At 56.5% G+C, this 56,977-nt stretch carries 52 protein-coding genes (2 of these 52 cut by a window edge); 21 read left to right on the plus strand and 31 right to left on the minus strand.

Going from position 1 to position 56,977, the window contains the following annotated elements; translation table 11 throughout:
* Positions 1-551, minus strand: partial view of a Gfo/Idh/MocA family protein gene (locus ACVDG4_RS05305; protein ID WP_447234271.1) — the 5' portion only. It extends 583 nt beyond the left edge of the window; the window shows 551 of its 1,134 coding nt (coding positions 1-551); it begins with the start codon at positions 549-551; its stop codon lies off the left edge, out of view.
* A 255-nt stretch (positions 552-806) separates the two neighbouring features.
* On the opposite strand from ACVDG4_RS05305, the gene ACVDG4_RS05310 reads away from it, so the two are divergent.
* The gene (locus tag ACVDG4_RS05310; protein ID WP_447234272.1) at positions 807-1,292 is read left to right on the plus strand and encodes a DUF3429 domain-containing protein; all 486 of its coding nucleotides are present in this window, start codon (positions 807-809) and stop codon (positions 1,290-1,292) included.
* On the opposite strand, the gene ACVDG4_RS05315 is transcribed toward ACVDG4_RS05310, so the two are convergent.
* The 3 genes from ACVDG4_RS05315 to ACVDG4_RS05325 are packed head-to-tail and all read right to left on the minus strand — an operon-like array spanning position 1,289 to position 3,398.
* On the minus strand, positions 1,289-1,699 hold the full coding sequence (locus ACVDG4_RS05315) for a Fur family transcriptional regulator (protein ID WP_447234273.1): 411 nt from the start codon (positions 1,697-1,699) through the stop codon (positions 1,289-1,291). The two genes, ACVDG4_RS05310 and ACVDG4_RS05315, sit on opposite strands and share 4 nt — an antisense overlap.
* A 3-nt stretch (positions 1,700-1,702) precedes the next feature.
* The gene (locus ACVDG4_RS05320; RefSeq protein WP_306146867.1) at positions 1,703-2,527 is read right to left on the minus strand and encodes a metal ABC transporter permease; all 825 of its coding nucleotides are present in this window, start codon (positions 2,525-2,527) and stop codon (positions 1,703-1,705) included.
* Positions 2,520-3,398, minus strand: a complete 879-nt coding sequence (locus ACVDG4_RS05325; protein WP_447234274.1) for an ATP-binding cassette domain-containing protein — start codon at positions 3,396-3,398, stop codon at positions 2,520-2,522. The genes ACVDG4_RS05320 and ACVDG4_RS05325 overlap by 8 nt, the downstream gene beginning before the upstream one ends.
* A gap of 159 nt (positions 3,399-3,557) precedes the next feature.
* On the opposite strand from ACVDG4_RS05325, the gene ACVDG4_RS05330 reads away from it, so the two are divergent.
* Entirely contained in the window at positions 3,558-4,943 is a 1,386-nt protein-coding gene (locus tag ACVDG4_RS05330) for a mannose-1-phosphate guanylyltransferase/mannose-6-phosphate isomerase (protein WP_447234275.1), read from the plus strand.
* 29 nt (positions 4,944-4,972) lie between these two features.
* Here ACVDG4_RS05330 and ACVDG4_RS05335 read toward each other — a convergent pair whose 3' ends face one another.
* Positions 4,973-5,239: a hypothetical protein gene (locus tag ACVDG4_RS05335; protein ID WP_447234276.1), complete on the minus strand. Its 267-nt coding sequence runs from the start codon at positions 5,237-5,239 to the stop codon at positions 4,973-4,975.
* A gap of 585 nt (positions 5,240-5,824) precedes the next feature.
* Positions 5,825-6,199: a hypothetical protein gene (locus ACVDG4_RS05340; RefSeq protein WP_409691255.1), complete on the minus strand. Its 375-nt coding sequence runs from the start codon at positions 6,197-6,199 to the stop codon at positions 5,825-5,827.
* A 271-nt stretch (positions 6,200-6,470) separates the two neighbouring features.
* Between ACVDG4_RS05340 and ACVDG4_RS05345 the strand changes: the two genes are divergently transcribed.
* The 4 genes from ACVDG4_RS05345 (at position 6,471) to ACVDG4_RS05360 (ending at position 12,806) form a co-directional block, all read left to right on the plus strand.
* On the plus strand, positions 6,471-7,028 hold the full coding sequence (locus ACVDG4_RS05345; RefSeq protein ID WP_166672746.1) for a PadR family transcriptional regulator: 558 nt from the start codon (positions 6,471-6,473) through the stop codon (positions 7,026-7,028).
* A gap of 22 nt (positions 7,029-7,050) precedes the next feature.
* Entirely contained in the window at positions 7,051-8,154 is a 1,104-nt protein-coding gene (locus ACVDG4_RS05350) for an efflux RND transporter periplasmic adaptor subunit (RefSeq protein ID WP_447234277.1), read from the plus strand.
* Entirely contained in the window at positions 8,151-11,726 is a 3,576-nt protein-coding gene (locus tag ACVDG4_RS05355) for an efflux RND transporter permease subunit (RefSeq protein WP_447234278.1), read from the plus strand. The genes ACVDG4_RS05350 and ACVDG4_RS05355 overlap by 4 nt, the downstream gene beginning before the upstream one ends.
* A gap of 126 nt (positions 11,727-11,852) precedes the next feature.
* Positions 11,853-12,806, plus strand: coding sequence for a helix-turn-helix domain-containing GNAT family N-acetyltransferase (locus tag ACVDG4_RS05360; protein WP_447234279.1), 954 nt, complete (start codon positions 11,853-11,855; stop codon positions 12,804-12,806).
* 18 nt (positions 12,807-12,824) lie between these two features.
* On the opposite strand, the gene ACVDG4_RS05365 is transcribed toward ACVDG4_RS05360, so the two are convergent.
* From ACVDG4_RS05365 to ACVDG4_RS05385, 5 genes are all read right to left on the minus strand, one after another.
* Positions 12,825-13,574, minus strand: a complete 750-nt coding sequence (locus ACVDG4_RS05365) for an SDR family oxidoreductase (RefSeq protein ID WP_447234280.1) — start codon at positions 13,572-13,574, stop codon at positions 12,825-12,827.
* A gap of 112 nt (positions 13,575-13,686) precedes the next feature.
* Positions 13,687-14,193, minus strand: coding sequence for a GNAT family N-acetyltransferase (locus ACVDG4_RS05370; RefSeq protein WP_447234281.1), 507 nt, complete (start codon positions 14,191-14,193; stop codon positions 13,687-13,689).
* Positions 14,194-14,214: 21 nt separating this feature from the next.
* Positions 14,215-15,027 carry a CDP-diacylglycerol--serine O-phosphatidyltransferase gene (gene pssA, locus ACVDG4_RS05375; protein WP_447235087.1) on the minus strand — a complete coding sequence of 271 codons (813 nt, stop codon included), beginning with the start codon at positions 15,025-15,027 and terminating at the stop codon, positions 14,215-14,217.
* 69 nt (positions 15,028-15,096) lie between these two features.
* Positions 15,097-15,822: a phosphatidylserine decarboxylase gene (locus ACVDG4_RS05380; RefSeq protein WP_268873427.1), complete on the minus strand. Its 726-nt coding sequence runs from the start codon at positions 15,820-15,822 to the stop codon at positions 15,097-15,099.
* Between the two features lie 138 nt (positions 15,823-15,960).
* Positions 15,961-16,911, minus strand: coding sequence for a LysR family transcriptional regulator (locus ACVDG4_RS05385; RefSeq protein WP_447234282.1), 951 nt, complete (start codon positions 16,909-16,911; stop codon positions 15,961-15,963).
* A 96-nt stretch (positions 16,912-17,007) separates the two neighbouring features.
* On the opposite strand from ACVDG4_RS05385, the gene ACVDG4_RS05390 reads away from it, so the two are divergent.
* On the plus strand, positions 17,008-17,190 hold the full coding sequence (locus ACVDG4_RS05390; RefSeq protein WP_409691237.1) for a hypothetical protein: 183 nt from the start codon (positions 17,008-17,010) through the stop codon (positions 17,188-17,190).
* 51 nt (positions 17,191-17,241) lie between these two features.
* On the opposite strand, the gene ACVDG4_RS05395 is transcribed toward ACVDG4_RS05390, so the two are convergent.
* From ACVDG4_RS05395 to ACVDG4_RS05405, 3 genes are all read right to left on the minus strand, one after another.
* Positions 17,242-19,197 (minus strand): ABCB family ABC transporter ATP-binding protein/permease, encoded by a 1,956-nt coding sequence (locus ACVDG4_RS05395; protein ID WP_447234283.1) that lies wholly within the window; start codon positions 19,195-19,197, stop codon positions 17,242-17,244.
* A gap of 40 nt (positions 19,198-19,237) precedes the next feature.
* A complete protein-coding gene (locus tag ACVDG4_RS05400) occupies positions 19,238-19,627 on the minus strand; it encodes an ArsR/SmtB family transcription factor (RefSeq protein ID WP_447234284.1) in 390 nt (129 codons plus the stop codon).
* Between the two features lie 135 nt (positions 19,628-19,762).
* Positions 19,763-21,406, minus strand: coding sequence for a LysM peptidoglycan-binding domain-containing protein (locus ACVDG4_RS05405; RefSeq protein WP_447234285.1), 1,644 nt, complete (start codon positions 21,404-21,406; stop codon positions 19,763-19,765).
* A 214-nt stretch (positions 21,407-21,620) separates the two neighbouring features.
* On the opposite strand from ACVDG4_RS05405, the gene ACVDG4_RS05410 reads away from it, so the two are divergent.
* Together ACVDG4_RS05410 and ACVDG4_RS05415 are read left to right on the plus strand one after the other, a co-directional pair.
* The gene (locus ACVDG4_RS05410; RefSeq protein WP_209177595.1) at positions 21,621-22,238 is read left to right on the plus strand and encodes an LOG family protein; all 618 of its coding nucleotides are present in this window, start codon (positions 21,621-21,623) and stop codon (positions 22,236-22,238) included.
* Positions 22,239-22,397: 159 nt separating this feature from the next.
* Positions 22,398-23,657: a GGDEF domain-containing response regulator gene (locus ACVDG4_RS05415; RefSeq protein ID WP_306146847.1), complete on the plus strand. Its 1,260-nt coding sequence runs from the start codon at positions 22,398-22,400 to the stop codon at positions 23,655-23,657.
* Between the two features lie 12 nt (positions 23,658-23,669).
* Here the strand turns inward: ACVDG4_RS05415 and rarD are convergent, their stop codons facing one another.
* From rarD to cysS, 5 genes are all read right to left on the minus strand, one after another.
* Complete coding sequence (gene rarD / locus ACVDG4_RS05420) at positions 23,670-24,602, minus strand: EamA family transporter RarD (RefSeq protein WP_166672747.1); 933 nt, start codon at positions 24,600-24,602, stop codon at positions 23,670-23,672.
* Positions 24,603-24,628: 26 nt separating this feature from the next.
* Positions 24,629-26,224 (minus strand): citramalate synthase, encoded by a 1,596-nt coding sequence (gene cimA / locus ACVDG4_RS05425; RefSeq protein ID WP_447234286.1) that lies wholly within the window; start codon positions 26,222-26,224, stop codon positions 24,629-24,631.
* The gene (locus ACVDG4_RS05430) at positions 26,221-26,727 is read right to left on the minus strand and encodes a GFA family protein (protein ID WP_306146844.1); all 507 of its coding nucleotides are present in this window, start codon (positions 26,725-26,727) and stop codon (positions 26,221-26,223) included. Before ACVDG4_RS05430 ends, cimA begins: the two co-directional genes overlap by 4 nt.
* Entirely contained in the window at positions 26,724-27,203 is a 480-nt protein-coding gene (locus ACVDG4_RS05435) for a GFA family protein (protein WP_447234287.1), read from the minus strand. The genes ACVDG4_RS05430 and ACVDG4_RS05435 overlap by 4 nt, the downstream gene beginning before the upstream one ends.
* Before the next feature lie 80 nt (positions 27,204-27,283).
* Complete coding sequence (gene cysS / locus ACVDG4_RS05440; RefSeq protein WP_447234288.1) at positions 27,284-28,711, minus strand: cysteine--tRNA ligase; 1,428 nt, start codon at positions 28,709-28,711, stop codon at positions 27,284-27,286.
* Between the two features lie 276 nt (positions 28,712-28,987).
* Between cysS and ACVDG4_RS05445 the strand changes: the two genes are divergently transcribed.
* The 3 genes from ACVDG4_RS05445 (at position 28,988) to ACVDG4_RS05455 (ending at position 31,428) form a co-directional block, all read left to right on the plus strand.
* Positions 28,988-30,676, plus strand: a complete 1,689-nt coding sequence (locus ACVDG4_RS05445) for a L,D-transpeptidase family protein (protein WP_447234289.1) — start codon at positions 28,988-28,990, stop codon at positions 30,674-30,676.
* A gap of 139 nt (positions 30,677-30,815) precedes the next feature.
* On the plus strand, positions 30,816-31,004 hold the full coding sequence (locus ACVDG4_RS05450) for a sugar transporter (RefSeq protein WP_133950422.1): 189 nt from the start codon (positions 30,816-30,818) through the stop codon (positions 31,002-31,004).
* A 64-nt stretch (positions 31,005-31,068) separates the two neighbouring features.
* On the plus strand, positions 31,069-31,428 hold the full coding sequence (locus ACVDG4_RS05455) for an ArsR/SmtB family transcription factor (RefSeq protein ID WP_008188976.1): 360 nt from the start codon (positions 31,069-31,071) through the stop codon (positions 31,426-31,428).
* Between the two features lie 23 nt (positions 31,429-31,451).
* Here ACVDG4_RS05455 and ACVDG4_RS05460 read toward each other — a convergent pair whose 3' ends face one another.
* Both ACVDG4_RS05460 and ACVDG4_RS05465 read right to left on the minus strand, forming a co-directional pair.
* Positions 31,452-31,967, minus strand: a complete 516-nt coding sequence (locus tag ACVDG4_RS05460) for a CreA family protein (RefSeq protein ID WP_447234290.1) — start codon at positions 31,965-31,967, stop codon at positions 31,452-31,454.
* 138 nt (positions 31,968-32,105) lie between these two features.
* Entirely contained in the window at positions 32,106-33,317 is a 1,212-nt protein-coding gene (locus tag ACVDG4_RS05465; RefSeq protein WP_447234291.1) for an MBL fold metallo-hydrolase, read from the minus strand.
* A gap of 401 nt (positions 33,318-33,718) precedes the next feature.
* Between ACVDG4_RS05465 and ACVDG4_RS05470 the strand changes: the two genes are divergently transcribed.
* Positions 33,719-34,183: a MarR family winged helix-turn-helix transcriptional regulator gene (locus tag ACVDG4_RS05470; protein ID WP_447234292.1), complete on the plus strand. Its 465-nt coding sequence runs from the start codon at positions 33,719-33,721 to the stop codon at positions 34,181-34,183.
* Between the two features lie 423 nt (positions 34,184-34,606).
* Positions 34,607-35,650, plus strand: a complete 1,044-nt coding sequence (locus ACVDG4_RS05475) for a DUF2865 domain-containing protein (protein ID WP_447234293.1) — start codon at positions 34,607-34,609, stop codon at positions 35,648-35,650.
* On the opposite strand, the gene gltX is transcribed toward ACVDG4_RS05475, so the two are convergent.
* The 5 genes from gltX to ACVDG4_RS05500 form a co-directional block, all read right to left on the minus strand.
* Positions 35,613-36,974, minus strand: coding sequence for a glutamate--tRNA ligase (gltX, locus tag ACVDG4_RS05480; RefSeq protein ID WP_447234294.1), 1,362 nt, complete (start codon positions 36,972-36,974; stop codon positions 35,613-35,615). The two genes, ACVDG4_RS05475 and gltX, sit on opposite strands and share 38 nt — an antisense overlap.
* 83 nt (positions 36,975-37,057) lie before the next feature.
* Positions 37,058-38,281 carry an MFS transporter gene (locus tag ACVDG4_RS05485; protein ID WP_447234295.1) on the minus strand — a complete coding sequence of 408 codons (1,224 nt, stop codon included), beginning with the start codon at positions 38,279-38,281 and terminating at the stop codon, positions 37,058-37,060.
* A 24-nt stretch (positions 38,282-38,305) separates the two neighbouring features.
* On the minus strand, positions 38,306-39,973 hold the full coding sequence (locus ACVDG4_RS05490) for an NAD+ synthase (protein WP_447234296.1): 1,668 nt from the start codon (positions 39,971-39,973) through the stop codon (positions 38,306-38,308).
* 119 nt (positions 39,974-40,092) lie between these two features.
* Entirely contained in the window at positions 40,093-40,626 is a 534-nt protein-coding gene (locus ACVDG4_RS05495) for a response regulator (protein WP_447234297.1), read from the minus strand.
* Between the two features lie 199 nt (positions 40,627-40,825).
* The gene (locus tag ACVDG4_RS05500; protein ID WP_133950434.1) at positions 40,826-42,208 is read right to left on the minus strand and encodes a class II 3-deoxy-7-phosphoheptulonate synthase; all 1,383 of its coding nucleotides are present in this window, start codon (positions 42,206-42,208) and stop codon (positions 40,826-40,828) included.
* A 275-nt stretch (positions 42,209-42,483) separates the two neighbouring features.
* Here ACVDG4_RS05500 and ACVDG4_RS05505 point away from each other — a divergent pair, with 275 nt between their 5' ends.
* Positions 42,484-43,218 (plus strand): VIT1/CCC1 transporter family protein, encoded by a 735-nt coding sequence (locus ACVDG4_RS05505; RefSeq protein WP_133950436.1) that lies wholly within the window; start codon positions 42,484-42,486, stop codon positions 43,216-43,218.
* Positions 43,219-43,277: 59 nt separating this feature from the next.
* On the opposite strand, the gene ACVDG4_RS05510 is transcribed toward ACVDG4_RS05505, so the two are convergent.
* Positions 43,278-44,732 (minus strand): alpha/beta hydrolase family protein, encoded by a 1,455-nt coding sequence (locus ACVDG4_RS05510; protein ID WP_447234298.1) that lies wholly within the window; start codon positions 44,730-44,732, stop codon positions 43,278-43,280.
* A gap of 165 nt (positions 44,733-44,897) precedes the next feature.
* A complete protein-coding gene (locus tag ACVDG4_RS05515; protein ID WP_447234299.1) occupies positions 44,898-45,491 on the minus strand; it encodes a gamma-glutamylcyclotransferase family protein in 594 nt (197 codons plus the stop codon).
* A gap of 49 nt (positions 45,492-45,540) precedes the next feature.
* Here ACVDG4_RS05515 and ACVDG4_RS05520 point away from each other — a divergent pair, with 49 nt between their 5' ends.
* The 3 genes from ACVDG4_RS05520 to ACVDG4_RS05530 all read left to right on the plus strand — a co-directional run bounded on the left by ACVDG4_RS05520 (position 45,541) and on the right by ACVDG4_RS05530 (position 50,254).
* A complete protein-coding gene (locus tag ACVDG4_RS05520) occupies positions 45,541-46,728 on the plus strand; it encodes an aminotransferase class V-fold PLP-dependent enzyme (RefSeq protein ID WP_447234300.1) in 1,188 nt (395 codons plus the stop codon).
* Between the two features lie 166 nt (positions 46,729-46,894).
* A complete protein-coding gene (locus ACVDG4_RS05525; RefSeq protein WP_447234301.1) occupies positions 46,895-48,433 on the plus strand; it encodes a diguanylate cyclase domain-containing protein in 1,539 nt (512 codons plus the stop codon).
* Between the two features lie 291 nt (positions 48,434-48,724).
* The gene (locus ACVDG4_RS05530) at positions 48,725-50,254 is read left to right on the plus strand and encodes a sensor domain-containing diguanylate cyclase (RefSeq protein ID WP_447234302.1); all 1,530 of its coding nucleotides are present in this window, start codon (positions 48,725-48,727) and stop codon (positions 50,252-50,254) included.
* Between the two features lie 74 nt (positions 50,255-50,328).
* On the opposite strand, the gene gor is transcribed toward ACVDG4_RS05530, so the two are convergent.
* From gor to rpiA, 3 genes are all read right to left on the minus strand, one after another.
* Positions 50,329-51,705, minus strand: a complete 1,377-nt coding sequence (gene gor, locus ACVDG4_RS05535) for a glutathione-disulfide reductase (RefSeq protein ID WP_447234303.1) — start codon at positions 51,703-51,705, stop codon at positions 50,329-50,331.
* A gap of 234 nt (positions 51,706-51,939) precedes the next feature.
* The gene (locus ACVDG4_RS05540) at positions 51,940-52,452 is read right to left on the minus strand and encodes a DUF2059 domain-containing protein (protein ID WP_447234304.1); all 513 of its coding nucleotides are present in this window, start codon (positions 52,450-52,452) and stop codon (positions 51,940-51,942) included.
* Between the two features lie 51 nt (positions 52,453-52,503).
* On the minus strand, positions 52,504-53,202 hold the full coding sequence (gene rpiA, locus ACVDG4_RS05545; RefSeq protein WP_447234305.1) for a ribose-5-phosphate isomerase RpiA: 699 nt from the start codon (positions 53,200-53,202) through the stop codon (positions 52,504-52,506).
* Positions 53,203-53,442: 240 nt separating this feature from the next.
* Here rpiA and ACVDG4_RS05550 point away from each other — a divergent pair, with 240 nt between their 5' ends.
* From ACVDG4_RS05550 to ACVDG4_RS05560, 3 genes are all read left to right on the plus strand, one after another.
* Positions 53,443-55,212 carry a methyl-accepting chemotaxis protein gene (locus ACVDG4_RS05550; RefSeq protein WP_447234306.1) on the plus strand — a complete coding sequence of 590 codons (1,770 nt, stop codon included), beginning with the start codon at positions 53,443-53,445 and terminating at the stop codon, positions 55,210-55,212.
* A 125-nt stretch (positions 55,213-55,337) separates the two neighbouring features.
* The gene (gene gph / locus ACVDG4_RS05555) at positions 55,338-56,012 is read left to right on the plus strand and encodes a phosphoglycolate phosphatase (RefSeq protein ID WP_447234307.1); all 675 of its coding nucleotides are present in this window, start codon (positions 55,338-55,340) and stop codon (positions 56,010-56,012) included.
* Between the two features lie 327 nt (positions 56,013-56,339).
* Positions 56,340-56,977, plus strand: partial view of a tetratricopeptide repeat protein gene (locus ACVDG4_RS05560; RefSeq protein WP_447234308.1) — the 5' end (the start) only. The gene runs 1,216 nt beyond the window's last position; only the first 638 of its 1,854 coding nucleotides appear in the window; its start codon is at positions 56,340-56,342; the stop codon falls past the right edge of the window.

Below are 56,977 nucleotides of genomic sequence, written 5' to 3' on the forward strand. Positions count from 1 at the left end.
GAAATGAAATAGGGGCCGAAATCAGCCATTGGGCCAATGCCGGATTTGTAAAAGAGTTCCGGATTTGGATGCCAGGCCTCCATGCCGTGGTTCATCGCATGAAGCGTTGCGCCGGTTACCTCTCCAATCAGCCCCTCCGAAATGGCCCTCCGGGCCGCTTGCGGCGCCCCGCCCAAAAACGTGTCAGGCGCGCATCCGACAAAAAGCCCTAGCTTTTCTGCGTGTTGGCGGACAGCCACCCCTTCTGCAGAGGTACGCGCAAATGGCTTTTCCGAATAGACATGCTTGCCGTTGTTCAATATTTCCCGGCTCATCATGGCATGTGCATCGGGTGCCGACAGATTGACGATCACGGAGATGTCTTCTGCCTGAAAGAGGTCATGAACTGTTTCAGCGCGAATATCGAACTCATCCGCCCGGACCAGCGCAACTTCGCGGTTTAAGTCCGCACACGCACGCAATTGCAGGCCTTTGAATTTCGGGATGAGGTTAAAATAGATCCGCGAGGTCTTGCCGCATCCCAGGATTCCGATACCCAGCTCGTCTGACATGGCGGGGGTCTCCGGTGCTTTCTTTATCGTTTTCGCAATTCAATTAGACACCGAAGACGCGAGCCCCAACAAGACGGGCAAAAACAACGAGGGTTCCGTCGTCTGTATCCGAAACCGAGTCCAGAAGATCGTCGCTGCGATTGTTTTTGCTTAGCCAAAGCAACAAATGCTCAAACGGCTTGAAACCGAGAAACCCCTGATCTGGGAATCCATTCACCACGTAAGTCAGAGGTACGCTTTTCCGGAGAAGACTTCATGGCAAACAGCGCCGAAGCAACCACCCGCCCAATCGTTTCACATGATGATGTGCCGCTGACTGTTTTTCTGCTCACAGCCGCAGGTTTTCTTCCCTTCGGAGCCCTGTCGTTCGGGGCAGTGTTTCTTCCGGCAGAGGCACAGGCCTGGATCTTGCCAGCCCAGCACGCCTACGCCGCCGTGATCCTGTCTTTTCTCGGAGGGATTTATTGGGGGTGGGAATTTGCCATGACGTTTGTGCAGTCGCGCCCGGTGTCGCCAGTGCGGCTGGTGATTGGCGTCTTGCCATCCATCTTTGGCTGGCTCGCATTGTTCTTGAGCGGGATATGGACCGCGCTGGCGCTTACCGCCTGTTTCCTGACATGGCTCGGATATGATCTCTGGCGAACACAGTCGCATTCTGCACCGCGCTGGTATCCGAAATTGCGCATTCCGGTCACTGTTGCCGTGGTTGTCTCGCTGATTGCGCCGGTACTGGCAGGCTAAACTTGTTGAGACGCTGAACACACCTTGCAGAGCCCGCGCAGTTCGATGGTCGTTCGCGACAGTTTAAACTCCTGCTCTTTCGTCCACATGAGCAAGTCTTCCATCGCGCGATCCGGAGAAAACTCCTGAACGTTGCCGCACGTCTCGCAGATCGCAAACGCCGCGGTCTTGTGATCTGCACAGCCTTTGTGGCGGCAGGCAACAAAGGCGTTCAGGCTTTCAAGGCGATGCACCAGACCGTAGTCGACCAGCTTGTCCAACGCCCGGTAGACCTGAAGCGGCGCGCGAAATCCCTTCTCACGCAAGTCGTCGAGAAGGGCATAGGCTGTCAGCGGGCCGCTGGCGTCAGAAAGTTTACCGAACACCAGCGCCTGGTTTTTTGTCAGATCCGGATGGGCATGCGCCATGTCCTAAATCCCTCCCCGGTTTTCAGCGGTCAGTTTCTGAATCAACCTTCGAACCGGAAAAAGGCTGAGCACAAAAAGAAGCATGGCAGCCACCACAATCGACGGTCCTGATGGCGTATCGTAGTAAAGCGAACCATTAAGCCCTGCAACAACAGCGACCACGCCGGCGAATGCTGCAATAACGGCCATTTGTTCCGGTGATCCAGCCCACCTGCGGGCCGCGGCTGCGGGTAAAATCAGCAGCGCCGTAATCAGAAGTGCGCCGATGATCTTCAACGAAATCGCAATGACAATTGCCGTCAGCAGCATGAAGACCAATTCCGCCCGGTCCGGGCGCAATCCTTCCGCGCCCGCAAGATCGGAGCTGACGGTCGCGGCAAACAAATGCCGCCAGATCAGCAGCAGCCCGCCCAGGACAATGGCGCCGCCGCCATAGATCATCGCGATGTCCGTCCGCGTGACCGAAAGTATGTCGCCGAACAAAAGCCCAAGCAGATCCACCCGAACCCAGGTCATGAAAGCCAGGCAGACAAGGCCGATCGCGAGCGCAGAATGGGATAACAAGCCCAACAACGCGTCAGACGGCAGGGTGTCTCCGTGACGAAGTGCCAAAAGGAGCAGTGCGAGTACAATGGATACCGCCCCGACAGATAGCGTGATGTTGACATCCAGCAACAAGGCCAGCGCCACGCCAAGGAGTGCTGCATGGGACAGGGTGTCGCCAAAATAAGCCATGCGCCGCCAGACCACAAAACACCCCAATGGTCCTGCGACCAAGGCCACGCCAATGCCTGCAATCAACGCCCGCGTGAAGAAATCATCAAGCATCGGCTACACCGCCCGCGACCCGTTTATGAGGGGCTGTTTCGTTCGAAGGTTGCCCCCCGGATATCCCGTGAGCCTCATGCATGTGATCATGCTCTCCAGGGCAATGGTCGCAGACCGTGCCGTCTGAATGGCGGACCCGGCCATCGGGGAGATGAACATGATCATGACGGTGCTCATAGACCGCCAACGCACCACCGGCCCGGGTACCGAACAACTGCTGGTAATTCTCGTCCCTGCTGACATCGGACGGAGTGCCGCGGCAGCATACATGACCATTCAAGCACACCACTTGATCCGCCGCCGCCATAACCACATGCAGGTCATGTGAAATCATCAAGATGCCGCATCCGACCGTATTCCGGATCTCCGAAATCAGGCTGTAAATCGCAATCTCGCCGGCATAATCGACGCCTTGTACCGGTTCATCCAAAACAAGGAGATCCGGCGACCGCGCGATAGCACGCGCCAACATCACTCTTTGAAGCTCGCCGCCAGACAGCGTGCGCATTTCCTCGCCGACCAATCGGGCCGCACCGGTGCGCTCAAGCGCGGCCATGCATTCAGCATCGGACAAAGGATTGGTGAGCCGCATGAACCGTTTGACATTCAACGGCAGCGTCCAGTCTATCGACAGCTTCTGCGGAACATACCCAACAGAGAGACCGTTACGCCGAACAGCAGAGCCTTCTGTTGGCTTATGGATCCCCAACGCCATTTTCGCCGTCGTCGACTTTCCGGAACCGTTCGGACCTATGAGGGTGACGATTTCACCGGGTGAAACGGTCAAATCGACACCACGCACAAGCCAGCTTCCGCTATTTTGGATCCCGGCCCGGGTCAACTGCACCAGATTGTCGGCTGCTTCGCTCATTCAAATCGCCTTTCGGGGATTCTTTGCCCCAGAGTGTTATATTATTACGTAAGTACTGTCTCATGTCTCCGGTTGCAAGCTGGTGCTGCGCTGTTAACACTTCCCTGCAAACTATCCGCTTACAAACAAGCATTGAATTTCACATCAGGAATCGGCTCGATGATTTATCCCTGCATTTTGTCTGGTGGTATTGGATCCCGCCTTTGGCCCCTGTCCCGCAAAGACCGCCCAAAGCAGTTTTTGCCGATATTCGGCGGCGAGAGCCTGTTCCAAAAGACCTGCAAGCGAGTCTCAGGCGACGGATTTTCCAACCCGATCGTAATCGGCGGCGACAGCCATCGCTTCCTGATGGGCGAACAGCTTGCCGAGATCGACACTGCAGCCACAACGATCCTGCTGGAGCCGGTTGGCCGGAACACCGCCCCACCTGCCCTCATGGCCGCGTTGCTGGCGTACGAAGAGGATCCGAATGCCCTGATCCTGCTTCTTCCGTCAGACCACCTGATCGGCAAGGAAGATGTGTTCATGACGGCAGTTCACCACGCGCGGGACGCTGCCCTGTCGGGCAAAATCGTCACTTTCGGCATCACGCCAACCGAGCCCAACACAGGCTACGGATATATCAAACTGGAGCCGGGCAGCGACCCGGTTCGCGGCGTGGCAGCTTTTGTTGAAAAGCCGGACCTTGAACGGGCAAAAGCCTTTCTGGCCGATGGTGCCCATGTCTGGAATGCCGGGATTTTTCTCTATTCAGCGAAGACAATGATTGAGGCCTTCAAGACTTACCAACCAGCTTTGTCAGAGGCGATTACCGCGCTGATGGCCACCCGCCATGGTGATCTGGACTTCACCCGCCTCGATGAGGACGGCTTTGCAGCGCTTGAAAACATTTCAATCGACTATGCCATTATGGAGAAGGCAGACAATGTGGTCTGTGCGCCGATGGCTCCCGATTGGGATGATCTCGGTTCCTGGTCAGCGATCTGGGGTGTGCTTGATAAGGACAGCAGCGGAAACTCGGCGATCGGCGACGCCCGTTTCCTCGACTGCAAGGAATGCCTTGCCTATGCCGACCAAAGGCTGGTGTCCGTCATCGGCCTGGAAGATGTCATGGTGATTGCGACCACAGACAGTGTGCTGGTTGCCCACAAGGACAAGGCGCAGGATGTCAAGAAAGTGGTCGAGCAGCTGGAATCGGAGGGGCGCAGCGAAACCGAGCGGCATCCGCGGACCTACCGGCCATGGGGCTATACCGAGCGGATCAACGCAGGCGACCGGTTTGCCGTTCAGTCCATGATGATCAAACCAGGAAAGCGCCTTAGCCTTCAAAGCCATTTGCATCGCGCCGAGCATTGGGTCGTCGTCTCCGGGACGCTGGAGATCACCATCAATGGTCAGGTGAGCCTTCTGACGGAAAACCAGTCCGCATATGTCCCGCTCGGAGCGCAGCATACTCTGCACAATCCCGGACGCATTCCTGTCCGCATGATCGAGGTGCAATCCGGAACCTATCTTCAGGAAGACGATATCGTTCGTCATTCCTGAAGGAACGGCGCTCCCCCACCCAATGGGTGTTAGAGGTCTTTGAGCTTGGCACTGACTTCGCGAAGCGTAAGCTTGTCTGCGGACAGCGGCGCGACGGAAGGGCTGCTGAGTCCTGCTATACGTTCCGCTACGTCCTTCAGGTTGTGGTCCACGCGCTCCAGAACCATGCTCGGCATGCGCAGAGCTGCTGTGTAGACAACGATCGCCTCATTCACAGACGCCTCAAAGTTGATACTGGCAACCGCCACATAGACCGTTTCAGCCATCTGAGCGAGCTCTTCGGCATCCTCAACCATTGGCTTTATCATGGTCACAGTCTGATCAGGATTAAGACCGACCCAAACCGCACCAGCAATAAAAATGAACGTAAAAACAAGGATATGAAAATTTCTCAGGAAATATCCCACCACAACCCCCACGGTAGGTTAACAACTCATTAACACGTGATTGTTGGTAATTGTGGGTGCAACAAAACGCAAGATGACTGCCTGTTTGCACGCCGGTATTTTCCCCGTGATGGTTAACGGCTGGGCGATCCCGAACACAAACAAAGACGCAATCTAGAGGCGAGCTTTCACCTCAATTTGCCGATCGATAAAGTTTTACAGGAAGAATTACCGTAGTTTTACGGAGTGCCCCCTTACAACGCGGCAGAAGTTCAAGGAGATACACATGTTCGACAGGAGCGGCGAAATGAGGCTTTCGTCACTGGGTTTGCTGCTCATATTGGCAGCATGTGTCATGACGCTGTTTATTCAGCCAAGCCCGCGATATCAGGTTGACCCGCAAACTGTCGGCGCTTTTTTTGGCAGATCGGAATAGCAGTCAACGTGATCCATCCGTAGGTGGGTCAATCGGAGACGGAGCTCTATTTTTCAAGCCTATCGAACCTCACGGCGGTGCGCTCGCGCCGTATCTGCCTTTACCGGGATCGGCTCAAGTCTCGGCTCAAACATCGCCGGCAATTTCGAACCCGGCCCGCCTTTTGTTTGATCAGCCCCAAGGAGCATGATCGCGGAGCCGACAACAACCGACACCAGTGTAATGACCAGTCCAGCGACGAGCATTAGTATCGGCACCAAAGGGCTGTCATCGCCTCTAATCAGAACTGTCAGGTTGCCGATGTTCGAATAAAAAATGCCGCCAACGACCAGCCCGGAAATCCCGACACCCGCCAAACTGTTTACAACCAAGAGCCGGAAAAACGGATCTTTTGGCAAAAACCGTTTTGCGATTGCATCTACTTTCACGGTCATTTCAGAAGCCCTTTGTCTCTCGACGCCTTTGTAAAAGCTTAGGGCCCGACCCGATGAGCGCAACCTGTCAAATCCGCGCAGTAATTCTGTGTCGTACAAGTTCCATTAAGGATCCGCTTTCTTTTTCGAGGCGTACACCTTGCGGAATGCCGGTTTGATATATATTAGTTCGATATATCGATCCGGTATATGACAGTTTTGCGAATGCTGCGAGCAAAGCAACTCGCGGATTTGCTGTTGGCGGCATCGACAGATGCTGAAGGAGCCAATAATGAGCGTGCGCGGTTTGTGCCTAGCCATCCTGTCCGGTGGGGACGCCACCGGATACGAAATACGCAAAGAATCGACAGAAGGCCGGTTTAGCTATTTCGACGACGCCAGTTTTGGCTCCATCTACCCTGCCCTTGCGCGCCTGGAAGCGGAAGGCATGGTGACTGTCCGTGAAGAGCCGCAAGCAGGAAAGCCATCCCGCAAGGTCTATTCAATTACACAGGCCGGGCGGGACGAGTTCATTCGATCCTTGTGCGAACCCCAAGCGCCGGACACCTTCAAGTCACCCTTCCTCTTGATTGCCTTGAATGCTGCCAAACTTCCGCCGGATGTCCTGCGCCGTGCCCTTGAACGCCGTAAGGCGCAGGTTCACGAAGAGCTCCGCTTGTTAAGCGGAATTGATGATGAGAACGGATGCACACATGCAGGCTCCGATTGGACCCGCGATTACGGGATTGCCTGCATGAATTTCACACTGCGCTACCTCGAAGACCACGGGGAAGCCCTTATTAAGATCGCCGAAGACGCAGCTGCCCCCTCCCAGGCCGCTGCCGAGTAAGCCCGATTTGGAGACCTCCGAAATGCGTATCAAGTTTTCCTACATCCTTGCAGCCGGCCTCGCAGCCGGTATTGGCGCGTGGATGTATAGCGGCACCGTGGTGATCGGTGGCGTGGGCGACGGTGAAAATGCTGCGCCCTCTCCTGCTCAGCGTGTTGCTCAAGCAACCGACAAGCTGTTCAAGGTCCAGGTTGTGGCTCTCACGGCACAAGAACGCCAAGCCGTTCTGGAAGTGCGTGGTCGGACGGAAGCCGAAGCAAAGGTCGCTGTTCGCTCACACATTACAGATGATGTGGTCGACCGTCCCGCCCGGGAGGGTGCGCGAGTTGCTGCCGGAGACATCCTGTGTGTCCTCGATCGGGGAACACGGGAATCGCGAATTCTCGAAGCAAAGGCAGCAGTCGCAGAAGCAGAAATGCTGAAAGAAGCCGCCACTCAGCTGAGCAGCAAGGGCTTTACGGCTGAAACCCGCGTGATGACGGTTCAGGCCCAGTATGATGCCGCCAAGGCCCGTCTGGAAGAAGCTGAGCGTGAGCTGCGCCGGACCGTGATCCGCTCGCCGATTGACGGTGTGATCGAAAGTCCGATGGCTGAAATCGGTGCCCAACTCGACAAGGGCAGCATTTGCGCAACCGTCGTGAATTCCGATCCGATGATTGCTATCGGTGATGTGAGCGAATTGAACATCGCCCAGATCTCCCTGAACATGCCGGCTGAGGTTGTCCTTGTAACGGGCGAGACCTTGGAAGGTCATGTGCGTTACATTTCACCTTCTGCCAATCCCGACACGCGGACCTTCCGGATCGAAGTTGAAATCCCGAATGAAGAAGGTGTTGCCCGCGATGGCGTCACGGCCGTTAGCCGCCTGCCATTGCCAGTCGAGAAAGCGCACAAGATCTCGCCAGCCATCCTGACGCTGAACGATACCGGCCAGGTCGGTATCCGCGGCGTTGGCGAAGACAATGTCACCGTGTTCTATCCAGTCACCGTTCTCGGCGGAGAGCAGGACGGCATGTGGGTCGGCGGCCTTCCGGAGACCGTCAATGCAATTGTGGTCGGACAGGAATATGTCTCTGATGGCGTTCTTGTAGATCCGGTGTTTGAAACCGCGGAGATCAGCCAATGATCAACATGCTTGAAGGCGTTTTGCGCCGTCCAAAGACGGTCTTCGTGCTGATGCTCGCGTTGCTGGCCGCCGGGGTCATGACCTACGTGTCGATCCCCAAGGAAGACAGCCCCGACATCGATCTCCCGATCTTCTACATCTCGATCACCCAGCAGGGCATTTCTCCGGAAGACGCCGAGCGCCTGCTCGTGCGGCCGATGGAAACCGAACTGCGCGGGTTGGATGGTCTCAAGGAAATCACGGCGATTGCCTCTGAAAGCCATGCCGGTATCGTCTTAGAGTTCGACATTTCGTTCGACAAGGACGAGGCCCTCGCCGACGTGCGCGACAAGGTCGATCAGGCCAAGGGTGAGCTGCCCGCGGACGCAGAAGAGCCGACGATTACGGAAATGAACTTTGCCCTCGCCCCGACCATGTTCGTGGCGCTCTCCGGCAATGTGCCTGAACGTACGCTCTATCAGCATGCCAGGCGTTTGAAAGACCAGATCGAGGCGGTCGACACAGTCCGTTCTGCCGATCTCTCCGGGCACCGGGAAGAGCTCCTGGAAGTCCTGATCGATACCCAGAAGCTGGAATCTTATGCGATCACCCAGCAAGAGCTTTTGAACACACTGACCGCCAACAACCAGCTGGTTCCCGCCGGTTTCATTGACGGCGGCAAAGGGCGCTTCAACGTCAAAGTTCCTGGCCTCATTGAAAATGCTGCCGACGTTTACAGCCTTCCGCTGAAACAAAGCGGTGAAGGTGTCGTCACGCTGGCTGACGTTGCAGAGATCCGCAGAACCTTCAAGGATGCGGATTCTTACACCCGCGTAAATGGCAAACCGGCTATCGCGCTGGAAGTCACCAAGCGGATTGGCACGAACATCATCGAGAACAACGCCGCAGTGCGTGCTGTTGTTGAGGAAGCCTCGAAAGACTGGCCAGAGACGATCCAGGTCGACATCCTGCTCGATCAATCCGACAACATCTATGAGGTTCTTGGCTCTCTGCAGTCCTCGATCCTAACCGCGATCTTCCTGGTCATGATCCTGGTTCTTGCAGCGCTCGGCATGCGGTCTGCCCTGCTCGTGGGTCTCGCAATCCCGACATCCTTCATGGTGGGCTTCCTGATCCTTGGCGGCATTGGCTACACGGTCAATACGATGGTCATGTTCGGCCTCGTTCTGACCGTCGGCCTGCTCGTCGATGGTGCCATCGTGATGACGGAGTATGCCGATCGGAAGGTGCATGAGGGCATGGAGGACCGTGAGGCCTATATCCGTGCTGCAAAGCTCATGTTCTGGCCGATTGTCTCGTCCACCGCGACAACTCTTGTGGCCTTCCTGCCCATGCTTTTGTGGCCGGGTGTTGCCGGTGAATTCATGAGCTACCTGCCGATCATGGTGATCATCGTTCTGGCGGCCTCATTGGTCACGGCGATGGTGTTCCTGCCGGTGACCGGTGGCGTGCTGGCAGATGTCTCGCATTGGCTCGGCCGTCACGCAGCAGCCTTGCTGGCCGTGACAATCGCGGCAGGCGGCGCATTTGCAATCGTAAGCGGTCCACTGGTGCCGGGTCTTGTGGCAGGTGCCCTTCCTGAGGGCATGGTTCAGCTGGTCAGCGTTTTGGCCGGGTTGGTTACGTTCGTTGGACTTGGGTATGTTTCCTATCAGATCTTGCGTCCATTCGTGCGCTGGTCCCAGGAACGGGCTGCCGTTCGTGCCGCAAAAGACCGGGCGGAAGCGGAGCTTCTTTCCGGCAAGGCCCACTTCGATGTGAAGAAGGTCAAGGGCTTCACCGGCTTTTACGTCCGCTTCCTGAAGCTGCTTGCCGGGAACCCGATCGGCAACATCGTCACGATCGTCGCAATGATTGCAGTGTGCGGTTACATCATGATGTCCTTCGTCTCCAATCCGACCGGCGTGGAATTCTTCGTTGATGAAGAGCCGGATCAGGCTGTGGTTCTGATCTCCGGCCGAGGCAACATGTCTGCTGCGGAAGCGCTTGAGCAGGTAGCCAAGGTGGAAGCGGACGTGATGGAGGTCAAAGGTGTGGCCCACATCGTCACCACCGCCTTTACACCGGGAGGCTCTTCGGGTGGCCCGTCTGTTGGCGGTGTCCAGGACAAGCCTGCCGATGTCATGGGCGAGCTACAGCTCGAACTTGCAAACTTCTGCTGCCGGCGTGAAGCCAAGGAGATCTTTGCAGAGATCCGCGAGCGCACGTCCTCCATTCCGGGCATAAAGGTGGAGACCCGGAAGATCGAGGGTGGCCCGCCGACCGGTAAGGACATCCAGCTTGAGCTGAAGTCGACGGATTACGATACGCTTGTTGAGAACGTTGCCCGTGTCCGCAATCATCTGAATGGCGTCGAAGCGCTGATTGACCAGGAAGACGACCGTCCGCTGCCGGGCATCGAATGGCAAATCGCCATCGACCGCGAACAGGCTGGCCGTTACCAGGCTCATATCGCTTCGGTCGGCAACATGGTTCAGCTGGTGACCAACGGCGTTTTGATCGGCAAGTACCGTCCGAATGACAGCGAAGATGAGGTCGACATTCGTGTCCGCTTGCCGGAAGACGAACGCACGATCGACCGGTTTGACCAACTGCGTCTTCAAACCTCGCTCGGACTTGTGCCGCTGGCAAACTTCGTCGATCGCTCTCCGGCCCAGAAGGTTTCGGAAATTGTCCGCCGTGACGGCCTCTACTCCATGATGGTCAAGGCAACCGTCAACCCTGCTTCCGGCTCCACACCGGATGAACAGGTTGGCGAGTTGGAGAAGTGGCTGGACGCGCAAACCTGGCCGGACAACGTGTATTTGCAGTTCCGCGGCGCTGATGAGGATCAGAAGGAATCGGGTGAATTCCTGATGAAGGCGATGGTTGGATCGCTCTTCCTGATGTTTCTAATCCTTCTGACGCAATACAACTCGTTCTATCAGACCTTCCTGACCCTCTCGACAGTGGTCCTGTCGGTCTTCGGTGTGCTGCTCGGGATGATGGTGACAGGCCAGAAGTTCTCGATCATCATGACAGGGACAGGAGTCGTGGCGCTTGCCGGGATTGTCGTGAACAACGCGATTGTTCTGATCGATACCTATAACCGGTTTATCGATGATGGGCTTGATCCGCTGGAAGCGATCTTGAAAACCTCTGCGCAGCGGATCCGGCCGATCCTGTTGACAACCATCACCACGATTGCCGGTTTGATCCCGATGGCGACACAGATCAACTTCGACTTCGCCAACCAGGTGACGGCCTATGGCGGCATCACCGCCGTTTGGTGGGTCCAGTTGTCGACAGCGGTGATTTCTGGTCTCGCCTTCTCCACAATCCTGACACTGATCATGATCCCAGTGATGATTGCGTTGCCAAGTGTCTGGGTCGGTTCAGCGCGGTCCATCGCACGGCGGTTCCGGCGCAAGCCTGTTCCGGCTGCTGCACCCCCCACTGACGCTGATCAGGATGTGGAGTGGACAGATCCGGAACAGGAGAAGGAACGCCCGGCTGCCAAAGTGGTGTCGATGCCAAAACCTGCGCCGCCGAAGGTTCCGAACCAGGAAGAACTCCCGCACGCGGCTGAGTAGACCTCCAGTAGACGCCGCTCGTGGAAAGGCCGCCGGTTTCCGGCGGCCTTTTCTTTTTTCAGCTTGCCGTCTGACCGCTCACCACCTATATAGTTGCTTAATACAACTATTTTGGATGTTAGAGCCATGACCCCTCAAGCCCCTCACCTCATCGAAGATATTCGCGCAGCGTCCAGAAAGTTGGTGCGCGAGTTTGGCTTTTTGGAAAAGACGATCGCTGGAACAGATCTTTCCGGCTCGGGGGTTCACGCAATCATAGAAATTGGCCTCACTCCCGGCCTGACTGCAAAGGAGTTGGGGGCACGGCTTAAATTGGAAAAGTCCACGATCAGCCGTCTTTTGAAATCCTTGGAAACGCGAGGGGAAATCGTTCAAACCCAATCCAAGACCGATGGACGCGCCTTCCAGCTCCACCTCACCCCAAAGGGCAAAGACACTTGGATTGCGATCAACCGGTTTGGAGACAATCAGGCCCGCACCGCGCTTGCCAACATCACGGGCGTCGACACGGCAACAATCGCCAACGCCCTCACCTCTTATGCCCAGGCCCTTGGCAGAGACGTTGCCAATGCTGCGCATGACGGAACACAATATCCGGTCGTCGAAGGCTATCAGACCGGCATGATCGGTGACATCTCGGCCCTGCACGCCCGGACACATGGCCCGATTGTCGGCATGGGACCGGCTTTTGAAAGTGTTGTTTCTCAAGCCATGGCGGAATTCATGCCACGGGTCGAGCGTCCAATGAACAACAGCTGGAGCGTTCTGGAAAATGGAGCCGTGATCGGGTCAATCACGATCGATGGCGAAGATCTGGGCAATAACATTGCCCACCTGCGCTGGTTCATCCTGTCTGAACGCTTGCGCGGCAAGGGGCTCGGCAAAGTGCTCCTCAACAAAGCGTTGGCGCATTGCGACCGGCTCGGCTTCGAAGAAATTCAACTCTGGACCCTGAAGGGGTTGGACGCTGCACGGGCCCTTTATGAAAAGAACGGCTTTGATCTGGCGGAAGAATACCTTGGCGATCAGTGGGGTCAGGAAGTCATGGAACAGAAATTCATCCGGAAGCGGCCCGCATAGTGCGGGCCGGTGCCAGGATCATGTTTTGGTGATGGAATTGCCACCGTCACACAACATGGCAGACCCGGTGACAAAGGATCCCGCATCCGACAAGAGAAACATCGTCGCTCTGGCGATTTCCTCCGGCTCGGCCATACGTTTCAGCGCATGCATTCCTTTGACGATCTCATGGTACTCGGGATCATCCCCAGCCATATCCGTTTTCGTCCCTCCAGGAAGCAGTGCATTGACCCGAATATTGGCGGGGCCGCATTCCGCTGCCAGGCACTGTGTCAAGCCAATCAGTCCGGCCTTTGACGCGGCATACGCTGCCATCCCCGGCATGCCAACCGTGTGTCCGACAAAAGTGGATGTGAATACAATTGCTCCGCCGCCGTTTTCCCGAAGAGCGGGCACCTGGTATTTGGCCGCAAGAAAACAGCTTGTCAGGTTCGTGTTCAGAACGGTGTTCCACGCTTCCTGACGCATGTCCTCAACGGGACCAAGATCGCCCAGGATCCCTGCGTTGTTAAATGCACCGTCAAGTCCGCCGAAATGATCCTTTGCAGCCTCAACAAGGCCTTTCGCGCAGTGCGGATCGTTTACGTCGCCGGGCACAATCAAGACCCGATCCGCGTCAGCGCCCACACTTTTCCTGACCTCTTCAAGACGATCGGCTCGCCTTGCCGTGATCACCAGATTGGCTCCCGCTTCGGCAAACAGCTTCACAGCCGCTGCACCGATTCCACTGCTGGCACCCGTGATAAGAATTGTTTTATCTTGCAACATTTTTTAGTCCCTCATTGACGTGAGGGAGCCTAATTGACGCACAATTCTCCACCGAGAAACCCGATTTCCGAGCCCCTTTCTATTGGATTACAGTTTTAGCGGACGGAGAGTTCTAGCCCCAGAGGGACGGATCCTGCCAAACGTCAGGTACGATCAGAGGGCCTTCCAACTGATCCGCTTCTGTCCCCAGCGACACGGACTGCCAGGCATCCGCCCAGTCTTCAGGCATCGGATGAGGCGGGTGGATCGCGCGCTCTGTAGCGAAGCCGAAACGGCCATAATATGCCGGATCCCCAAGCACCAGAACCTTGTCGATCGCGCGCTCCTGAAGACGCTTGAACCCCTCGCGAACCAGCGCGCTGCCGATCCCTTGTTTGTGCTGAGCCGGGTCCACGCAGAGCGGGGCCAAGAGACCGACAGACACATCGTCAAAACTGCAAATCGTAAATGCGATATGACCAACGACTCTCCCATTGTCTTCCGCAACGAGTGAAAGAACATCGACGGATCCAGTCAACAAAGACCGGACCACCGGCAAGAGATCCTCATCCGGAAATGCAGCCGGATAGATCCGCTCCAGGCTTTGCAGATCTTCTTTAGTGCTTTCCCGAAAGATCATATCGCCCGTGCCTTATCGCGGTTAGCTGCCGTGGTCCTTGTCACGGTCTGTGATGTTGTCGAGGTCGGTGTCGCTTTCATCGCCATCTTCATCGATGCTCTGGCCCGTGTCGGCCAAAACGAGTTTGCGATGTTGCTGCCAGGAAAAGGGAATGCTCAATAGATAGAGCACTGACCCGCCCGCCAGCATCCGGAATGGATAGCTGGCCGTCAGCGCAACAATCAGAACGGCAAAGACAAACAGCGGCAGAACATAATCCCGGCGCACCCGCGTACCGAAATTTTTGCCTGAAAACGTCGGCAGCCGGCTGATCAGAAGGAAAGCAATTGCAATGGTGTAAGCCGCGACCACGGCACTGTCTGCAAACCAGTGCGGAAACAGGCCAAGAAAGTCGAAATAAAGCGGCAAAAGCACTGTCAATGCACCGGCGGGAGCTGGCACGCCGGTAAAGAACCTAGAAGCCCAGGTTGGTTTGTCCGGGTCGTCCAAGGCCACATTGAACCTTGCCAGACGCAGAGCGGCGCAAATGGCAAAAATCAGAGCGGAAATCCAGCCGAGAGATCCAGCCTCATTCAGGATCCAGATGTAGAGCATCAACGCCGGCACGACGCCAAAATTGACAAAATCCGCCAGTGAATCCAATTCAGCGCCGAATTTTGACGTTCCCTTCATCAGACGGGCAACCCGGCCATCCAGCCCATCGAGAACAGCGGCAATTAAAACCGCACCAACGGCAAACTCCCAACGGCCCTCAAACGCCATGCGGACTGCCGTCAACCCGGAACACAATGCCAGGAGCGTCACCATGTTCGGCACGATCAGGCGCAGCGGCACCCTGCGAAAACGCGGCTGCCGCTTGGTCTTGATGGATGTGGGGCCAGTATCCTCGATCACGATCGCGCCTTAACTCACCCGGGTTAGTGTGGGTGCCGGAGCCTGCGGCTGGTTGAGGTCTGCCAGGACTGTTTCGCCCGCAATCATGGTTTGACCAAGCGCGACCTTCGGCACAGTTCCGGCAGGAAAATAGACATCGAGCCGGGAGCCGAAGCGGATCAAACCAAAGCGTTCGCCAGCGGAAAGATTCTCGCCTTCCTTCACAAAACAGACGATCCGGCGCGCGACCAGGCCTGCAATCTGAACAACACCAATGTTCGTGCCGTTGTGATCAATCACCAGACCGTTGCGCTCGTTGTCATCACTGGCCTTGTCGAGCTCCGCATTGAGGAACTTGCCCGCCCGGTATGCGACCCGAACAATCTTGCCGCCAACCGGTGCCCGGTTCACATGGCAGTTGAAAACGTTCATGAAGATCGAGACCCGGACCAAAGGTTCGGCGCCCAGCTCAAGCTCTTCTGGCGGGCGCACTGGACCTACATGGCTTACGACGCCATCTGCCGGGGAAATCACCAGCCCGTCGCCCACCGGGGTCACCCTTTGCGGGTCTCGGAAGAAATAGCAGACCCAACCTGTGAAGAAGAGACCGATCCAAAACAAGGGATCCACGAACCAGCCGACAACCAGGGTCGCAACCAGCGCAATAGCCACAAAGGGCCAGCCTTCGCGGTGAACCGGGACCAGGGATTTCGTTACGGAATCGACAATCGACATAGTTCTGCTTTCAGCATCCACAAACGGGCAGGATCATTTTCGAGCGGCGAAGATCTCACCGCAAATTGCTCATTGGTCGCCGAGCGCACCTAATGCGCAGGGCCACTGCCCCCGCTTCTAAAAGCTTTTTTTCTCAATGAGAACCGTTTTCGGGGCAGTTCAAGCGCTTTTTGCCGGAGCAGTGCCGATACCGGATGCCCCGGCATCCCGGTAATCACTCTCCCAATAGGCTGGTTTGCCGTATTTGGAGATCAGAAAATCGACGAAGACACTGACCTTGGGCGGCACAAAGCGTGTTGGCGGATAAACCGCCCAAATCGCCCCAACACGGGCGACCGGATAATCTTCCATCACAGCCACGAGACGCCCGTCCCGCAGATCCTCCCACACATGCGCCAACGATTTCAGGCTCAGTCCAAGGCCATGGATGGCAGCATCATATGTCAGGTCACCGCTGTCACCCTTGATCACCGGGTTCTTCAATTCAAAACCAACCTCCCCGTCCGGACCATCGAAATACCAAACCGGGACGGACGCCATGCTGATGCAATCGTGGTTGTTCAGGTCTTCAGGGGTTTTGGGCCGGCCTTTCCGGGCAAGGTAATCAGGCGATGCGCACAACGCTCTCGGATTTCCGCCCAGCCTGCGGGCCAGAAGTGAGCTGTCGGCAAGAGGCGCGCCCCGGATGGCCATATCGTAGCCTTCCTGAACCACATCGACCATGCGGTCAGAGATATCCATTTCGATTTGGACATCCGGGTAAAGGCTCCGGAATTCGACGAGATGCGGAAGAATGTGTTTCCGGCCGAAGAAAGTGTTGCACGAAATGCGCAACGCGCCTTGAGGCGAATCCTGCGTCGCCTCAAGCGCTTGCCGTGCCTGCTGCAACTCATTGATCGCAGACCGCGCGTGATCAAGAAGGACGCGGCCGGCTTCAGTCAGTGTTGTCTTCCGGGTTGTTCTTGCAAAAAGTTGCGCTCCAAACGTCTTTTCAAGATTGGTCAGACGCGCGCTTGCTGCAGATGGCGACAATCCGATCTCCCGGCCGGCACCTGACAAGCTGCCAAGCTCGGCGACCCTGATAAAGAACTCCAAATCATCCAGACGCATTATACCAAACTTTCGAAATATCCTTGCGATATAAGCCACATTCTTCAAATGGAAGCAATATGGGACAACGTCTCCACCGAAACGAAGGAGATCACCATGTTCCACACCGGAGACGAATTTGAAAACCGCGCCCGCGCTGAACGTCACTACGAGCTGCGCCGTTTGAGACATGCCCTGTCCGGCCTTTTGTTCGGCCGGACTGTGGAGACAGCCGCCAAGATGCCGAACTGGCTCACAAGCGCCAATGACAAGGATTTTCCGACCTCCCGCGCGGCTTAAGCGCGGGAGTTCCTTTCACTCGGGGAGTGCAATCGCGGCCCAGACACAAAACTATTTTGCGGGCACATAATCGGCCGGTTGCCCGCGGGTAATAATCCCGAGATCGTCGTTTTCGCGCGCTGCCCGCAAACGCTCTTCCGCCTCATCGGCTTCGCGCTGGCGCGCCCACATCGATGCATACAGTCCATCGTTGGTCAGAAGCTCCGAATGTGTTCCCCGTTCTGCAATTTCACCAGCTTCGAGCACAATGATCTGGTCCGCATTCACGACCGTGGACAAACGGTGAGCAATCACCAGCGTCGTGCGGTTCTTTGACACCTGATCCAATGCCGACTGGATCTCGCGTTCCGTATGAGTGTCCAGAGCCGAGGTTGCTTCATCCAGGATCAGGATCGGCGGTGCCTTGAGGATCGTCCGGGCGATTGCGACCCTCTGCTTTTCGCCACCGGAGAGCTTGAGCCCACGCTCGCCAACTTCAGACTGGTAGCCTTTCGGCAGGTTTTCGATAAAGTCGTGGATCTGCGCCATGCGCGCCGCGTCCCTCACCTCATCATCGGAGGCGTCCGGCCGCCCGTAGCGGATGTTGTACGCGATGGTGTCGTTGAAGAGGACAGTGTCCTGCGGGACCATACCAATCGCATGGCGCACACTTTCCTGGGTGACATCGCGAACATCCTGTCCATCGATCTCAACGGCGCCGCCGGTCACATCATAGAACCGGAACAACAGCCTTGAGATCGTCGATTTGCCTGCCCCGGACGGGCCGACAATGGCGATCGTCTTGCCGGCAGGCACATCAAAATCCACGCCCTTTAGAATCGGCCGATCGGCATCGTAGTGGAATTCGACATTTTTAAAGCGGATCGTGCCTGCAACAGCCTTGAGTGGAGCCGCTCCGTCTTTGTCCTTTATCTCGGCCGGCACAAGCAGGAGATCGAACATCGATTCGATATCGGCCAGACCCTGACGGATTTCGCGGTAGAGAAAGCCGATGAAATTGAGCGGCATGGAGATTTGCATCAGCAGTGCGTTGATCAGAACAAAATCGCCAATGTTCTGTTCGCCGGCCATGACCGCGCGGGCAGAAAGCCCCATACAGGCCGCCATTCCGAGCCCCAGGATCACTGCCTGACCGAAGTTGAGCCAGGCAAGCGACGTCCAGGTTTTTGTCGCCGCCTTTTCATACTTGGCCATCGAGACATCGAAGCGCTCGGCTTCCATCTTCTCATTGCCGAAGTATTTGACGGTTTCGAAATTCAGCAAGCTGTCGATGGCCTTCGAATTGGCATCCGTGTCGCTGTCGTTCATTTCCCGGCGGATAGCGATCCGCCAGTTGGAGGCCTTAATCGTGAACCAGACGTAAGCCACAATCATCACGGCAACGATCACGACATAGGCAAAGCCGAACTGGAACCAGATCACACCGGCCATAAGCGCAAATTCCAGAACGGTCGGGATCCCGTTGAGGATCGTAAAGCGGACGATCGACTCAATCCCTTTGACCCCACGTTCAATAACCCGGCTCAGGCCACCGGTTCGCCGGGCCAGATGAAACCGCAAGGAAAGTTGATGCAAATGGCGAAAGGTCAGTTTGGCAAGCTGGCGGACGGCGTGCTGGCCGACGCGGGCAAACAAGGCATCGCGCAACTGGTTGAACGCGACTGCCATCACCCGAGCCGCGTTGTAGGCCAGAACCAGCATGACCGGAGCCAAAAGGATGGTTGGCAGGCCAACATCTTCGCCTGCGAGGACATCTGTGGCCCAGGCGAAGAAATAGGGCGATAGAACGGTAATGAACTTGGCTACCACAAGTGCAGCAATTGCCAGCAAAACCCGTTTCTTCAGATCTGGCCGTGAAGACGGCCAGATATATGGCCAAAGGTTTTTGAGCGTTGAAAGCGTATCACCTTCATCCGCACTAACAGCCTTTTGTGCCGGCGCGCTTTTTTGTGCATGAGCAGGGTTTGACGGGGCCGAACCGGCCGACGTCCCATGTGATTGCGTCAAGTATTCTCTCCCGATGCCCTTTGCAGGCCGTTCCGGTAACTTATTCGTTTGCCGCCAACTCGTTCACCGCGCCAAGAACGCCGTTGTCGTGCTCGGAATTCAAAAGCCTCCAGAATGCATCCGATGCTTCCTGCGTCTTTGAAATCTGATCCCAGTTCAAAACATAATGGCAATTGCGCCCACGGGTGTCGCAGGTCAGAAACCCTGCATCTTTCAGAACCTGAAGGTGCTGTGACACGGTCGATTGAGCGAGCGGTAAGGCACTGACGATTTCGCCGCAGCAAGCTTCTTTTTCACCGGCCAAACGCCGCAGGATCGCAAGGCGCGCCGGATGCCCAAGCGCCCGGAACTGTGCAGCCAGGTTTTCACATCCCGACAGACCGGACGCGTTTTCGCCGCTTGCGGTGTGCGGGCAAACCTGATCGCTCATGCGGGGAACTCCTTTCGGGCGGCGCCAATAATCGTAAATATGCGATCAATACCCAAAAAGACAAGGTCCAACACGAATACGGGCGGACACCAAAACGGCGCCCGCCCCAATAAACACTAAAAAAACCTATAGTTATCAGCCGTTCCGGCCGGTATCTGAGGTAGGTGCGGGCCAGTTCAGGTCTCCTTCCGGTGTGAGGAACACCTGTCCCGGATAGATCAGATCCGGATCGCGAATCTGGCCCTTGTTGGCTTGGTAGATTGTGGTGTAGCGGATACCGTCCCCATAAAGGCGCCTGGAGATCCGCCAGAGATTGTCCCCCTTGCGAATGATCACAACAGGCAGCGCCTTCTTGACGTCCGCGCCGTCACCGTCTGCCGAGCCGGAAGTTCCGCTCGCGACGACCTTTGTCAGGACGATCTGTTCATCCTGTTGTTTTTCAAAGGTCACGGCCGCCCGCGCATCCACTGATTTGCCGTCTTCGGCAATCATGTCAGCCCGGACTTCCACATTGCCTTCTGCGACCGACTTGTCGCCTTCAAGGAGCCACCGGCCGCTGGAATTTGCTGTGGCCTCGCCCTGGTAATCATCACCGACATAGACACGGACAGACGATCCAGGTTCTGCGGTGCCGGCGACGTAGACCTTGTTCTCTTCCGACTCCACTGCTTCAACCGTAACAGGCGGGTTACCGCCCTCAGTGCCGGTTTCGGCAGATGCACTCGTCTCGCCCTGAGAGGCCGCGGCAACTTTCTGGTTTGTGTCGTTTGGAGCCGCATCACCAGAACTATCCGGAGCGTCGGAGGCAGAGGCCGTTGTCGTCTCTGCGGGCGTCGTGGTTGCTTCCGGTTCTGAAGCTGTGCTGGTTCCGGCGACCTCTGCCGTCTGCTCAGTCGCTTGGGAACCGCTGTCGGCAGTTTGTTGTTGTGTGTCTGCGGTCGCAGTTCCGTTCGAAGCTGTGTCGGCGTCAGTGCTCGATGCAGCTGCCGACACAGTTGTTTCAGCGGCTGCCGGAGCAGCTCCCTCAGAACCGCCAGCCTCTGCTGTGAGGTTCTCAGAACTCGAGGAGCTCGGTGTGTCTCTTGCTGCTTCAGTGATCGGTGCCGCGGCCACAACAGTTTCCTCAGCCTTTGGCGCTTCAGCGACTGCAGCCGGCGCTTCCGGCTTTTGCAAGATATTGGACGGTCCATCAGGCGAATTCAGGACCACGAGCGGCTGTTGTTTTCCACCCTCCGGAATGGAGATGGCAACCCGTTCGTCGGACGTGGACAGCTGCTCTCCGCCCTGATCATGAACTTCCAGAGCAACGTCATAGTCGCCCGGCTTCAACGGCTCATCCAAAATGATGGTCCATTCGCCCGCCGGGTTGGCAATGGTTTTGCCAACCACCTGACCGTTTGCTGTCAGCGCCACAATGGCTCCGGCTTCCGACCGACCCGCGACAACCGTCTCGCCGGTTGGTTCCACACCCACCACGTCGAAGCTCGGCTTGTCTGACACTGCCGCAGTTTCAGACGCCTCGGGTTCGTCAGGTGTGGCGGCCGGGTTTTCTTCTGGCTGAACTGCGGGTTCAGGCGTGACGGCCTGCTGGTCCGGAGCAGCACTTGCCTGTTGATCGCCTTTGGAGGACTCGTTTGTGGTTCCAGGAACCTGGCTATCTGCGCGCTCCTGCTCCACCGGCATCTCGCCACTGTCACGATAGAAGTAACCGGTGATCAATGCCGCCACACCGACAGGCACGGCGATTATCAAAGTCCGGATCAGAGTCTGCTTGTTCATTGCTCTTCCCATCGAAAGCCAGGCGATCGATCGATCGGTGCTTTCGTCTCTTCCCCTTGGCAGACGGCAGCAAATGTCCGCGCGCCCCACAGTTTTACTTATTCACATGCATAACGGCCTTTTTGTGCTGCGGCAAGAAAACCGCGGATCACCGGTCCACCTTTCAAACACAATGCTTGACCTGTTGCATGGGGCAATGCCACATCATGTCGTTATGACGACAAATTCTCCTAAGCATCTCAAAAGCGTTTGTGTTTATTGCGGCTCGAGCTTCGGGTCGGACCCTGCACATGAGGCGGCAGCCGCTCGACTTGGCCAGTTGATTGCCGAAGCCGGATTGCGGCTTGTGTATGGCGGGGGCTCGGTTGGCCTGATGGGGACCGTCGCGCGCGCAGCGATGGAATGCGGCGGTCAGGTCACGGGAATTATTCCGCAGTTTCTTGAAAAACGCGAGGTGATGCTGGACACAGTTGAAGACCTCGTGATCACCCAGAACATGCACGAACGCAAACATCTGATGTTCGAAAAGTCAGATGCCTTCATCGCTCTTCCAGGTGGGATTGGGACGCTGGAAGAAGCGGTCGAAATGATGACCTGGGCTCAGCTTGGCCAGCACCGCAAGCCGGTTGTTCTTGCGAATATCAACGGCTTTTGGTCCCCCCTTCTTGAGCTGCTCGATCACATGCGCGCGCAGGGATACATCCGGCCAGACACTGAAGTCCCTTACCTAATTGCCAAACAAGTGGATCAGATCATCCCCATGCTCGAAAAAAGTATCGGCGATGGTTCTGATGCGCCGTTCGAAGGTGGAGCGGCGGCCGCAGATCTTTAGCCAGCAAAAAATAACGAAACTCTCCGAACGTTAGGTGTTCGGCGACTGGACGACGATTTTCGCTGGTCTTTTCGGTATGTTTTGACCCTCTGGTTAAGGTCTTGGAAGCTTCTTCCCTTGTAAATTTGCCAAGCAAATCACACGGGCGGATCAGCTTACATGCGCACTATGCTTCTGGTGGAAGACGCATCGTTCTTCGAAAAGGCGATCGTTGACCGGCTTCAGGATATCGGACGTCACCAGATCATGGTCGCGCGAAATTTCAGTGAAGCGGAAAGCTGCCTGGACATGCCGATCTGCGAACCCGATCTTGCATTGGTGGATCTGACTCTGCCGGACGCGCCAAATGGCGAAATTGTAGACCTTTGCCGCAACAGAAACATTCCGACGATCATCTTCACAAGCAAGTTCGACAACGAAGTCCGTGAAAAGGCCCTTGCAAAAGGGGTGATCGATTACGTCCTGAAGGATACACCCGCAAGCCTCGATTATGTGGCTGAGTTGCTGAAACGGCTGTCCTACAATCCCAAGATCGGTATCTTGATTCTGGATGATTCCTCTGTCGACCGGGAGCGGATCGCCCAGATCACATCGCACCATCTTTATCAGACTTACCAAGCCAGCACGCCGGCTGAAGCCCTGCAGATGTTGCGGGATCACCCGCACATCCGGCTTGTTCTTGCCGATTATTACATGCCGGACGAAGACGGTTTTGCATTTCTGAAGACGGTGCGGCGGAAATACAGCCGCGAACGCCTGAGCGTGATTGGCATGTCGTCGCTATCGAACTCAGATAACCGCATCCGCTTCTTGAAGTACGGCGCTGCCGATTTCATCGACAAGTCCTATGCGCCAGAAGAAATCCTTCTCCGGATTTCGTTAAACCTGGACATGATGGACCGCATCGCAGAGCTCAACACCCTTGCCATGCAGGATGCGCTGACCGGGGTTCACAATAGGCACTTCCTTTTCACAAAGGCCGTGAAGCAAATCGAGTCCTGGGCACATTCGGGCAATAAAGCGTCTTGGATTGCGGTGTTTGATCTCGATTCATTCAAACAGATCAACGACGAATACGGACATGATGTCGGCGACAGTGTCCTTCTAGGTTTTGCGCGCCAGCTTCGAGCGCTCGCCGGACCGGAGGACATAATCATCCGGCTGGGCGGCGACGAGTTCTGCATGATCTTCCGATCGGAAACACGCGACAGCCTAACCCTGAAACTGGCCGGGTTCATGAAGAGCCTCAGCACACACCCGATCCGGCATTCGGGAACCGACCTTCTGTGCCAAACAAGTGTCGGCATTGCAAAGCTCGAGGGCGGAGAGATCTCCGACGCGCTCAGCATCGCCGACAAACATCTTTACGCCTCCAAGCGGAGTGGGTTTGAAATGCTCGCCGTCGCTTCCGACGGATGACAGACCAGCAGATTAGACCGTCGCCTGCTGCGCTTTTCTGGCGTTTCGTGCATTCCGCCAGCTGTCGAATGTAAAGACCACGAGCGCAATCCAGATCATGACAAAACCGAGCAGTTTGACCTGATCCAGCGGCTCTCCCCAGACATAAACCGCCATCAGAAAGTGTATCGAAGGCGCAATGTATTGCATCAAACCAAGCATGAAGAGTGGCAGACGGCGTGCGGCCGAGCTGAAACAGATCAGCGGCAACGCCGTAACAATGCCTGTGCCTGCAAGCGCAATGAGAACTGGAATATCATCCAGGATCAGCGCATCCACACCCCATGAAAGGCTGAGAAGCAGGTATCCGATCGCAATTGGAAACAGCAGCACCGTCTCAACAAACAGGCCGGGCGTTGCCTTTACCGGTGTCACCTTCCGCACATAGCCGTAGCCTGCGAACGAGAACGCGAGCACCAGAGACACCCAAGGCAGCCCACCCGCCAGTACCGCCTGCAAGACAACGGCAAATCCGGCCATGGCAACGGCAATGTACTGCCATTTCGTCATGCGTTCGCGCAAAACGATCAGCCCAACCAAAATGCTGACGAGCGGATTGATGAAATAGCCGAGCGATACGTCCAGCACCTGCTCGTTCGCAATCGCCCAGACAAACACCAGCCAATTGACCGAAATGAACGACGCGGACATCGCGAGTTTTTTCAAGACTGCCGGGTCAGCAAAGACATCAAGAACTTCCTGCCAGCGGCCCCGAAGATACAGAAAGCCGCCAACGAACAGAACGGACCAAGCAATCCGGTGCGCAACGACGAGGTCCGCCGAAACCGTATCGGTCAGCTTGTAGTAGGCCGGAAAGAACCCCCACATGCCGTAAGCCGCAAGGCCAAAGAGGAGGCCACGGCGGAGTTCGTTTTCCGCCTCGGTGCGTGTCACGGGCTCAGACATAGCGCGTGCCTTTCTGGCGCCGAACCTTAGCTCTCCTGAGCCTTGACAAGCGCGAATGTGATGGAATCGACCAGCGCTTGAAAGGACGCATCGACGATATTGGAGGAGACACCGATGGTGAACCAGCGCCGCTGGGTCCTGGCATCATGGCTTTCGATCAGAACCCGGGTCACCGCATCGGTACCACCGTTCAAGATGCGCACCTTATAGTCGATTAGCTCCAGCCCTTCAATCGCAGCCTGATACTTTCCAAGGTCCTTGCGCAGGGCCATGTCGAGCGCGTTGACCGGGCCGTTACCTTCCGCAACGGACATGCGCGTCTCCCCATCGACGTTTACCTTTACCACCGCTTCGGAGACCGTGATCAGATCACCGATGGCATTAAACCGGCGCTCGACCATGACTTTAAAGGAATCTACCTGGAAAAAGTCCGGCACCTCTCCGAGCTCGCGTAGCGCAAGTAGTTCAAAGGATGCATCCGCTGCCTCATAGGCATATCCGAGCGCCTCCCGCTCCTTCACCTTGGCCAGCAGCCGGTCCAGACGAGGGTCGGCCTTGTTGACCGTGATGCCGACACGTGCCAGCTCGCCCAGCAGATTGCTCTTTCCGGCTTGATCGGAAACGAGCACCCGGCGCTGATTGCCCACGGACTCCGGGGCCACATGCTCATAGGTCTGCGGATCCTTCAAGATAGCCGAGGCGTGAATGCCGGCCTTGGTCGCAAACGCCGTTTCCCCCACATAGGGTGCATGCCGGTTTGGCGAGCGGTTGAGGATCTCGTCGAAGGCATGAGAGATCGCGGTGATGTCCTGAAGCTGGTCTTCACTGACACCGATTTCCAGACGGTCGGCAAACTGTGATTTCAGTTTCAGGGTCGGGATCAGTGTGATCAGGTTCGCATTACCGCAGCGCTCGCCCAGACCGTTCAGGGTCCCCTGGACCTGCCGCACCCCGGCATCGACGGCTGTCAGGGAATTGGCCACCGCATGACCGGTGTCATCGTGCGTGTGAATGCCAAGATGACTGCCGGGCACGACCTCCTGAACCTTCGTCACGATGGAATGGATCTCGTCGGGCAATGTGCCCCCGTTGGTATCACACAGAACAACCCAGCGGGCTCCGGCCTGATAGGCAGTCCGAGCGCACGCGAGCGCATAGTCTGGATTGGCTTTATAGCCATCGAAGAAATGTTCACAGTCGATCATGGCTTCCTTGCCGGCCGAAACGGCAGCCGTGACAGTACCTTCGATCGCTTCGAGGTTTTCCTCATTTGTGCAACCAAGCGCCACATCCACATGATAATCCCAGGCCTTGGCAACAAAACAGCAGGCGTCCGACTGGCTGGCCAGGATCTGTTGGAGGCCAGGATCGTTCGACGCCGATCGCCCTGCCCGCTTCGTCATTCCGAAGGCAGTGAACGTCGCATTTTTTGTCCGCTTTTGAGAGAAGAACTCGGTATCGGCCGGATTTGCTCCAGGATAACCGCCTTCCACATAGTCGACCCCAAGCCGCTCCAGCAGTTCTGCAATGACGATCTTCTCGTTTACGGAAAAATCAATACCGCTGGTTTGCGCACCATCGCGCAGGGTCGTGTCGAATAGGTAGAGGCGGTCTTTGGTCATCTGTCTGTTCCGTCGGACATCTGCGGCGCTACGGGCCACTCTTTCGTATCGTGGTCTGGGTGCTGGTGATTGCTGGCGTCAATTTCGGCGATCACATCCGCAAATTCCGGGTCATCTTCGGGCCCGCCCGGCAACGCATGCAACGTGTCAACGCCCGAGATCCTGTCCCGCTTCCAGTGTTGTTTCGTTACGGGGACCCGGGCGGGCTCATCAAATGCTCCGATCGCCAGCCCAATCAATGGATAATCGCGATAGGCAAAAACAAGCGGTGTTCCGCACCGGCTGCAAAACCCGCGATCAACTACGTCAGAGGAGGCGTAATAAGTTGGCTGCCCGCGGGTCCATGTCAGATCTTCGTGGCGCGCATCGACAAGTGGCGCGAAGAAATTGCCGAATGCCTTCTGGCACATCCGGCAATGGCAAATGCTCGCTTCACCCAGTGTTCCCTCAACGCGAAACCGAACCGCGCCGCATTGGCAGCCCCCGGTGTAGGACCCGCTCATCGGATGGTCTCCGGCCAGGCTTCCGTATCCCGATCCGGATGCTGGTGGTTGCGGAGGTTGAAAAACACGTCCTGTGCCGCAGCCTCCGCTTCTTCCGTTCGGGTCGGCAGATCCGCAAGTCCCTCGCACCAGGACAAGCGGTTCTCCAGTCCCAACTGGATTTCCGGGGCCACAAGATCCGGCTGATCGAGGCTCGCGATCGTGATGTCGATATGAGAGCCTTCAAACTCATAGGTCAGCGGCGTGCCGCAGTCCCGGCAAAATCCGCGCCGAACGAGGTTTGAACTCTGAAAGTAAGCTGGCTCTCCCCGCGTCCAACTGAGATTTTCAACGACGACGAGCGCTGCAAACGGTCCGCCGACCGCCTTTTGGCACATGCGGCAATGGCAAATCGACGGCCGTTTGAACCCTTCAGCACAGTACCGCACCGCCCCGCACTGGCAGCCGCCGGACTTGATGTCTGTTTCTTCCGTCATCCGTTTTGCCTCTCCCTTTTGCTCTAACGGTTCTTCGTTAACTGCAAAGAACCGTTAGGCCAGTCTTTCCCTGACCCAGTTCACCGCTTCATTTCCCAGGTCGTCACGCGGGCGCCGGTTTCAGAGTCTTTTGAATCCTTTAGCGCGATGCCTTGAGATGCCAGTTCATCGCGGATCCGGTCGGCTTCGGCCCAGTTCTTTCCGTTGAGCGCCTCCAGCCGGGCAGTGATGGCAGCCTTGATTGCGGCTTCGTCGATGCCGGACATATCCGCTGCAACAGGCTTGAGACCCAACAGAGCTCCAGAAGCTGAAAACTCGGCCAGTTTAACCGGGTCCTTGTTCGCCTCGCCCGCAAGGCCATGCAACGCCTGAATGGCTGCGGCCGTATTCAGATCATCGTTCATGGCATCAAGCACGTCTGCTGCCGGAGCCGCATCCGTCTCGACAAGATCCGGCCATTTGCCCAACAGGTTCTCTGCCTCTTCCAGCTTGCGCACAGAAAAGTCGATCGGCTCCTTGTAATGGGTCATCAGCATGGCAAGGCGCAGCACTTCGCCGGGCCATTTGCGGCCGCCGAAATTCTCCGTCTCCAGAAGCTCGTGGATGGTGAAGAAGTTGCCCTCCGACTTGGACATCTTCCGGCCTTCAACCTGCACAAAGCCATTGTGAACCCAATAGTTCGACATGGTTTTTGTGTCGTTGGCGCAGCACGATTGGGCGATCTCGTTTTCATGGTGCGGAAAGATCAGATCCAACCCGCCGCCGTGAATGTCAAAGACCTTGCCAAGATGGTGCTCGCTCATGACGGAGCACTCGATGTGCCAGCCCGGACGTCCGCGCCCCCACGGACTGTCCCAACCGGGCTCTTCCGGCGAGGACAGTTTCCAAAGCACAAAGTCTCCCGGGTTCTTCTTGTGGCTGTCTACCGCAATGCGGGCACCCGCGATCTGCTCATCCAGCTTGCGCTTGGACAGACCGCCGTAATCCGGCATTGAAACCGTGTCGAACAGCACTTCGCCACCATCCGCGGTCTCAGCCACATAGGCATGCCCCTTTTCGATGAGCAGTTCGATCATCTTGACCATGCCATCGATGTGCTCGGTTGCCCGCGGCTGGACAGTCGGCTCCAGGCAGCCAAGGGATGCCACATCCTTTTGGTATTGATCCGCCGTCTTTTTGGTGACTTTTGAGATCGCCTCATTGAGCGGCATATCCGGATAATCGCGCAGCGCACGTGCGTTGATCTTGTCGTCAACGTCCGTGATGTTGCGGGCATAGGTAACGTGTTCAGCGCCGTAGAGATGGCGCAGCAACCGGTACAAAACGTCAAACACAATCGCCGGACGCGCATTGCCGATATGGGCAAAGTCGTAAACGGTCGGTCCGCAGACATAGAGACGCACGTTGCTATCATCGATCGCGCAGAAGTCTTCCTTCTGGCGGGTCAATGTGTTGGTGAGCTTCAAGCCCTTGAAGGTGCCGGATTTCGCTGGGTCAGCGGCGCTCATGTCAAACGGTCTCCTGGCCGGCTGGCCGGGCGGTCCGTCTACAAGGAAATTTGCCAAGAGGGAACGGCCACAGCCAGCGGTGTCGCTAGCTGCAAATAATGGTGGTGATAATGATGTTCCGTGTGGCCGTCATCATGGCAAGCGTTATGGACCGGTTTCATCAGAGCGGTCAAGATCACTTTTTCATGCAAACAGCTCTTCCTTCAGGTTCTGGCGTTGGCGCACAGGCCGGGAACCTTTAATCTGACGCTGCGGGAATCAAGGAGGGGCTTTCCGATGCACAGGACAGATCATGCGAGCCGGTACATTCGACACGCAGCACTGATCACGCTGGTAACAGCGGTGTTCGCGATACAGCCCTTGGCAGGGCTTGCCCAGTCGGCGCCAGCCCCAACCTCAAAGCCGCAGCGTGCCGCAGAAAACGTGGAAGTCCCAGCGCCCGTCTTCCTGGAACCGGAAACGCCAATCGCCAAGGCGCTGCAAGCGGCGATGTCACCGGATGTCTCGGAAAAGGCAGTCCTGTTTTACGGGCAGCGCGCTTTTGCCCCGATCTGGTTTTCCGCCGAAGGCATGAGCGAAAACGCACATTTGGCCGTCGCGGCCATGGCGGCGGCAAATGAGCACGCGCTCAATCCGGAAAACTATGACCCGCTCGGCCTTGTGGATATGGCTTCCTCTGCCCAGACCGCAGACGACTGGGCACAGTTCGAGTTGGAACTCACCAGGCAGTATCTGCGCTATGCCACGCACCTCTCTTCCGGCCGCGTTCAACCGAACAAGGTCAACAAGGCCCTGAACCTGTTTCCGGACCGTCCAGACCCGACAATGCTGCTTGAACAGGCCGTAGAGGCGGTTGACTTTAGCGCGTTCCTGGAAGGTCTTGCGCCCCGTTCTGACAATTACGCGCGCCTGAAACGGCGTCTTGCTCAATATCGCGAGAAAGCAGCCAGCGGCCCCTTCACCACTGTTCCGGACGGCGATGTGCTCAAGCCCGGCATGAGCGATCCGCGTGTTGCTGCGCTCCGGCAACGGCTGATTGAAGAAGACATTCCCGGAGCAGCCGAACACAGCGGCGACGTTTACGACGGTGTTCTCATCGAAGCCGTCACAACCTTCCAGGATCACCACGGCCTAGCCAACGATGGCGTCATCGGCAAGGAAACCCTCGCCCGCTTGAACATTCCCTTGGAAGAAAAACTGGTCCAGATGGAGCTCAACATGGAGCGCCGGCGCTGGATGCGGGACGATCTCGGCAGCTTTTATGTGTTCGTCAACCTGGCCGACCAGGAGCTCAAAGTGGTCAAGGAAGGCAAGACCATCCACACCGCGCCGGTGGTGGTTGGCAAGCCTTACCACGCCACACCGGTGTTTTCCGATACGCTCGACTACGTGGAGATCAATCCCTTCTGGAACGTCCCCTATTCCATCGCCACGTCGGAGTATTTGCCGAAGCTGAAGCAAAATCCCTCGGCTCTTACGAGCAAAAACATCCGGGTGTTCCGGGACGGGACTGAAATCGCCCCAACGCAGGTAGCGTGGAACAGCTACGCGCGGGGCAATTTTCCCTTCCGGCTGCGGCAGGATCCGGGAAACAGCAATGCGCTGGGGCGGATCAAGTTCATGTTCCCGAACGAGTTCAATATTTACATCCACGACACGCCATCAAAATCCCTATTTTCCCGGGCCGAACGGGCCTTCAGCCATGGCTGCATCCGGGTATCAGATCCCTTTGCACTCGCTGATGTCCTGTTGGCCCATAAGAATGCGGATGAAGGGCATTGGGAGAAAATCAGGGATTCAGAAAAGCGGACCGTTGTCAAACCCAGCGTGCCGATCGAAGTACACCTCACCTATCTGACCGCATGGATGAACAAGGACGGTTCGACTCACTTCAGAAAAGACATTTATGGCCGGGACGAGAAGCTTTTGGACGCGCTACGGACCGCCATGACAGAGAATCTATAGAGATTTTCTTATACCTATCAACACCTTGAAGGTAGTTCATAAACCTGAACGCCAGCTGAATACGGCACTCAGAATGGGTTCAAGGCGCAAAACATATTCTCCGGATCAACAACACAGCGTTGCCTTCTGGAGAAAGAAAATGTTGAACCGCCTTTTTGTGATCATCTTCCTGGCTATTGTCCTCGGCGGTCCGTTCATCGCGCTCTTGGCAATTACGGACGGAACAAAGGCATTCGGCAACGAAGTTCAACAGAAAAGCGTTTGCCTGATGACCGGAACCGGTTGTGGAAACGGAAACCTGGTTGTCACCGTTGCTAGCCGCATATAAAAGCGCCAAAGAACACGGACGTTCTTTGATTGCGTCCCACAACGAAGTTTGGCAAGGTCTCTAGATGGACTATAAAGCGCTGGAAGAAAAAGCGGAAACCGCCGCAGAATTCATGAAGCTGATGGCTTCCGCGCCCCGGTTGCTTCTGATGTGCCATGTGATGGACGAAGAGCGTAGCGTTGGCGAATTGGCCGAGAAGACCGGTATGCGCATGCCGACTGTCTCTCAGCAGCTTGCTCTTTTGCGCGCGCAAGGGCTTGTTTCAACACGGCGCGAAGGCACCACCATCTATTACCGGCTGGCCAGCGAACCGGTCAAAGATGTGATGGCCATGCTTTACAAGCATTTTTGTGCGGACGCCGAACTGCCAGTCGCCCACCATCTTGAAACGCTCGAAGGCGACAAGCCGGGCTCACGCCAATAAGGCGCAAGCTGCGGCCTCCCGACTTAGCTCTCCAAGTAGTCTCCACAGCGCGGTGGTTCCTGGGTTCCCCAAGGCATCAACGGTACGGTCGATGTTGAATTCTTCGGGCTACCTTCGATCAGCTTGTCGGAATAGACCATATAAACAAGCGTATTCCGCTTCACATCGCAGCCGCGCACGATCCGCATCTTCTTGAACATGAACGAACGGCCCTGGCGGAACATTTCTTCGCCTTGCTCGAAGTTTTCCTTGATCTGCACCGGGCCGACCTGACGGCATGCGAGCGATACATCCGAGACTTCTTCTGCAACGCCCAGCCAACCGGAAACTCCGCCCTTTTCCGGAACAGTGAAGTGGCAGGATACTCCGTCAATCAGAGGGTCATCGATGGCATAGGTCGCCAGCTTGTGGTCCGGGGTCAAAAACTTCCAGACGGTCGATTTTTTGAAGATCAGATCCGGTTCATCGTTGGCAAATGCCGGGGCAGCGGCCTGCACACAAAGGCTGAGAAGGATAATGACTGCAGCGCGAAACCGCATGATAAAACTCCAAGTGTCGAAAAGCTGTCTTCAATGTGGGAACCAGCCTCAGAGTATCAAGCACTCTACGCGTTAGAAAGCAAAACCGCCCGGGCCATGGTAGGACCCGAGCGGTGTTTATCGAGTATTGCCTGCTGTTTAGGCGCCGGCTTTTTCCAGAACCTTCTCGTCCTGGTCAACATCTTCCTCCAGAAGGAGTTCGTCGTCTGGAGCCGCCTCTTCACCGCCAGCAAGCAGAGACGCTGCAAAGTCACTGTCAGTTACGAGTTCATTTGAAGCTTCTGAGGTCTCGCCCGTGTCTTGTTCAATATCCGCATCAGAGGCCTCTGCCACTATCTCTTCGGCAGCCACTGGCTCATCTTCTGCTACGGCGACTTCCGTTTTTTGAGAAACCGGCGATGTGCGGGTCAGCGCATCTTCCAGATCGTCGCAACGTTCCCGTGTCCAGATCTGCGGCTGGTCCAGCCCCTGCGCTTCATCATACGCCCTTGCGACGTTGAACGGCAGGTGCGCATCAAAGAGCAGCGCGCTGCCAAATCTCGGCTGAAGCGCATCGTTGAGGGATTGGAAGGTGTCGTGCAGGCCCAACTTGCTCTCGGCACAAGCTGCAGCCGCATCGCGCAAAGTCACGACATAGTCGCGGGTTGTTTCAATCGCGGTTGCGACGGCTGCAGATCCGATTGCCGGACGGCCATGGCCTGGGACCAACGCAGAAGGCCGGAACGCCATGATCCGGTCCAATGCCCGCGGCCAATCGGCAAGGTGCGCGTCGCCGCAATAAGGAGCAGTGTTTGATTGAACCAGACCGCCAGCATAGAGCACGGAACTGTCTGAGACCCAAACGACGAGGTCACCCATGGTGTGTCCCCGCCCAAGATGCATCAGGCGCACTTCGCGGCCGCCAAGATCAATGGACATGGATGATGCGATTGTCATGGTCGGCATCGCCAGCGCCGGGAGCGCATGACCAGCAGGATAAAAGTCCGGATACCGGGCTTTCAGAACTTCACGATCATCAAGACCGCGGGTTTCCATCATGCGTTTGGTCAGATCAGACGCGATCACCTCGCCAGCGTCAAAGGCTGCGGCACCAGCAGTGCTGTCGCCATGGAAATGTGTCAGCAGCAGGACCTTGATCGGTTTGTCCGAGATCTCGCGGATCTTTTTGAGGAAAATCTGGCCGAGTTCTTCCGTCGGCTGGGCGTCAATGACAAGGAGCCCGCGCTCGCCAACGATCACACCGGTATTCGGACACCCTTCGGCAGAAATGGCATAGCACCCGGATCCAAGGTCATGGATCTTCGCGTCTTGTCCGAGTTCACGTTCAGATGATGTGTCTGCCGTAGTCATGACAGCCTCGCTTTCCTGCCAGCCAACCCGATGAGCAATTCACCGGTCTCAGGGTGTGAATATGTTCTTGCCACACCAGCGTCACTTGTTACGGCATCGATTCGCAAATTTTGGTGCATTATTTCGTTAAACGTTTCTTTCTTATCAACAGATAGGTCCAGTAATTGCGCCTCATACAGGCATTTCTATGGCATTGAACCGAACAACGAGAAGCAAACGCTCCGTAGATTTGCAAAATGACCGCCGAGTGCTTTCCCCTCTGTTTTGACCAGCTATACTTCTGCTTGGTTACCATTGAGGCCCTGACCACCGAAAACCAATCGGCTTGACGGGGTGCTGCGCCTCTCCAGCATGCGATCCGTATCTTGCGTGAAGCATGTCCCAACAAGACCTGAGTTCTCATGCCCAAAACCAGCAATGTGCCCCAAGAAACAGCAGTGCTGAAACTCAATGAGTTTCTTCCCTACCGGCTGAACCATCTGGCAGAGACCGTCAGCCGGTCGCTGTCCAAGATCTACGCGGATGATTTCGGGATCGGGATCCCGGAATGGCGCGTGGTGGCAACACTCGGCGAACATGTAGCAATGACAGCGCGCGACATCGGCAAAGCGACGTCCATGCACAAAACGAAGGTGAGCCGCGCCGTCGCCGCTTTGGAGAAAAAAGGGCATCTCAGTCGCGGCGCGAACCCCGATGACCAGCGCGAACAACTCTTGCAACTCACCGATAGTGGCCGTGCCATGTATGAGGACCTCGTGCCAAAAGCGTTGGGCTATTCCCTTCACTTGGAAGCGGCCTTGAGCAAAGAGCAGCGCATCGCTCTGGACGAAATCTTTCAACGTCTTCATGCCGCTGCGGAAAAATAAGCCTGCCGCCCTGCCCGCCATTAACCGAACATGAGAGCTTTCCTTGATATGGGTTGGCTTCGAGAGGATACTGGTCCGGCTGTTTGAGCAGCAAGGCGCGGGGATGATATGCGCCGGTGGGGAAAAGTGATGAGGCTTTGCAGTCATGCCGCGTTTTTGGCAATGTCGTGCGCGCTGGCGTTTGCGCCGGTGCAGCTTCTTATTGCTGTCCCGGCAGAGGCTGCAAGCTGTGCCAGCTTGACATCGGAACTGCGGCAACTTCAGTCTCGCGGTAACCGACCGTCCGCGGGTGCTCAAAAATGGCAAACCGCTAAAAGCCAGCAGAAAAAGGCGCTCAGCGCCGCAGAGCGGGACTTCAGCTATCTTGGTTGCAACAGCAACGCCAGCCCGCAGTGCCAGGCACTGTCTGGCAAAGTGCAGCGCATGCGTTCCAATTTAAGAGCCATCGATCGTCAATTGGCAAAGGCTGGTGGTGGAAACGCCAGCAATCAAAAACGCATCCGGCAGGTACAGACGGCCCTCAAGCGCCAAAACTGCGGCTCCCCCGCGAATACGCGCAATGCGGCCGCCAATCCGAACTCTGGAGATACGCCGCGTTCGCTGCTGGCCCGACTTTTCAACCCGCAGCAAACGCCAGCTCAAACCAAGCAACAAGAGACTGCTCAAAGCACCAAGAAACGCACCAGTTCCAGCGGCAAGCGCAGGATCCCATCTGGAGGAACGTTTCGGACCCTGTGTGTACGCACGTGCGATGGGTATTTTTTCCCGGTCAGTTTTGCGACCGGAAAACGGCAGTTTGCCAATGATGCGGCCCGCTGCAACGAGATTTGCCCGGCCTCTGAAACCGAGCTCTACGTCTACAAGAACCCGGGCGGCGACCGGTCCGACATGATGTCACTCGCAGGTGATCTTTATTCCGAACAACCGTTTGCTGATCGTTACAAAAGCGAGTTTGTCGAGGGATGCAGCTGCCGGCTGACGGGGAAGGCGAAGAGCCGCTCTGGCTGGACAGAAGTCAGCAACCCCGGCGCATCCGGACGGCGAATTGCGTTTTCGGACATCAGCAGTGGGCTGCCGCCAAGCTACACAGCTGAAAACATCCGCACTTCGCCGCCAGCAAATCTTGAGTCGAACTCAACGCTGTCCCGGACGCCGCTGACCAAAGAGCAGCTGCCAGCTTATGAAGACCCTGACACCCGCGCGAACCTGGAAAAAGGTTTTGATGTGACAGCGTCGATCGCGAAAGCCGCCGAACAGCTCAAACCGGCTGCCACTGAAGGCGACGGTTCGAACGGCAAACCTGGAGAGCTGCCGTTACTTGGAAACCGCAGATCTCTGGCGGACGAGAACCTTGAAACAGCCTCGATCCCGCCGGTCTTCAAGTCGGACGACCCGGGGTTCCGTCCGGCCCCGGATCGTGATGTCCCTGTCAGGGTAGTCGGTCCAGAATACTTTTACGCCCAATAAGCGGCAGCATTTCCTTCATATCAGGACCGTGATCGAGACCCGTGAGCACACGGCGAAGCGGCATGAACAGCCCCCGCCCCTTGCGGCCGGTTTCCGCCTTCAGCGCTGATGTCCATGCCCCCCAGGTATCCAGGGTCATTTCACCATCCGGAAGAAGCTCTTTCGCCTTAGCGATGAACTCCCGGTCTTCATCTTCAATTCGGCTTTCAACCGGACCGCCGACAATCTGCCAATAGCCTTTGGCATCATTCACGGTTTCACAGTTGCCGCGAATGGCGGTCCAGAAGGCCTCGCCGCCGCCGACACCCATCTCATCGAGCCGATCCTTGGCATCTGCATACGGCATTTCATGCACAAGGCGCGCATTCAGGCCTTTGAGATCTTCCGGATCGAATTTGGCAGAGGACCGTGACACGCTGGTCAGATCGAATTTCTCCACCAGGGCGTCCATGCTTGGAACAGCTTCAACGGCTTGGCTGGTCCCGGTCAGGACAGCAAGCGAACAGACCGCCATCGCCTCAACACCGGATTCCCGCAGCGACCCGATCGACAAGGCCCCCTTGCGCTTTGAAAGCCCTTCGCCATCCCGCGTGGTCAGCAGATTGTGGTGACCGAAGACAGGCGCTTTTGCGCCCAGTGCCTCGAAGATCGCGATCTGGACACCGGTGTTCGACACATGATCCTCACCGCGGATGATATGGGACACACCCATATCGATGTCGTCGACGATCGACGGCAACGTGTAGAGAAACGTGCCGTCCGCGCGGATCAGGACCGGATCGGACATGGAGGCCAAGTCTACGGTCTGATCACCACGGCACAGATCGTTCCAGGTCACTTCGGTGCGTTTGGTCTGGAACGGATCGCCGTCGTGGTTCGGCAGTACGAACCGCCAATGCGGCTTGCGGCCTTCCGCTTCGAACGCGGCCCGCTCTTCCTCTGTCTGCTTCAGTCCGGCGCGGTCATAGACCGGAGGGCGGCCAAGCGCGCGCTGACGGGATCGGCGACGCTCCAGCTCGTCCGGTGTTTCGTAGCACGGGTACAAAAGGCCTGCGGTTTTCAACTTTTCCGCAGCCGCCTCATAGGCAGCCACCCGGTCAGATTGCCGCTCAATCACGTCGGGTGAAATGCCGAGCCAGCGGAGATCGGTTTCGATCGATTCCGCATACTCCTTCTTGGAGCGTTCAAGATCGGTGTCGTCGAAACGCAGGATGAAGCGCCCGCCCATCTTCTTGGCATAAAGCCAGTTATAGAGGGCCGGACGGCTATTGCCGATGTGAATGTGGCCGGTCGGAGACGGCGCGAAGCGTACAGTAACAGTCATGCGCCTCAGGTACCCGCCTCCCTTGAGCTCTGCAAGTGCAAATGGTGATTTTACCCCGTTTGGCCGGGCCAGATTTCAGCTTTTCAAGCCAACGGACCGTTTTGTCGGTCACGAAGCTTGCGCGACGCTATTGCAAGTCCACCTGTCATGAGCGCGCAGTACCCGCTCATCACCAGAAGCTGACGATCAAAGTCGACACCGGCATCGATAAGAACGCCGACCAAGCCCGGGCCAGCGGCCGACGAGAACACCATCAAAGCAAATGCGACAGAGCGGATCGCGCCGATATGACGGCTGCCATAAAGCTCCGGCCAGAGCGCACCGGACATTGCGGCGGTAAATCCGCTGCTGATGCCGAGAAGCCCCATGAACAAAAAGGCTGTTGGTGCGGCCGGGAGCAATGCAAGCACAAGACACCCGGAGAAGAGCGGCAGCAGCACGGCCGGAAGCAGTGCCCGCGCGGAATACCTGTCGATCAGCGGCCCAAGCACCAGCGCCGTGGCAATTGCAGTGCCGGCCATGACCGGAAAGGCGGAGGCGAAGAGCTCAAGCGGCCAGCCTCGCAACTCAGTCAGATACACCTGATTGAACAAGATGGCGGTTCCGATGAACGGTGGCGCCAGCACACCGGTTGTCAAAAGCCAGAAAATCGGGTCTCGCAGCGCCTCGCCGCGCGTCCATTGACGCCCTTCGATTGCCCCCGAGCCCTGTTCGTCTGATTGCGGGATGCGATCTTTGGCAAACAACAGGGCGAGCATAGGCAGCGCCCCAAGCACCATGATGCCGGCGGAAAGCGCCCAGCTGGTCCTCCATCCCACGACCGCCGAAATCAACACAAAACTGGCCGGAAACAAGCTCTCGGCAACGGGAAATCCCATCTGCGCGACAGACACAGCTCGGCCGCGCTGCGCTGAATACCAGCGGCCCATGGCGGTCATGGAGACGTGGGTCATCATGCCCTGCCCGGACAGCCGCAGTCCGAACAGCACCACAAACAACATGAAGACCGAATTCACCAGAGCCATCGACAGACAGAAAAGGCCAAGTGCTACGCATGTTGCGAGCCCGACAAGGCGAAGGGGAAACACGTCGACGCTGCGTCCGATCCAGGGCAACGATAACGCGCTGGTTAGCGTCGCAGCCATGTAGAGAAGACCAAAATCACCGTGACTAAGATTGAATTCTTCGCGCAGGTGTCCCGATGAGAGTGCAATGTAAAAGGTCTGTCCGAACCCGGAAAATGCTGCCAGCAGAAACCCGCCGGCGAGCCAGCGGGCATTGGTTTGCAGAAACGTCAGATAGGTCATGCGTCTCCGCCGGATTGAAAAGCTCTAAGACCGGTCGCGGAAGCGGTTGGTGATCGGGTAGCGGCGGTCGCGGCCGAAATTGCGCTCCGTGATCTTGACACCGGGAGGAGCTTGTCTGCGTTTGTATTCAGCGATGTAGAGCAAATGCTCAATGCGATGAATCAGGTCACGGGAATGGCCACGTTTTTCGATTTCACCGACCGACATCTCTTTTTCGACCAGGCATTCCAGAATGTCGTCGAGCACGTCATACGGCGGCAAGGAATCCTGGTCCGTCTGGTTTTCACGTAGTTCCGCCGTCGGGACCTTGGTGATGATGTTGGACGGAATCACCTCACCCTCCGGCCCGAGCAGGCCCGCCGGTTTGTTGGCGTTACGCCAGGCTGCCAGATGATAGACTTGGGTCTTGTAGAGATCCTTGATCGGATTGTAGCCGCCGTTCATGTCGCCATAGAGCGTTGCGTAGCCAACCGACATTTCCGACTTGTTGCCCGTGGTCATGACCATGTGGCCAAACTTGTTGGAGACGGCCATCAGGATGACGCCGCGTGTTCGGGACTGAAGGTTCTCCTCCGTCACACCCGCTTCCGTGCCTGCGAACAGCCCGTCCAGTGCCTTGGTAAATCCTTCGACCGGCTCTGCAATCGGGACCGTGTCGTACCTGAGGCCCAGCGCATTGGCGCAGTCCGCGGCATCCTTGATGCTTTCCTCTGAGGTGTAACGAAAAGGAAGCATAATGCTGTGCACCTTATCCGCTCCCAGCGCATCAACGGCCATTGCCGCGCAAATGGCAGAGTCGATGCCGCCCGAAAGGCCGAGCACCACACCCGGGAAGCCGTTCTTGGTGACATAATCGCCAAGCCCGAGCACACAGGCCCGCCAGTTGGCTTCATCAAGATCGGGAAGCTTTGCCACCGGACCGCTGGTACAAACCCAAGTTTCGCCGTCCCTTTTCCAGTCGCTGATGCCGATCGCTGTCTCAAACTGCGGCATCTGGAACGCAAGGCTCCGATCCGCCTGAAGGGCAAAGGATCCACCGTCAAAGACCAGCTCGTCCTGGCCGCCCAACTGATTGCAATAGACGAGCGGCAGATCTGTCTGAACCACCCGGGCCACGACCACTTGCAGGCGCTCTTCGGCCCGGTTCTCCCAATAAGGGGATCCGTTCGGAACCAGCAGGATTTCCGCTCCGGTTTCTTCAAGGCACTCGCAGACCTCGTCGTTCCAAATGTCTTCGCAGATCGGCAATCCGATGCGTACCCCGCGGAAGTCAACGGGCCCAGGAAGCGGCCCTGCCTTGAACACGCGCTTTTCGTCAAAAACTCCGTAGTTTGGCAGATCACTCTTGTAGCGAACCGCCTTCACTTCGCCCTGATCGATGAGAAGGACAGCGTTGTGGAGGTCGCCGGTATCGGAGTACCACGGCGTTCCCAGAATCACCGCGGGTCCACCATCGGCGGTCTCTTGGGCAAGTGTGCGCGCAGTTTCGATGCATTCACGGACAAAGGCCGGTTTCAGAACAAGATCTTCCGGCGGATAGCCGGCCAGCATCAGCTCTGACGTCAAGACCAGATCCGCCTGCTGCGCTTTTGCGTCGGCACGCGCCTGACGAACAAGCTCCGCGTTCCCGGCGACATCGCCAACGGTCGGATTGAGCTGAGCAACGGCAAGGCGGAAGGAGTTGATGGTCATGAATCTCGTGCCGGACAAAGAGGAGATCCGAGATGTACCGTCAAGAACAACGGGTTGCAATCATGCAAATGCTGAAACGAGCACCGGATTGGCCGCAACCAACAGCGAGGTGTCTCAGCTCAAAGAAGTGCGAGAGACTGGTCTTCGGCTTCAGCAGGCTGATCCGGCGCCATGGAGGACAAGTCCAGCACACTGCCGCCTGTGTGACCGGGCATCCCCGGCATGGAAATTCCCGTGCTGCGTCCCTGCAGTTCCTGACGCTGTAGAATTTCGCCAATATGCCGATAAAGAACTGCGGGCGCCACAGGTTTTGCGACAAGGCCATGAATACCGATATTAAGCGCTTCCAGAATGATCGGACGGCGGGCGTGGGCTGTGATCACAAGGACTGGCGTTGTCTTGATAATCGGGTCCGTATCCTTGCGCAGTATTCTGAGGAAGTCGGCGCCGCTAAACGGGCTCATGTTCCAATCACACAAGACAATATCGGGTTTACGGTCGACGACCAACTCAAGGGCTTCAGCCCCTTCGGTGGCCTCACAGATCGTGCGAACACCAAATCCTCCGACAACGGAGCGCAAGATCGTGCGCATGTGTGGATTGTCCTCCACCACCAGGCACGAAATCTTAGAAAGATCCCACGGTTCGCGCACGCTTCAAAATCCCCTACCCAGAGCGTCCGGTTGACGAGCACCGCCCCCTCTGCGGTGCAAATATCCCAGGTCGCACATATGCATCTGGAGCCTTAACCGCCTGTTACCGCGGCGGCAGAATTGACAAAAATCGATATAAAAAAATGAGGGGCAGCCGAAGCTGCCCCTCAAAACTATCAAACACCGGAAAAGTGCGGTCTTAAGCGCTCGCAGCCAGGGGTTCTTTCTGCTTGCCGTCTTTCTCTTTCTTGAGGTTTTCAGCGATCAGGAAAGCCAGCTCAAGAGCCTGGTCCGCATTGAGACGCGGATCGCAATGGGTGTGGTAACGATCACCGAGTTGCTCTTCGGTCAGGGCCCGGGCACCGCCGGTGCATTCGGTGACGTTCCGGCCGGTCATCTCAACGTGTACGCCACCCGCATGGGTTCCTTCCGCGCGGTGAACGGCGAAGAAGGCTTCCACCTCCTTCAAGATCCGGTCGAACGGCCGGGTTTTGTAGCCACCGGCAGAAATCGTATTGCCATGCATCGGGTCACATGACCAAACCACCGACTTGCCTTCCCGCTCAACAGCGCGCACGAGCTGCGGCAGGTGATCGAACACCTTGTCGGAGCCGAAACGGGCGATCAAGGTGAGACGGCCTGGCTCATTGTCTGGGTTCAATGCGTCGATCAGCTCCAGAAGGCCATCCGGCGTCAGGGACGGACCACATTTCAGGCCAATCGGGTTTTTGATGCCACGGAAGAACTCGACATGCGCATGGTCAGGTTGGCGGGTCCGGTCGCCGATCCACAGCATGTGGCCAGACGTTGCGTACCAGTCACCGGACGTGGAATCGACGCGGGTCAGCGCTTCTTCATAACCCAGCAAAAGCGCTTCATGGCTGGTGAAGAAATCTGTTCCGCGTAGTTGCGGAACGCTGTCACCGTTGATGCCGCATGCGCGCATGAAGGCAAGCGACTCGCTGATGCGGTCTGCCAATTCCTTGTAACGGTGGCCTTGCGGGCTGTCGGTGATGAAACCGAGCATCCACTGATGCACCTGGTCTAGATTGGCAAAACCACCTTGCGAGAAGGCACGCAGCAAATTCAGCGTTGCCGCCGACTGACGGTACGCCATCGACATACGGGTCGGGTCCGGAATACGGCTGTCCGAGGTGAAGTTGATGTCGTTAATGATGTCACCGCGGTAGCTCGGCAACTCAACATCACCCTTCTTCTCTATATTGGAAGAGCGCGGCTTGGCGAACTGACCGGCGATCCGGCCAACCTTCACCACCGGCTGGCTCGCTGCATAGGTGAGCACAACCGCCATCTGCAGAAACACACGGAAGAAGTCACGAATGTGGTCCGGATGGTGTTCGGCAAAGCTTTCGGCGCAGTCACCGCCTTGCAGCAGAAACCCCTTGCCGTTGGCAACATCCGCAAGCTGGCTCTTCAGCGCCCGCGCTTCACCGGCAAAAACCAGCGGCGGATAGGTCGACAGGCGCTGCTCAACATCTGTCAAAGCCGCCTGATCAGGATATTCCGGGACCTGCAAGATCGGTTTTGATCTCCAGCTGTCCGGGCTCCACTTGTCCGCCATAGTACCAACTCCTCATCGGGACGGTCCGTTCAATTCGAACTCCAGACACACGTCCCGCGATATTTTTGTTCGTTTCCGCCCACTCAAACAGAGCAAACGTGCGGCCTTATACACGGCGTTCAGCCTGATTGCCACCCACGCTTCACAGCAAAAATGCCCCTTGCGGAACGCTGGCCAAATAGTGTTGCCCAAAGCCCACGGGCGATTGCGGCGGATCAAGGTTTTGACGATCAGATCACCCTAAACTTGGCCGACGCTAGCCAGGGAAACCAGCCATGCCGAACCGACCACTCGAACACAGCCACCAGCCTCATGATATCGCCGACAGATTGGCGCGGGGGCCGGATACGAGCTATTTGCGCGACTGGGTCTATGGCGGCATCGACGGCGCTGTGACCACCTTTGCCATTGTTGCCGGTTCTGTCGGAGCCAACTTATCAACACGGATCATCTTGATCCTTGGTGTTGCCAATCTCTTGGCCGACGGCTTTTCAATGGCCGCCGCCAATTATAGCGGGTCCAAGTCCGAGAATGAAGACTTTCAAAGGCTTCGTGCAATCGAGGAAAAACACATCCGGGTTGAACCGGATGGAGAGCGCGAAGAAATCAGACAGATCTTCAAGGCCAAGGGGTACGAGGGCGATGATCTGGAAGACATCGTGCGCCTGGTAACGTCCAATCGGACCACCTGGATCGAGACCATGATGCTGGCCGAATATGGCGTTTCGGATGGAGGTCGCGCGCCTTTGAAGGCAGCGCTCTATACCTTCGCTGCCTTCGTCCTATTCGGTGCACTGCCGCTCCTGCCCTTTCTCGCTGACATTGAGGCTAGCGCCGCGCTTGCATCCGGTCTCACCGCATGCGCTTTCTTCGCGATCGGGTCTTTGAGAGCCCGCTGGTCGCAGCGGCACTGGGTTGGCTGCGGGCTGGAAACAACGGCCATTGGTATGGTGGCCGCGGCCATCGCTTTTCTTGCCGGCCATGGCCTACAGCAAGTGTTCGGCGGGTGAGGCAGGCAGGAACGCCCGCCTCAATCAATGGATCAAACCGATCTTGAGTGCCGCTTAATTCAGGCGAAGAGGAAATCGCCCGCCGTCAGATCCGGCAAGGAAGGACGCCAGCCTGTATCCAGGCGCAATGTCTCGCTACCAAAAGCAATTCTGACATCGGTCCACCAACCATTGGCCGTTATGGAAAGATCGGAGAATTGCGTCACGCCGGCACCGCTCACATCGATCTTGTCTATCCCGACCTCGAAATCCTTGATTTCATCTACGCCATCACCGGATGAAAAGACAAAGGTATCGGCGCCATCCCCGCCATAAAGGGTGTCTGCACCGGCTCCGCCAACGATCACATCGTCTCCTGCGCCACCTTCCAGCGTGTCGTTTCCGGCCCCACCGAGCAACCGGTCTGCGCCGCCTTCGCCTTTCAGGTGATCGTCCCCCGCAAATCCTTCCAGCGCATCCTTGCCGGATTTACCCGCAAGCAAATCGTCTTTGCTGGAGCCGAGGATGAAGGCATCATCGCCCTGATGGCCCGTTGGATCGAACAAGGGGTTTATGTCTTCAACCCAGACGACGCCGCGCGTGAGATCGGACAGGTCCGAGACGATGACTACGCTGTCACGCGACATCTCGGTGTAGAACTCTGATCCGGCGATTGCCTCAACAACCTGTTCATAGTTGGACGGCAAATGAGCAGTCCAGGCGATCAGGTTGGTTATGTTGCCGCCATCCCAATAGGCGGGTGTTGCGTAGAAATCGTTGAAAAGCACCAGATTGCTCGTTTCATACGCGTAGTTTGTATCGTTGCCTAAGAGGTTGATCTGGCCTTCGGAAATGACCGAGGGAACCGGATCATTTTCAATATCCACGCTGAGCACTTCCGCGCCGCTGTCCAATACGGAGGCGCCGTCTTCCGGCGTATAGTGAGCTGCAAAGCCGATATAGTTGGCGGCTTTGTAAAACCCGTCGAAAAAATCATCGCTGCGCTCGGCCATGTTGGTGACAGCACCACCGCCAAGCGAATGACCCGTTACGATCAAGTCTGCGGCGGTGAGACCGTTGGATTCCAGAAGCGTCTTGATGGCCCCCATCAACTCCGGAAACGCCCCGAAAGCATAGTTCGGATCTGCGCTCAGGAATTCCAGGTAATCGATAACGTCGCCAACCGTATCGCTGATGATGTTGTCGATCGTGCCGGTCGTTCCTCGAAACGCCAAACCGATCTGGGTGATGGCACCGGTCTCATCAAATCTGGCCAGCACATCGGCCTGGGCATCCTTGAACTGGGTCGTTTCGCCCTGAAATGTGCCGTTCCGGTCAATGTCTGCCGCCGGGATGCCGAGATCATCAGGGGTGAGCACCGTCCACCCTTTGGCTTCGATTTCCTGCCGGGCAGCCTCCTCACTGTTGCCTGGCTGTAGGATGTCCTCAATGCCGTGATAGCTGTAGATCATCAGATCCCGCGCTTCCGACACGAGATCCAGAGCCTCTTGCCCCTTGTACTCAAAGAAACCCATGCACTCCTCCCAAGATTGCATTTTCTTGATATACAATCAAATATCAGGAGCTGCAGTTTACGTAAAGGGAAATTTTAATTTACACGCGCGCAGACCTCCACCTGATATGGCAGCACCTTAGGATCGGGACATCTCCCCCAAAATATTTCTCATTAAAACAGAACGTTAAGCAGATATCAGGGTCAGCTTCTGGCGCTCAATCTGGTCGTCGAACAGTTGCAAAAGCTTCGTGTCGATCTTGACTGCTCTGGGGTAAAGCGGCGCTGCCCGGTCCTGAAGGACAGGAACATGCCAGCCGTCGGTTGTGTCGAAGAAGTGGCTAACGCCCTCCTCGCCCCAGATTTGATGAAACCCGGCTAATACGCAGTCGAGATAACTTTGCAGGATCGGGTGCCGGTCACATCCCCAGCGTTCGTTTTCCGGCGTTGCCTTGAAGAGAAACAGCTCTTCCGGTCCCGGTTTGCTATCCGCCTCACACCGGAAAGACGTGCCGATCTGTCCGATCTTCTCATAACGGCTCTCACGCTGCTCCAGGGCCTGCAACCGGCTTTGCTGCTCCCGGGTCATCACGCCCCGGATTTCCGACCCCGGCTCCTGACGTACACTCAAGGCACAGCGGCCCTGACCGTTTTCCCAGACGCCGCACACACGCCACTCCCGGACCCAGCCTTTCAATCGCCCGGGAACGATTTCGGCCCCATCAGGAACCGTTGCGGCGTTGACGAGGGACCCATATCCAAAATATGTGATTGTGATCATTTTTGTTTTACATCCAATCGATTGCGTCCCGTGACCGGAAAGGCTCCCCATGATCGTCCCTTCCCTCAGCCAGAATGAAATAGACCTGATGCGGGACGAGACCCCCGGTGTAAACAGATGCATTCACTTTAACAATGCCGGAACAGGTCTTGCTGCAACACCGGTATTGGACGCTGTCAAACACCATCTTGATCTGGAAGCCACGCTCGGTGGATATGAGGCAGCCGCGGCGGCGCAGTCGGAAACGAACGCATTTTATACATCGATTGCTGCGCTGATCGGATCCACTCCAAACGAGATCGCCTTCATCGAAAATGCAACCCGCGCATGGGATATGGCGTTTTACGGGATCGACTTCCGTGAAGGTGACCGTGTCATCACAGGACGCGCGGAATACGTCTCCAATTACGTGGCACTTCTGCAGATGAAGAAGCGGAAGGGCATTGAAATCGATCTCATCGAAGATGACGAGACCGGACAGATTGATCTCAAGGCTTTGGAGGCAGCCGTCACGCCAAAAACACGCCTGATCGCCCTGACCCACATTCCGACCTTTTCCGGACTGATCAATCCGGCAGAAGATGTGGGCGAGATTGCTGCCCGGCACAAACTTCTTTACCTCCTCGATGCCTGCCAATCTGCCGGACAGATCCCGCTCAACATCAAGGAAATCAGGTGCCAGATGCTGTCGGGAACCGGCCGCAAATATCTGCGGGGACCGCGCGGGACAGGTTTTCTTTATGTCAGTGACGATGTTCTCGATCAGGTGGAACCGCCCTTTGTAGATCTCCAGGCGACCGAATGGCTGGACGAGTCCAGTTATCGTTTAGCTCCGCACGCACAACGCTTTGAGAACTGGGAACGTTATGTCGCCGGGCAGGTCGGCCTGGGCGTTGCCACCAGCTATGCAATCGGCTTCGGGATGGACCGGATCGGCGCCCGAATTTGTGCCTTGGGCGCGCAGCTCCGCTCCGAACTTTCCGCTGTTTCTGGTATCACCCTTCATGACAAAGGCGCGCGGAAAGGCGGCATCGTGACCTTCGCTGTTGATGGAGAGACACCAGCGGCCACGAAGGCGCGGCTTGCCGATCACCAGATCAATGTCTCGGTCAGTCAGGCAAGCTCAGCCCGGATTGACCTGCCGATGCGCGGTCTGGACGCGGTGATTCGCGCCTCGCTGCACGCTTTCAACACGGAGAGTGAGCTGGAACTTATGGTGAAGCTCCTGGCAGATTAGAAGCAGCCCAATTCTTAAACAAACAGTGTCGTAAAGTGTTGAAAACATCGGGTTCCAAGCACTCTTCCGTAAGGAATCTCCCGTAAGATCTTCGCTGATAGTTCAATCCGCTTGGATAATGAGAAAGACCAGCGTTCTTTGCGGACAGGAGGAGAGTGCCGGACGCATGACGACACGACAGGCGCAACCTGACCGCGGGCCTATCCCCGGTTCCGGCAGCGGCACCGTATCCGGCCGTCAAATCACCATGTGGGTCTATGGGCTCGCAGCCTTACTGATAGTCTTGTCCAGCGGCGCACTCACCCTCATCGCACAGTTCGCGTGGCGGGCCGCCGACCGGCATGCACTTGAAACAGCGCAAATGCGTTTCCTTGACACTGTGGAAGATCAGTATTGGGAAATTGCCCGCCACCAGATGACCGCCATCCAGCATCAGGATGTCCAAGAGATGCTGACAGGCCCAATGGACCGGTCTGCCGTCACCACCTCCATATTGAACCGCTTCAAAGCTGTCAGTGATCTGGAGCGCACCTATCTCATGGAAGAGAACGGTGACCTCATGGCTCTTTCAGAAACGGTTGATTACAATCAGAACGGATCAACCGCCCCATGGGAAGACACCGAAAAACTGTCTGAGCTCTTCACCGCAGCCTTCCGGTCCCCAAGTTTCCCGCGGCGCGACCGTCCTCAGGGCCCCTTCCCACCGCCACGTGCCATGTTTGACGCCTCGATCGCGGCGCTGGCCGTGATCGATGGCACCCCCGCATTGCTGAGCGCGGTTCCGGTTGAGATGGAAACACCGCTGACCGCACTCTCAGACGCCAATCCCCGGTTGCTTGTCAGCGTCTACTCTCTTGGAGAGGCCTGGTTTCAGTCGATGTCGGATCACTATGGGTTTAGTGATCTGACCTTCACCGAAGGTGCGCCTGCCCGCGAACACCCGACGCAACTGCGGGCCTATGGTCCGGACGGCAGCCTTGTCGGCTATTTTCAATGGGACCATTCCAAACCCGGATTGAGGGTCTGGATGCGCGCCCTTCCATTGATCGTGATCCTGGCGGTTTTGATTGCGGCAATTTCTGTGATTGTCGCCCGCAGGATTGGCCGCTTGTCATCAACGCTGGAACAAAGCGAACGCCGCAATCATTACTTTGCGCATCACGACAGCTTGACCGGTCTGCCGAACCGGCACCACTTTTCTGACCGCCTTGCCTACGCAATCGATGGCCTTCCCGAAAACGGGTTTGCTGTCATTGCGTGTGACCTCGACAAATTCAAACTTGTTAACGACACACATGGTCATGAGGCCGGAGATATCGTGTTGCGCGTGACGGCCTCGCGATTGCAGGACATTATCAGCGACAAGGGTGTGGTCGGGCGCATTGGCGGCGACGAATTTGTTATCTTGCTGATGAAGTATCAGGATCAGGCGGAGCTTGAGACAATTGCCAATGAGATTCTGGCTTCCGTCGCAGAGCCAATTGAAATCAATTCAGGACAGAGTGTGAGTATCGGCATCAGCCTTGGCATTGCGCTGGCGCCAAACTCAGGGATGTCGGAAAAACATCTGATCCGGGCAGCTGATACAGCGCTCTACCGGGCAAAAGATGCAGGCAGAAACGCTTTTGCCTTTGCACATGCGGAACCTGACACTGTATTCGATCGCCGAGGCGAAACGGACTGCCGCGCGAAGAGTTCGGGTTGAGTTTATTTTCAGAATTTACTTAAAGTTGCCCTACCGCATTAGAAGTCACTCTGGAACAATCGCTTTTTTTAATATTTGCGCCCGACTCTCTCGGGTCACCACCACTACTAATTAACACTTTCCAAGCTAGGATTAGCACCTCAACGCCTCAGAGGCAGCCGGGGTCCCGCCAGCTAAACGCTAGGGAACTTTGGAGGGGCACTGTCTTAACCAAAGGCGAACGATACATAGGTGCTCCGCCGGTTGTTTAGTGGCCATTTAAAAGGCCGGCGAAGGTGGGAAGAACAAACGTTGGCGGAATTTCGACGGAGATACTCTGACAAATCGGACAGTGAGTCCCGTATCCATATCTCAAGACTTGCCTTTCTCCTGGCAGCTCTCTTGATTGCGGTTACATCGGCCTCGCTAGTGTTCGTTGGTTTTGTCGCATCTCATGCATCCACGCAGCAAGCTATTGCCAACGAAGAGCGTCTCTTCCGCAATGCCCTGGAAGAACGGCTCCGGGACATTGTCCGTGAACAACGCACCGTTACCGTATCCGATGAAACCGTCCGGAAACTGGTCCGGACGTTCGATCCGGTCTATGCCCGCCAGCACTTTCACGCGCTCTGGTCCAGGTACCGGCACAACAAGGTCATCCTGATCTCCGGAAACAATCAGGTTTTGGCCGAGTCATTTCAGGACTACACCCACATAACCAAACGCCCTTCGAGTGAGACGCCCGCATTGGCCCCGGTCATCCGCAAGACGCAGGCGCTGTTCGCAGCCAATCGTGTCCGCGTGCCCGGCGGGTTTGGCCACCGGTCACTTCAAGGCCTGGACACCGATCAATATGCATTGATGGGCGTTATTCGGCTTGATGGCAAACCGGCACTTTTCTCCGCGATGCCCATCATGCCCGATGAGTACACCGCGACCCTGCCGGACGGTGGACCAACGTTGATGATCTCGGTGAAGTACATTGACGACGCGCTTCTGGAACGCCTGAACTCGCAGTTGAACTTCGCCCGGCTCCGTTTTGAGCCGAGGGCATTTGAGCCGGAAGACGGCCCTTCGCATCTGGTCACTAGCGAGGAAGGCGTTGATGTCGGCTCGTTCCGATGGGAAAGCCAGACTGTGATCGACTCAATCTGGCCGACGGTCATTCCGGTCATTGCCATGCTCAGCCTGACTTTGGGGGCACTTGCGTTCGGGATTGCCTGGCGGATCGGCCAATTGACCCGGTCACTTCAAAAGAGCGAGGAGCAGAACCGCTACCTGGCTCTGCACGACAATCTGTCAGGCCTTGCCAACCGGCTACAGTTTAACCGGGTGCTCGAAACCTCAGCTGCCGAACTGCCGCAGAAACGGTTTGCTGTCTTGCATTGCGACCTCGACAAATTCAAAGCAGTCAACGACACCTACGGGCATGCTGCTGGTGACACCGTGATCAAGATCATGGCCAAACGTCTCAACGAAACTGTCGGCAGGCCAGGTTTGGTCTGCCGGATCGGCGGTGACGAATTCATGGTGATTTACCGCGGAGGCACAAGCCGCAAAGAGTTGGACACACTTTGCCGCGCGTTGATCAACAAGGCGCTCTTGCCCATTCAAATCGAAGGCGGCAATACGGCGCATGTCGGACTGAGTATCGGCGTAGCCGTTGCCCCAGCGGATGGTACGGAACCGGAAGACTTGGTTGCCCGTTCTGATGCGGCACTCTACCGGGCAAAAGATCGCGGACGCGGTGTGCACGCGTTCTACGAGGATCTGTTGAAGGACACCTTCATCCAGGAAGATGCCGATGCAGCGAAAACCGGATTGTCCTCACTCAGCGCCTGATGTTTGCATACAGAAGAAAAAACGCCGCAAATGATTGCGGCGGTTTTTCCGTTTTGGCATCAGCGGTTTCGTTATCAGCCGCGCAAGCGTTCTGTTGGCTCGCGCATTGTAACGAGTTCTTCCGCTGCGGTCGGGTGCACCGCGATCGTCCTGTCAAAGTCAGATTTGGTTGCACCCATCTCAAGCGTTATTCCAAGGATTTGCGCAAGCTCACCAGCGTCTGGGCCAACAATGTGAACCCCAAGCACTTTTTGGCTGTCCGCATCGACGATCATCTTCATGAGCATCTTCTCATCCCGGCCAGACAGCGTATACTTCATTGGCCGGAAGCTGGACTTGTAGATGTCCAGGTTCGGTGTGCGCTCCAGCGCTTCTTCCTGTGTCAGACCGACTGTGCCCATTTCAGGCTGAGAAAACACGGCTGTCGCTATGAGGCTGTGATCCACCGTCCAGGGTTTGTTGCCGAACACGGTGTCCGCGAACGCGTGGCCTTCCCGGATTGCGACCGGGGTCAGGTTTGCCCTGTTGGTCACATCGCCAACGGCATAGATGGACTCAACATTTGTTCGGGACGCCTCATTGACCTTGATCGCACCGATCGCATCGGTTTCAACGCCTGCTTTTTCCAGTCCGAGCTCCCGCGTATGCGGGCTCCGGCCAATCGCAAACATGATCTGGTCCGCAGCCAGGTTTTCGCCGCCATTGGTGCGCCCGATCAAGGATCCGTCCGACTGCTTTTCGATGGACGAGAAGGTATCATTCAAGACAACCTTGATCCCCTTCTTTTCCATTTCCTCGCGTACAGTCCGGCGCAGGTCCGTATCAAATCCACGCAGGATTTCAGGACCCCGATAAATCAGTGTCGTGTCGACACCGAGGCCATTGAAAATGCCGGCAAACTCCACGGCGATGTAGCCGCCGCCGGCAACCACCACACGGTTCGGTAATTCGCTCAAATGAAATGCTTCATTTGACGTGATGACGTGCTCACCGCCCGGCAAGCTGTTATCAACATTTGGCGAGGCTCCGACCGCTACAAGAATATACTTCGCGGTGATCGTCTGACCCGTCGACAACAAACGAACCGTGTGGGCGTCTTCGATCACGGCGCGGCTGTCGTGGATTTCGACGCCGGTGTTGTCCAGGTTCCGGCGGTAGATGCCTTCCAGGCGCGTGATTTCCTGATCCTTTGCCGCGATCAGTTTGTCCCAGGCAAAGCTGCGTTCACCGACACTCCAGCCAAAGCCCTCAGCATCTTCAAACTCTTCGGAAAACTTGGATGCGTAGACGAACAGTTTTTTGGGAACACAGCCGCGGATCACACAGGTTCCGCCGTAACGGTATTCTTCTGCAATACCGACCCGAGCGCCATGTGTGGCCGCGATCCGGGCGGCACGAACGCCGCCGGAACCACCACCGATCACAAACAGATCATAGTCAAAATCGCTCATTCAATGCCCCTCGGGATTTGGTATTCGAACGGCCATCGCACGCGGCCATGAAGCCCAGATAAGCTCTCAGTCCCTCTTCACAAGGCTTGGCCTTGGTCAGCTCGGTGTCCTGAAACGCATACCTTATTGCACAAAGGGCCGCTTTCGCGGCCCGGTTTGCAGACAGTGCGGGCGATTGACCCGTCTCAAGATCTGAAAAAGCGTGCGCAATCTGATTGCTCACGCCTTGATCACTTATTGGTTTGTGGCCGCGGCGCTGCGCTTGTCCAATTCTTCCTGCACCATCGCAACGATATCGACGCTCAACCGATCCTGCCATTCGCGGCTGGCTTCCACAGATGCAGCTGTAATATCGGCGACACTGTCGCGCAATTTCATACCGAGCGGGGTGCGATAGAATTCAGCCAGCTGGAGCAGCTCTTCTTCGGTAAAGGCGGTCGCCCAAATGCGGAAGATCTGCTCGTTCAATACGGCACGGCGCGGGGCTAGCTCCAACGCGACCTGTTCCACGACCTCTGCGATTTCTTCCGCACGCGTCGGTTCATTCTGCGTGAATGCGGAAAGGGTCTGTTCCGCCATTACGAACAAGATGGCGTCAAACGGTTCCAGGACTTTGGTTTCCAAGGCAACAGCTTTTGCAGCTTCCAAATGACTTTCTGAAAAGCTGTCCTGAGCAACCGCACCGCCGGAGATCGCGCCCCACGCCAACATGGCGAGACCAACACCGGCAAACTTCACTGACTTCATTTCCTTGACTCCTTGGCGGTTTTCCGGAGGCGATCCGGCAACCAAAATTCGCTAAATCGACGCAGGCGTAATCGTCTTTACCCCATCTTCACCGGCCACGTAAGCCTTGGAGGCAAGATTGAGGAAAAGACCATGCTCAACAACGCCCGGGATCTTTACCAGAGCTTGTGCAAGCGTTTCAGGTTCTTCGATCTTCAGAAGATGGGCGTCAAAGATGTGATGCCCGCCATCTGTGACAAAAGGATGCTCCCCGGCCACTCTCAGCTGAAGGTTTTGAGGCAAGCCCATTTCCTTAAACAGCGACAGGATGGCCCGCCGCGTGGCTTCTTGACCAAACGGCACAACTTCAATCGGCAACGGAAATTGCCCGAGCGTATCAACGTTCTTTGTGCCATCTGCGATGACGATCATTTTGCCGGAAGCAGCTGCGACAATCTTTTCCCGCAGCAAGGCTCCGCCGCCGCCCTTAATCAGGGCCAGGTTGGCATCCAGCTCATCTGCACCGTCAACGGTCAGATCCAGCTCGGGCAACTCTTCCAAGGTGGTGAGTTTTATTCCCAAACTGGCAGCAAGCTCTGCTGTGCGCTCAGATGTTGGAACACCGATCACGTCCAGTCCGTCTGCGACCCGTTTTGCAAGGGCATGAACGAAGAACTCAGCAGTCGACCCTGTGCCGATACCAAGACGCATGCCGGAGGTGACATCCTCTGCCGCGCGTTCAGCTGCCTGCTGTTTCAGGTTGTCGCTCATCCCTCGCCCTTTCCGGCCTCAGCGTCGCTGTTTAGCACCGCATTTCCAGCGCTTGCCCTCCGATCAGTTCAGATGGCCGCGCGGTCCTTAACATGTCAGGCAAGCACGGGTCCAGATCGTTTCCAGTTTTCAACCAAGAACGGCGCCTGCCAACATATTGGGCATGGTTAACGTAAGGTTCAGACCCTTCTGGAAATATTGCCTGATTGAATCGCAGAACACTCTATAAGGGCGCGACAAATGTTCGGTGTTAAGATGCGGCGGAAGACTTCTGTTGGCGAAGTTGACTTGGTGCCTGACGACACTCAAGCACACGAGAATCCAGTCTCAGATGGCGACGCTAAAACTGAGAACGCATCCAGCGGTCTGAGCCGTGCCCTCGACAGTCTGGAAGATGACCTTCAAGTTGCTGCGAAAAGCATTGATGCTGCGGCAACCAAAGTGCAGGACCGCTTGGTGGAGCAGGCCAGCACCTTGGGATCCATCATATCTGAAAGCCAAGTCTTGACCGATCAAGCAGCTAGAGCCAACGATAATGTTGGCGAGCTGACGCATTCCATTCAAGAACTCTCCGCCGCCAGCGCACAAATCGGCTCCCAGGTTAGCGTTTCAAATGATTTGGCGGTTGAGGCCCGAGATATTGCCGACCAAGCCAATCAAGGTGTTCTAGAGCTTAAAAACGCAATCGAAGATATCGCAAATGTTGTCGGTCTCATCTCCGACATCGCAAAGCAGACCAACCTTCTGGCGCTAAATGCGACCATTGAGGCGGCACGTGCCGGGGACGCCGGCAAGGGATTTGCCGTGGTTGCGGGCGAGGTGAAGTCGCTCTCCGTGGAAACCCAGTCTGCCACAGAACAGATCGTTGCCAATATCAACAAGCTGAACCAATCCGCTGAAATGAGCATTGGGTCCGTTGGGCGGATCATTGATGTGATCGGCCAAATCCGTCCAAGTTTCGCGGCAGTCGAACAAGCGGTGCAGGCACAGGTCGAAACCACCGAAACGGTGAGCCGGCAAGCCGAGGATACAAAAAGCTTCGTTCAAGACGTCGTGCGCCACGTCGACCGGATCAACGCCTCTGCCGCCGAGGCTGAGCAAAGTGGTACGCTGGTTCGCGATGCCGGTGACAACATGAGCGCCAGCACCAAGGCCCTCCAGGCCCGCTTTGCCATGATGATCCGGCAAACGGATGTTGGTGACCGCAGGGTTGATGATCGATTGCCACTAAAATTGTCGGGAACGGCGACCAGTGGAAATGTCACGATGCGGATCGAAACGCGAGACATTTCCATGGGCGGCGTTTTGTTCATTACCGACGCTGACACTCTCCCGCACACAGGCGCTGTGCTGCGTCTTGACTTGAGTGGGATCGGCTCGACGGAAGCAAAGGTCGTAAACGTTTCAGATGGCGGATGCCATTGCGCTTTCACATCTTCGGCGGGGGCTTTCAGGAGCGCGCTCGAACAACGGATTGCATCTTTGAAGCAAGGCTTCGCCAAGCAGATTGAAACAGCGCAATCTGGTGCGGCGCGTGTCGCCGCGGCAATGGAACACATGATTGAAAGTGGTGCGTTGTCCCTGGACGCTCTCTTTGACACAGACTACAGGCCGATAGACGGCACCGACCCTCTCCAAGTCTCGACAAGAGCTCTCAGCTCCTTGGAACGCGCGCTGCCGGATATTCAGGAGGAGATCCTGAAAAACAGCTCTGGTATGGCTTTTTGCGCAGCAGTCGACCGCAACGGGTACCTACCGGTTCACAACCTCGTCTTCTCAAAACCGCAAAAACCGGATGATCCCGCCTGGAACACTGCCAACTGCCGGAACAAACGGATCTTTGATGATCGGGCCGGCTTGAGCGCCGCCCGCAACATGCGGCCTTACCTTGTCCAGTCCTATCCAAGGGACATGGGGGGCGGAAACATCATCTGGATGCAGGAAATCGATGCGCCGATCCTGGTGCAAGGCCGCCATTGGGGCGGGTTTCGCACGGCCTATAAGCTGTGACAACCGACGGCCTTGTAACGTTTTGATTTTCGCCTCAAAGGCTGGCGTCCATTCGCTTGCGGGATCTTGCGGGAAGCCACAAAGACAGCTAGGCAGAACCCTGTTCACTTATAGCTGAGGGTTTCATGTCTGTACTTGTGTTCGATCTGGACGGCACACTCGTGTCTTCCATGGAAGATCTTGTTGCGACCTTGAATGCGGTTCTGGACAAGGCCGGACATGGGACTGTTCCTCAGGACAAGGTCGCCAATATGGTCGGCATGGGAGCCAAGGTGCTGTTGCAGCGTGGTTTGGACTATCTTGAAATTGCCTGGTCGGACGAGACGATCGCACCGCTCTATGAAGACTTCCTGGAGTACTACGCTGCCAACATCGCAGTTCACACACGGCCGTTCGATGGTGTTGTTCCAGCACTAGACCGTTTCCGTGCCGATGGCTGGAAGCTGGCGGTTTGCACCAACAAGACCGAGCGCCTCACCCTGCCCTTGCTTGCCGCGCTCAATATGACAGATCACTTCGATGCGGTGGTCGGAGGCGATACCTTCGCCGTTTCCAAGCCCTATGCAGAACCGGTCCTGGGCGCCATAAAGCGCGCTGGCGGCACCCCGGAGGGCTCAATCATGATCGGCGACAGTGTGACCGACATCAAAGCTGCCCGCGCCGCGGGCATTCCCGTTGTCGCCGTTGATTTTGGCTATACGCCTGTACCGGTTAGTGAACTTGGTCCGGATTGCATCATTTCCCATTTTGACGAACTTGCGGATGCAGTCGCGGACCTTCGAACCAGGCATCAGGGATAATGCCCGGAAAGGACGAAGTAGCTCCTGCCTTTCCGAAAGTCGCTAAATGACACCTGTGCATTCATTGCTGAGGACGACGACTTCGGCGAGAGAGCACTTCTTTCGCACGGAAGGGACAATGGTTGAAATCTAAGATTGCCAACCACACTGAGGCTCTATTCGCCTGACATCGCTTTCTACTCTTGCCAACTTCATCAGCTAGCCGCCCGCTCCCACCTCTACACCGCGGCAATCCCCAAGGGAATTGACCAGTTTCATCAGCGCAACTGTCACAATTTGCACAGCCTGCTAATCTTGCACGACTGATTCCCGATAAGGCTGAAAACGATGGCAACGCAAACAGCGCCGAATACCATTCGAGACAGACTGCTGAAGGGCATCGCTCTCCAACAGGCCGGCGAGTTCGAAAAAGCGCAGCGCATCTACAAACAAGCAGTCAAAAAAGCTCCGAACAACGCAGATGCTGTCCACCTTCTCGGGGTGACATACCGCCAACTCGGCTATCCGAAACGTGCGCTTGAGTATATCAAAAAAGCAATCACCATCGATCCGAACCAGTCGCCCTTTTATGCGAACCTGGCGCGAACCATGCTCGATTTGGGGACCGATTCCGACAGTCTACTAGCAGTCTGCAACAAGGCCCTGTCACTAAACCCGCGTGAACGTGAGGCACTGAACATAAAGGGCATTGCTCTAACTCAAAAAAAGGAATTCGAAGAGGCTGAGATGATCTTTCAGAGCCTCATCGTTGAAGACCCAGACAATAAGGACGCCTATCGTAATTTCGGAACGCTATTGATGGATGCCAATCGCGCCAATCACGCGGTTAATTTCTTTATCAAGGCGGTGATGCTGGAGCCCGACAATCCGGAAAACTATTTACTCAGAGCACGCGCTCGTCTCAAGCTCAAGCAATACGAGCCAAGCCAGTACGAACTAACTGAGGCCCTTGAGCGGTTTCCCGA

The organism is Roseibium sp. MB-4 (assembly GCF_053005265.1).

What these genes read in the sequence shown, in the direction of transcription:
- gltX (WP_447234294.1), bottom strand. Translation starts at nt 36,974, where the DNA reads ATGACTGTTACTGTACGCTTCGCGCCGTCTCCGACCGGCCACATTCAC.
- ACVDG4_RS05330 (WP_447234275.1), top strand. Translation starts at nt 3,558, where the DNA reads ATGATTTATCCCTGCATTTTGTCTGGTGGTATTGGATCCCGCCTTTGG.
- ACVDG4_RS05455 (WP_008188976.1), top strand. Translation starts at nt 31,069, where the DNA reads ATGGACTATAAAGCGCTGGAAGAAAAAGCGGAAACCGCCGCAGAATTC.
- ACVDG4_RS05360 (WP_447234279.1), top strand. Translation starts at nt 11,853, where the DNA reads ATGACCCCTCAAGCCCCTCACCTCATCGAAGATATTCGCGCAGCGTCC.
- gph (WP_447234307.1), top strand. Translation starts at nt 55,338, where the DNA reads ATGTCTGTACTTGTGTTCGATCTGGACGGCACACTCGTGTCTTCCATG.
- ACVDG4_RS05475 (WP_447234293.1), top strand. Translation starts at nt 34,607, where the DNA reads ATGCGTTCCAATTTAAGAGCCATCGATCGTCAATTGGCAAAGGCTGGT.
- ACVDG4_RS05370 (WP_447234281.1), bottom strand. Translation starts at nt 14,193, where the DNA reads ATGATCTTTCGGGAAAGCACTAAAGAAGATCTGCAAAGCCTGGAGCGG.
- cimA (WP_447234286.1), bottom strand. Translation starts at nt 26,224, where the DNA reads ATGACCAAAGACCGCCTCTACCTATTCGACACGACCCTGCGCGATGGT.
- ACVDG4_RS05500 (WP_133950434.1), bottom strand. Translation starts at nt 42,208, where the DNA reads ATGGCGGACAAGTGGAGCCCGGACAGCTGGAGATCAAAACCGATCTTG.
- ACVDG4_RS05355 (WP_447234278.1), top strand. Translation starts at nt 8,151, where the DNA reads ATGATCAACATGCTTGAAGGCGTTTTGCGCCGTCCAAAGACGGTCTTC.
- ACVDG4_RS05450 (WP_133950422.1), top strand. Translation starts at nt 30,816, where the DNA reads ATGTTGAACCGCCTTTTTGTGATCATCTTCCTGGCTATTGTCCTCGGC.
- ACVDG4_RS05490 (WP_447234296.1), bottom strand. Translation starts at nt 39,973, where the DNA reads ATGACCATCAACTCCTTCCGCCTTGCCGTTGCTCAGCTCAATCCGACC.
- ACVDG4_RS05400 (WP_447234284.1), bottom strand. Translation starts at nt 19,627, where the DNA reads ATGAGCGATCAGGTTTGCCCGCACACCGCAAGCGGCGAAAACGCGTCC.
- ACVDG4_RS05540 (WP_447234304.1), bottom strand. Translation starts at nt 52,452, where the DNA reads ATGAAGTCAGTGAAGTTTGCCGGTGTTGGTCTCGCCATGTTGGCGTGG.
- ACVDG4_RS05350 (WP_447234277.1), top strand. Translation starts at nt 7,051, where the DNA reads ATGCGTATCAAGTTTTCCTACATCCTTGCAGCCGGCCTCGCAGCCGGT.
- ACVDG4_RS05510 (WP_447234298.1), bottom strand. Translation starts at nt 44,732, where the DNA reads ATGGGTTTCTTTGAGTACAAGGGGCAAGAGGCTCTGGATCTCGTGTCG.
- ACVDG4_RS05385 (WP_447234282.1), bottom strand. Translation starts at nt 16,911, where the DNA reads ATGCGTCTGGATGATTTGGAGTTCTTTATCAGGGTCGCCGAGCTTGGC.
- ACVDG4_RS05365 (WP_447234280.1), bottom strand. Translation starts at nt 13,574, where the DNA reads ATGTTGCAAGATAAAACAATTCTTATCACGGGTGCCAGCAGTGGAATC.
- ACVDG4_RS05445 (WP_447234289.1), top strand. Translation starts at nt 28,988, where the DNA reads ATGCACAGGACAGATCATGCGAGCCGGTACATTCGACACGCAGCACTG.
- ACVDG4_RS05335 (WP_447234276.1), bottom strand. Translation starts at nt 5,239, where the DNA reads ATGGTTGAGGATGCCGAAGAGCTCGCTCAGATGGCTGAAACGGTCTAT.
- ACVDG4_RS05550 (WP_447234306.1), top strand. Translation starts at nt 53,443, where the DNA reads ATGTTCGGTGTTAAGATGCGGCGGAAGACTTCTGTTGGCGAAGTTGAC.
- ACVDG4_RS05430 (WP_306146844.1), bottom strand. Translation starts at nt 26,727, where the DNA reads ATGAGCGGGTCCTACACCGGGGGCTGCCAATGCGGCGCGGTTCGGTTT.
- ACVDG4_RS05465 (WP_447234291.1), bottom strand. Translation starts at nt 33,317, where the DNA reads ATGACTACGGCAGACACATCATCTGAACGTGAACTCGGACAAGACGCG.
- ACVDG4_RS05340 (WP_409691255.1), bottom strand. Translation starts at nt 6,199, where the DNA reads ATGACCGTGAAAGTAGATGCAATCGCAAAACGGTTTTTGCCAAAAGAT.
- ACVDG4_RS05470 (WP_447234292.1), top strand. Translation starts at nt 33,719, where the DNA reads ATGCCCAAAACCAGCAATGTGCCCCAAGAAACAGCAGTGCTGAAACTC.
- ACVDG4_RS05525 (WP_447234301.1), top strand. Translation starts at nt 46,895, where the DNA reads ATGACGACACGACAGGCGCAACCTGACCGCGGGCCTATCCCCGGTTCC.
- ACVDG4_RS05460 (WP_447234290.1), bottom strand. Translation starts at nt 31,967, where the DNA reads ATGCGGTTTCGCGCTGCAGTCATTATCCTTCTCAGCCTTTGTGTGCAG.
- ACVDG4_RS05390 (WP_409691237.1), top strand. Translation starts at nt 17,008, where the DNA reads ATGTTCCACACCGGAGACGAATTTGAAAACCGCGCCCGCGCTGAACGT.
- gor (WP_447234303.1), bottom strand. Translation starts at nt 51,705, where the DNA reads ATGAGCGATTTTGACTATGATCTGTTTGTGATCGGTGGTGGTTCCGGC.
- ACVDG4_RS05325 (WP_447234274.1), bottom strand. Translation starts at nt 3,398, where the DNA reads ATGAGCGAAGCAGCCGACAATCTGGTGCAGTTGACCCGGGCCGGGATC.
- ACVDG4_RS05485 (WP_447234295.1), bottom strand. Translation starts at nt 38,281, where the DNA reads ATGACCTATCTGACGTTTCTGCAAACCAATGCCCGCTGGCTCGCCGGC.
- ACVDG4_RS05405 (WP_447234285.1), bottom strand. Translation starts at nt 21,406, where the DNA reads ATGAACAAGCAGACTCTGATCCGGACTTTGATAATCGCCGTGCCTGTC.
- ACVDG4_RS05410 (WP_209177595.1), top strand. Translation starts at nt 21,621, where the DNA reads ATGACGACAAATTCTCCTAAGCATCTCAAAAGCGTTTGTGTTTATTGC.
- ACVDG4_RS05320 (WP_306146867.1), bottom strand. Translation starts at nt 2,527, where the DNA reads ATGCTTGATGATTTCTTCACGCGGGCGTTGATTGCAGGCATTGGCGTG.
- ACVDG4_RS05315 (WP_447234273.1), bottom strand. Translation starts at nt 1,699, where the DNA reads ATGGCGCATGCCCATCCGGATCTGACAAAAAACCAGGCGCTGGTGTTC.
- ACVDG4_RS05345 (WP_166672746.1), top strand. Translation starts at nt 6,471, where the DNA reads ATGAGCGTGCGCGGTTTGTGCCTAGCCATCCTGTCCGGTGGGGACGCC.
- ACVDG4_RS05515 (WP_447234299.1), bottom strand. Translation starts at nt 45,491, where the DNA reads ATGATCACAATCACATATTTTGGATATGGGTCCCTCGTCAACGCCGCA.
- rarD (WP_166672747.1), bottom strand. Translation starts at nt 24,602, where the DNA reads ATGTCTGAGCCCGTGACACGCACCGAGGCGGAAAACGAACTCCGCCGT.
- ACVDG4_RS05505 (WP_133950436.1), top strand. Translation starts at nt 42,484, where the DNA reads ATGCCGAACCGACCACTCGAACACAGCCACCAGCCTCATGATATCGCC.
- cysS (WP_447234288.1), bottom strand. Translation starts at nt 28,711, where the DNA reads ATGAGCGCCGCTGACCCAGCGAAATCCGGCACCTTCAAGGGCTTGAAG.
- ACVDG4_RS05310 (WP_447234272.1), top strand. Translation starts at nt 807, where the DNA reads ATGGCAAACAGCGCCGAAGCAACCACCCGCCCAATCGTTTCACATGAT.
- ACVDG4_RS05415 (WP_306146847.1), top strand. Translation starts at nt 22,398, where the DNA reads ATGCGCACTATGCTTCTGGTGGAAGACGCATCGTTCTTCGAAAAGGCG.
- ACVDG4_RS05435 (WP_447234287.1), bottom strand. Translation starts at nt 27,203, where the DNA reads ATGACGGAAGAAACAGACATCAAGTCCGGCGGCTGCCAGTGCGGGGCG.
- ACVDG4_RS05520 (WP_447234300.1), top strand. Translation starts at nt 45,541, where the DNA reads ATGATCGTCCCTTCCCTCAGCCAGAATGAAATAGACCTGATGCGGGAC.
- rpiA (WP_447234305.1), bottom strand. Translation starts at nt 53,202, where the DNA reads ATGAGCGACAACCTGAAACAGCAGGCAGCTGAACGCGCGGCAGAGGAT.